Below are 43,701 nucleotides of genomic sequence, written 5' to 3'. Positions count from 1 at the left end.
GGCGATCGAGGACCTGAACGTGGGCGGCATGCTGGCCAACGCCAGGCTGTCCCGCGCGATCTCCGATGTCGGCTTTTACGAGATCCGTCGCCAGCTGCTGTACAAGGCCGCGCGCTACGGCACCCTGATCGTGCTGGCCGACCGCTGGTACCCGTCCAGCAAGCTCTGTTCGGGCTGCGGAGGGCGCAAGGCCGCCCTGGCCCTGGACGAGCGCTCTTGGACATGTGCCGGCTGCGGCGCGTACCACGATCGCGACGTCAACGCGGCCATCAATCTGCAACGGCTCGCCACCAGCGCCCTCGCGGTGCCAACGGCGCTACCCGTGGCGAGTCCGGCGGTGACGCCGGGCACTGCCGCCGGCCAGGTACCGGCGGGAGGCGGGAAAGTCACGCCTGCCAGGCACGAGCACGGTCAGCAGGGCGGCTCGGGGCAGGAAGAGAACGCTGCATACTTATGTGCACGTTTTTGCTAGCAGCGCATCGCCTTTGCGCGCAAACTGGTCGACACCACCGACCGCCTGTTCAGCTTCGTCACGGCGGAGAGCGGTTTCGCCGACTTCGTGCGCACCCGCATCGCCCCGACCTTCGCCAGCGCCGCCTACGGCATCGGGCCGGTGCGCGAGATGATCTTCCGGATCCTGTCGCAGACCACGATCAGCTACCACGACAGCCCGCTGTCGAGCGGCGTGGCCGGCCGCGTGCATGGCGGCGACCGCCTGCCCTGGGTGGTGCGCGGGGAGGTCGACAATTACGCGCCGCCGGCCCGGATCGACTGGCAGGTGCACGTCTACGGCCAGGTCTACCCCGACCTGCGCGCCTGGTGCGACCGCCACGGCATGATCCTGCGCGAATTCGAATGGGGGCCGGAACACGAACAGGCCGGCTTCTGCCGCAATGCCGGCTACCTGCTGCGGCCGGACGGCTACGTGGCGCTGTGCGACCCGGGCGCGTCGGCGCAGGCGCTGGAAGACTATTTCTGCGACCTCGACTACGGGCGCTTCCGCGTGTGCATGCCTAGACCGGCCGTTCTATGAATTCCGCATAAGTGCTCAGGCTAGGATAGAAAGATGTAGACACATATGTCTAGTTGATCTATTGTCGAGGCATTCCCCATCGATCACGGAGTGCTTCGCATGCTGAAACGATTCGCCGCCGCCCTGCTGCTGGCCGCCGCCGCCCTGCCCGGCATGGCGGCCGACCTGCCCAACCATCCCTTCATCCACGTCAGTGCAACCGCCGACCAGTACATCATGCCCGACGTCGGCGAGATCGACATCGACATCGTGTCGCTCGAACCCGATGCCGACGCCGCCTGGAAGCTCGTCAACGAGCGGCTCGAGGCCAGCCGCGCGCTGTTCGCCGAGAACGGCATCGCGCCGGAGGACGTGTTGGTGCAGGATATCGCGCGCCGCCCGCGCAAGGTCGAGGTCCTGGCCGAGGGCCAGCCGCTGCCGATGGAGACCCGGGTCACCCTGCACGTCACCGTGCGCAACCTGGACGGGTGGACGCCCATCATGCGCGCCCTGCTCGTCATGAAGGACCTCGAATCGCTGGCGGTTTCCTTCAACCGCAGCGACCGCGAGAAAGTCGAAGCGGACCTGCTCCAGCAGGCGATCGGCATGGCCAGGCTCAAAGCGAAGGACATCGCGGGCGGCATCGGCGCCAGGCTGGGAGCGGCGACCGGCGTGTCGATCGGGCCGCTGAAGAACCTGTCGAACGCGATGGGCATGTCCAGCGATTCGAACGCACGCGGCGGCGGCGGCCGGCGCGGCGCGCGCACGGAAATGGCGCTGGTGCAGGCGATGCGGCTGGCGCAGTCGGTCGACGTGATCTACCGGATCGGCGGCAAATAAGAAAACAAAAAAGCGCGCCATGCTCACGCAGGCGCGCTTTTGTCGTTACTGGCGCAGGCTTACTTGGTCGCCAGCACCCATTTCACCAGGCTGCGGGCTTCGGCCTCGCTCACCTGCGGGTTGGCCGGCATCGGCACCGGACCCCAGACGCCCGCGCCGCCCTTCATCACTTTCTGCACCAGCTTGTCCTCGGCGCCCTTCTGGCCCTCGTACTTGGCAGCGACGTCCTTGTAGGAAGGACCGACCAGCTTGTTGGCTGCCGCGTGGCAAGCCATGCAATTCTTGGCCTTCGCCAGGTCGGCTTGTGCAAACGCGCCGCTGGACGCGAAGGCCGACATCACCACACACAACAACAACGAGCGTTTCATTTGTTTCTCCTGGTTTATAACGACTGCATTCTACCGTGGATTGGTCAAAGCTTCATGGGTCGATACACTCTGTAACGACCGTAACACCGGATGTTGATGAATTCCGACAACAGGAAATTTTTTTCCACACGGAAATAATTTTTCTTTGTAATATGCATGCCGAAGGAGTCATCCATGCCGCTCATCCTCTGCATCGTCGCCCTCTGCGGGCTGCGCTTTTTCGGCGTCTGGCGTTTCGCCGACCTGTCGTGGTGGTATATCGTCGCCCTGATGGTGTTCGCCTTCGTCTGGTTCGAGTTCATCGAAAAGGCGCTCGGGCTCGACAAGAAAAAGGAACACAACGTCCTGCACCATCACCGCGCGGCCCGCGTGAAGCAGGCCTTCTCCAAACGCAGGAAGTCCTGATACCGCAAGAGTGGGACCGGGTAGTGTGATATGTTTTGCATATCACCGAGTCCAATCCATACACTGCGCGTATCAATGAACCTGGAACTTCGCCAGCTCCGCCATTTCGTCACGGTCGCCGAGGAACTGCACTTCGGCCGTGCCGCCGAGCGCCTGCACATGACGCAGCCGCCGCTCTCGCAAAGCATCGCCGGGCTGGAAGAGCTGCTCGGCGCCCCGCTGTTCCTGCGCAACCGCCGCCAGGTGGCGCTCACCGCCGCCGGCACCGCCCTGCTGCCCGAGGCGCGCCGCCTGCTCGGCGACGCCGGCGCCCTGCCCGACATGGTGCGCCGGGTCGCCGAAGGCAGGGCCGGCCGCCTGACCCTCTCCTTCGTCTCGACTGCCGACTACAGCGTGCTGCCCGCCATCCTGCAGCGCTACCGCGCCGCCTTCCCGGACGTCCAGCTGGTGCTGCGCGAAGCGACGTCCGACGTGCAGGCCGATGAATTGCTGGACGGGCGGATCGACGCCGGTTTCGTGATCCCGCCGCTGCCGGGACAGGCGGGCACCACCCTCGACTACAGGAAAGTGCTGGAAGAGCCGCTGATCCTGTGCGCGCCCGCCGGGCTGGATGCGCTCGAGGGTAGCGGACCGGTACGCCTGTGCGACCTGCCGCCGCTGCCGCTCGTGATCTTCCCGCGCGCGGCCGCGCCCGCCCTGTACGACGCCATCCTGTCGTGCTTCCGCGCGGCCGGCATCACCCCCGTCATCGGGCAGGAAGCGCTGCAGATGCAGACCATCGTCAGCCTGGTTTCCGGCGGCATGGGATTGGCACTTGTGCCACAATCCGTGTCGAACCTGATGCGCGCGGGCGTAGAATACCGTGCCCTGGCCGATCCGACGCCGCTGGCCGAGACGGGCCTGGCCTGGCGCCGCGACAGCGCCTCGCCCGTGCTCAGGGGCTTCCTGGATTTAATCGAGAAAGAGTAAAACGATGCTAGTACACCCGCAGCCGGATCCCATCGCCTTCGCCATCGGACCGGTGCAGATCCATTGGTATGGCCTGATGTACGTGGTGGCCTTCGCCCTGTTCCTGATCCTGGGCCGCGTGCGCATCCGCCAGCCGCACATCGCCGCGCAGGGCTGGAAGGCCGAGGACCTGGACGACATGCTGTTCTACGGCATGCTCGGCGTGGTGTTGGGCGGACGCCTGGGCGAAGTGCTGTTCTACCAGCCGCTCTACTTCCTCCAGCATCCGCTCGAGATCTTCATGGTCTGGCGCGGCGGCATGTCCTTCCACGGCGGCTTCCTGGGCGTGCTGATCGCCATGGCGCTGTGGGCCCGCAAATCCAAGCGCAACCTGCTCGACGTGTACGACTTCATCGCGCCGATGGTGCCGCTCGGGTATGCCGCCGGCCGCCTGGGCAACTTCATCAACGCCGAGCTGCCGGGCCGCCTGGCCGACCCCAGCCTGCCCTGGGCCATGCTGTGGCCAGGCGTCGAAGGCCCGCGCCATCCGTCGCCGCTGTACCAGATGCTGCTCGACGGGATCGTCGTGTTCCTGATCCTGTGGCCGTATGCGCGCAAACAGCGTCCGCGCCTGGCGGTGGGCGCCATGTTCACCCTGCTGTATGGCTGCGCGCGCTTCATCACCGAGTATTTCCGCGTGCCGGACTGGGAAACCACCGTGCTCGGCATGCCGATCACCTCGGGCCAGGTCCTGTCGCTGCCGATGATCGTCGGCGCCCTCGTGATGCTGGCCTGGGCTTACCGCCAGCCCAAGGGACGCGCGGCGCACGCGTAAGTAGCTGTTCCCTCAAGCGGGCGTGAGCGCCCGCTGCAGGTCTTCCAGCGTGGCCGGCTTGGTCAGGTGCAGGTCGAAGCCGGCGCCGAGTGCCTGGGCCACGTCGGCGCGCTGGCCGTAGCCGGTCAGCGCCACCAGCCGCAGCGCCGGCGCCGCGGCGCGCAGCAGCGCCGCCAGCGCGTAGCCATCCATGTCGGGCAGGCCGATGTCGAGGATCGCGACGTCCGGCGCCTGCCTTTGCACCTCCTCCGCCGCAGCCGCCGCCGTGCCCGCGATGCGCACCGTGTGCCCGAGGTAATCGAGCACCGCGGCGGTGGCCCGGAGCGCGTCCAGGTTGTCGTCGACCACCAGCACGTCGAGCAGGCGCGCCTGCGCCGCGGCCGGCGCTTCCGCCTCCTTCGATGGCGCCGCCCCGAGCGGCAGGCGTACCTCGAAGCGGCTGCCCTTGCCCGGGCCCTCGCTGTGGGCCGACACCGATCCCCCGTGCAGCTCGACGATGCGGCGCACGATCGCCAGGCCCAGCCCGAGTCCGCCGGCATGGCGCGCCAGCGGCTGCCTGGCCTGGAAGAAGGGATCGAACACGCGCTCCAGCATCTCGCGGTCCATGCCGACGCCGTCGTCGCTCACCGCCAGGCGTGCCTGGCCTTCCTCGACCAGCAGCCGGACGCCGGTTGCGCCCTTGCCGAAGCGCGCCGCGTTGGTCAAGAGGTTGTTCAGCACCTGCGTCAGGCGGCTCTCGTCGCCCAGCACCCAGGCCTCGGCCGGCGCATGCGCCTCGATGGCGCGCCCCGGCGCGGCCGGGAAGGAAGCCGTCACGTGGCGCACCAGCTCGGCCAGGTTGACCGGGCGCAGGTCGATGCGCAGCTTGCCGCTGGTGATGCGCGAGACGTCGAGCAGGTCGTCGACCAGGCGCTGCAGGTGCCTGGCCTGGCGCCGCAGGATGACGCGCTCGCGCTGGTTCGACGCCTCGTTGCGCAGGTCCATCAGGTCGAGCGAGGCGACGATCGGGCTGAGCGGATTGCGCAGCTCGTGGCCGAGCATGGCCAGGAATTCGTCCTTCACGCGCGAAGCGCTGCGGCTGTCGTCCAGCGCGCGCTCGAGCGATGCCAGCAGCTGCGAGCGCTCGGCCTCGTGGGCGTCGCGCAAGGCCGCGGCGGCCATCAGCGCGCGTCCGGTCTCGTCGATCTCGCCGATGCGCGAGGGCGGGACCGACACCGGCAGGCCGGCGCCCAGCGCCGCGCCGCCGCGCTGCAAGCTATGGAAGGCGCGCACGATGCGGTGCGACAGCAGGCTGGCGAGCAGCATGCAGGCCAGCAGCGATGCCGCCAGGCCGGCCGCGTACAGGGCGATGCCCTGCATCGACGCCGGCGCCAGCGCCGAGGGCGGCACGCCGATCGCCACCGCCCAGCCGTAGCGCGAGCGGGTGAAGGCCGACATCACCTGCGCCCCGTCGCGTGTGGTGGTCTCGCCCACGGCTTCCGGCCCGCTGCTGCGCATCAGCGCTTCGAGCGAGGGACTGGGCCGCGCGCCCGCCATGTGCGCCTGCCCCCTGGAGCGGGCCACGATGGTCCCAGTGCCGTCGATGATCGAGATCAGCGAGCTGGCCGGCGCCTGCTGGCGCTCGAGCACGCGCAGCATGCGGCCGGGCTGGATCACCGCGCTCAGGACATAGCGCCGGCCGGCATCGTCGGTGACGGGAACACGCACCGGAAAGGCGGCGCGGCCACCCTTGCCGACCGCCACCCTGCCGGCGACGGGACGGTCCGCGCCGAGGGCGCGATGCAGGCTGTCCGGGTCGGCGATGATGCCACCCGGACCACCGAAGGGTGCATTGGTGCGGAACAGGACGGCGCCGCCGGCATCGGTGAGGATCACGGTCAGCCATTCCGGCTGGGCGGCCACCTGGAGCCGCGCGGCCTCGTAAACGCCGCGCAGGTCGCCCGCCCCCATCTTGGGCGAATGCGCCATGGTCGTCAGGACCGCCACCGCGCCATCGAGCTCGGCGTCGACGGCGCTCGACAGCGCACGCGCCAGGTCGAGCAGGTGGCGCTGCTGCTCGCGCTGCTGGTATTCGCCCACCAGGTGCAGGCCCCACACGCCCAGCAGCGCCAGCGGCAGCAGGCCGAAGGCGGTGAGCAGCACCAGCAGGCGCCGGAGCGAAACGGTGGTGCCCTGGCGCAGCAGCATGGGATCGGCCTGTGAGGAAACAGGCATTATAGGCACAAGACCGGCGCGGCCGCCGGAAATGGCCGGGACCGGCTGTTACTCGAAGTCTTCGGCCAGGTTCTTCCAGCCGCGGCTCTTGGCGAAGGCCGTGAATTCCTCGGGCGCCTCGAGCACGATCAGGCGGCTCTCCTGCAGGCCGGGATCGCTGTGGCCGAAGTCGGGGCCCTTGTAGCCGAGCGTGCGCAGGCGCTCGATGATCTGGCGCACCAGCACCGTGTCCTTGTAGGCGCCGGGCTCGAGCCTGGCCTTGAAGTCCACGTACACGTCGATGATTCCGTAGCCCTCGTCGAAGATGCGGATCGCCTCCACGTCGAGGGTACGGCCGTTGCCGTCCTTGGCCTGGAAGGGGCCGGACAGCGCGATGTCGGAATCGGTAGTCATGGTTCCAGCATACCACCGCCCGGCCCCGGGCGCGTGCGTGTTAACTTTTCGGTCATAATGCCGAGGATGCCAATCGGGGAGAACAAGCAGGACATGGAACGGCCGGGACGCGCGCGGCGCAATCGATGGTGGCTGGCGCTGGCTGGGCTGGCGCTGCTGGCGCTCGCCGCGTTCTTCTTCATGTGGCGCCCGGCGCTACCCGCACAGGCGGCGCCGGCCCGCTTCGACAGCGCGCTGGTGGCGCGCGGCGCCAACTTGTCGAAGCTGGGCATGTGCGCCGCCTGCCACACGGTCGACCCGAGCAAACCCTTCGCCGGCGGCCTGGCGGTGAAGACGCCCTTCGGCACCGTCCACAGCACCAACATCACGCCACACACGGGCACCGGCATCGGCGCCTGGAGCTTCGAGGCCTTCGAGCGCGCGACGCGCCAGGGCGTCGCGCGCGACGGCCGCCTGCTCTACCCCGCCTTCCCCTACAACCACTACACCAAACTGGCGCCGGACGACATGCGCGCCCTGTACGCCTACTTCATGACGCGCCCGGCCCTGGCGGCGCCGGCGCGCGAGAACCGGATGAGCTTCCCCTTCGGTTTCCGTCCCCTGCTGGCTTTCTGGAACCTGCTCTACCTCGACGAAGCGCCCTGGCAGCGCGATGCGCGCCAGCCGGCCGACTGGAACCGCGGCGCCTACGTCGCCAACGTGCTGGCCCACTGCAGCGCATGCCACACGCCGCGCACCCTGCTCGGCGGGCCGGACCTGCAGCGCCGCTTCGACGGCGGCGATGCCGGCGGCTGGTACGCCCCGGCGCTCAATGGCAAGTCGCCCTCGCCCTTGCCCTGGACCCAGGAGCACCTGCAGGAATACCTGCGCACCGGCATCGCGCCCGAACACGCCGTGGCGGGCGGGCCGATGCAGGACGTAGTGGTCAACCTGGGCCAGGCCGATGCCGCGGACGTTGCCGCCCTCGCCACCTACATCCACAGTTACCTGAAACAGGCGCCGGCGCGCGCGACGCCCGCGCAACAGGCCGGTCCGCTGCCGCCACCAGGCGACACGGATCCCGACCTGGCGCGCATGCGCCTCGGCTACGAGACCTATGCGATGGCCTGCGCCAGCTGCCACGACGCGGGGCGCAGCGCCAGCTCCGGCGCCGCCCTGCAGCTGCAGAAGGCGGTGGCCCTGTACGACCCGGACCCGCGCAGCCTGGTGCGCATCATCCGCGAAGGCATCGTGCCGCCCGAGGGCGAACCGGGGCGCTGGATGCCCGGCTTCGCCACCCTGCTGGGCGACGAGCAGGTGACGGCGCTGGCCGCCTACCTGCGCCGTTATGGCGCAGGGGCCGAGCCTTGGCCTGACCTGGACGACACCGTGAAGAAGACGAGATAGCCATGACCACCTTCAAGCTGCAGGTTAACGGCAAGCCGCAGGAAGTCGACGTCGACGCCGACACGCCGCTGCTCTACGTGCTGCGCAACGACCTGAAACTCAACGGCGCCAAGTTCGGCTGCGGCCTGGGACAGTGCGGCTCCTGCACCGTGATGCTCGACAAGGAGCCGGTGATGTCCTGCCTGCTGCCGGTGTCGATGGTGGGCAGCCGCGCCGTGCGCACGGTGGAGTCGGGCGGCACGCGCTGGGTGCCGGCCGTGGTGCTGCAACAAGCCTTCGTCGAGGAGCAGGCGGCGCAGTGCGGCTACTGCATCGCCGGCATGATCATGCGCGCCACCGCCCTGTTCGAGCAGGTGGCCTCGCCCACCGATGCCCAGATCAAGGCCTGGATGCAGCCGAATCTGTGCCGCTGCGGCACCCACCTGCGCATCCTGCGCGCGGTGCGCCGCGCCGCCGACGTGCTCAAGGCCCAGCCGATCCGGAACTACTGATGAACGATTCCCCCAAGCGCCCCGGCCGGCGCCGCTTCCTCGCAAGCGGCGGCGCCCTGACGCTTTCCTTCGCGCTGCCGCTGCGCGCCGCGCCCGGCGCCCTGCCCGGCAGCCTCGAAGGCGAACCCTGGCTCGACGCCTGGATCCGGGTGGGCAGCGACAACCGCGTTTCCATCTTCACGGGCAAGGTGGAGCTGGGCCAGGGCATCAAGACCGCCCTGCTGCAGGTGGCGGCGCACGAGCTGCAGATCGATCCCGGACGCCTGGTGCTGGAAACCGCCGACACCGAGCTCTCGCCCGACGAAGGCTATACGGCGGGCAGCCACTCGATGCAGGACAGCGCCACCGCCATCCGCCACGCGGCGGCCCAGGTGCGTGCCCTTCTGCAGGAAAAGGCCGCGGCACACTTCAAGGTGCCGGCGGCCACGCTGATGCAGGACAACAGCGTGTTCCGCACGCCCGACGGACGGCGCGTGAGCTTCAGCGAACTGGTGGCCGGCAGCGAGCAGCACGTGCGCGCGACAAGCGCCCTGCCGCCGCGCACGCCGAACGCACGGCGCCTCATCGGGGTGACGCTGCCGCGGGTCGACATTCCCGGCAAGCTGAAGGGCCATGTCGCCTACGTGCAGGACCTGCGCCTGCCCGCCATGATGCATGGACGCGTGGTGCGCCCGCCCTCACCGAGCGCGCGCCTGGTCTCGGTGGACAAGGCGGCGGTGGCGCGCTTGCCCGGCGTGCTCGAAGTCGTGCAGGACGGGCGCTTCCTGGCCGTGATCGCGGACGAGGAGTACCGCGCGGTGAAAGCGGCCAAGGCGCTGGCGCGCGCCGCGCGCTGGGAGGTGCCGGCCAGCTTGCCGGCCGGCCGCGATCTGGCCGCGCTGGTGCGCAGCCTGCCCGCGACGGCGCAGCAGGTGCTGGCCCAGGGTAAACCAGGAACGCCCGGCAAGACCCTGCGCGCCAGCTACACCCGCCCCTTCCAGCTGCATGCCTCGATCGGCCCCTCCTGCGCGATCGCGCTGCTGGACGAAGGCCGCTACACGGTATGGACCCATTCGCAGGGCGTGTTCCCGCTGCGCAGCGCGCTGGCCGAGCTGCTCGGCGCGCCCGAGGAAGCGGTGCGCTGCATCCATGCCGAGGGCTCCGGCTGCTACGGCCACAACGGCGCCGACGACGTCGCCGCCGACGCGGCGCTGATGGCGCGCGCCTTCCCCGGCATCCCAATCCGGGTGCAGTGGATGCGCGAGGACGAACATGCGTGGGAACCCTTCGGGCCGGCGATGGTGGCGGACGTCGCGGCCACGCTCGACGCGAGCGGCAGGATCGTCGACTGGCAGTACGAGGTCTGGAGCCAGTCGCACAACACCCGGCCTGGCAAGGCCGGCAACCTGCTGGCCGCCACCCTGCTGGCCAAGCCCTTCACGCCGCCCATGCCCAAGCCGATTCCGCAACCCCAGGGCAGCGGCGACCGCAATGCCATTCCCTATTACGTGCTGCCGAACGCGCGCGTGACCCATCGCTTCCAGCCGGCCGGACCGTTCCGCACCTCGGCGTTACGCTCGCTGGGCGCCTACTGCAACGTGTTCGCGATCGAGAGCTTCATGGACGAGCTGGCGCGGGCGACCGGCCTGGACCCGGTGGCCTTCCGCCTGCGCCACCTGGCGGACCCGCGCGCCATCGAGGTGATCAAGCTGGCCGCAAGCAAGTTCGGCTGGGACGGCTACAGGAAGACGCCCCGGCGCGGGCGCGGCTTCGCCTTTGCCCGCTACAAGAACCTGGCGGCCTACTGCGCCGTCGCGCTGGAAGTCGAGGTGGCGCTGGACACCGGTTTTGTCCGCATCGTGCGTGCGGATGCCGCCGTCGACTGCGGCGAAGTGGTGAGTCCCGACGGGGTGCGCAACCAGATCGAGGGCGGCATCGTCCAATCGAGCAGCTGGACCCTGCTGGAGCAGGTGCGCTTCGACGCCGGCCAGGTGACCAGCCAGGACTGGGCCGGCTATCCGATCCTGCGCTTCGATGGGGTGCCGGACAAGGTCGACGTGCACCTGCTGGACCGTCCGGGCCAGCCCTTCCTCGGCACCGGCGAGGCGGCCCAGGGGCCGGCCGCGGCGGCGCTGGCCAATGCGGTGGCCGATGCCTGCGGCATGCGCGTGCGCGATTTGCCGCTCAATCGCGAGCGCATGCGCAAGTTGGCTACGGGTTGACCGCCTTCCAGAACATGTAGGCCGCCAGCGCATACAGGATCACCGCGAACACCTTCTGCAGCTGACGCACCGGCATCTTGTGCGCGGTGCGTGCGCCGACCGGCGCCATGGTGACGCTGGCCAGCACGATGATGGCCAGCGCCGGCAGGTAGATGAAACCGAGCGACCAGTCCGGCAAGCCCGGCTCGCCCCAGCCGAACCAGATGTTCGAGAGGGTTCCGGAGAGCGCGATCGGAAAGCCCAGCGCCGCACTGGTGGCCACCGCATTGTGGATGCGCACGCCGCACCAGGTCATGAAGGGCACCGACACGAAGCCGCCGCCGGCGCCGACGATGCCCGACAGGGTGCCGATCAGGCCACCGGTGGCGAACATGCCCGGCGCGCCCGGCAGCGCGCGCGACGCGGCGGGCTTTTTACCGATCAGCATCTGGGTCGCCGAGAAGGCGACGAACACGCCGAAGAAGGCTGCCAGCACCGTGGAATCCATCTGCTTGCCGATCCAGGGCCCGATCCAGGAACCGAGCAGGATGCCCGGCGCCAGCAGCTTCACCACCGGCCACAGGACCGCGCCGTGCTGGTGGTGGGCGCGCACCGAGGACAGGGAAGTGAACAGGATGGTCGCGAGCGAGGTGGCGATCGCCATGTGGATGGTCAGCTCGGGCGCAAAGCCGCGCGCGGTGAAGATCATCGTGATGAAGGGGACCAGCACCATGCCGCCGCCGATGCCGAGCAGCCCGGCCGCGAAGCCGCCGAAGGTGCCCATCGCCAGCAGCGCCAGGATCAGGGTGAGGTCCATCAGCGCTTCCCTTCGCGCACCAGCGTAAGGATGGCGTTCCACTCGGCCGCCGTCACCGGCGACACCGACAGCCGGCTGCCCTTCCGCAGCAGCACCATGTCTTCCAACGCCGGGATGCTGCGCATCTCCGTCAACGGAAGGTAGCGCCCCGCTTCCACCGCACGCACGTCGACCGAGATCCAGCGCGGATTTTCCTGGGTGGCCTTGGGGTCGTGGTAGGGAGAGGACGGATCGAACTGGGTCGCATCCGGATACGGACCGCTCGCCACCTCGGCGATGCCGGCCACGCCGGGCACTGCGCAGCTGGAGTGGTAGAACAGGACGCCGTCGCCGACCGACATGGCGTCGCGCAGAAAATTGCGCGCCTGGTAGTTACGTACGCCGTACCAGGACACGGTTTGCTCCGGCGCGGCCAGCACGTCGTCGAAACTGACGTCGTCCGGCTCCGATTTCATCAACCAGTAACGCATCCAACCCCCTTCAAACCCCGCCAATAAAAAAGCGGCTGCGTACCGAAGTGCGCAACCGCTCGTGTGTGTAGCCCCGCCTGTGTCGTTATTGCCGGCATCCCGAACCAAAAGGCTCAAGGTGGTCGCAGTCAGCTCAATTTCGGGTTCGTCAGACTAGTGACGCTCGCGCCCACCAAGCATGTCCCACAACCTATGCGAAAGAATGGTTCAAGGAATATATGACAAATCTCGAACACCGCAGGGTAGAGCGCAGTTTACTCCGTTGGCCGAGCATGTCAACCGAATCTGAACCTCAGGACAGATTTTCCTGCGGCGCCAGGGCCTGGTCCAGCACCGTGTGCATCGCTTCGAGCTTCTGCTTGACTTCGAGGATCGACATGTCGGACAGCGGCCCCTGGGGCGACTTGACCGACAGGAATTCGGCCGCCACGCTGAGCGCCGCCATGACGGCGATGCGGTCGGTGCCCCTGACCTTGCCCGAGTCGCGCAGCGCGCACATCTTGCCGTCCAGGTAGCTGACCGCTTCGCGCAGGGTGCGCTCTTCGCCTTCGCGGCAGGCCAGGCGGTAGGACTGGCCCATGATGGTGCAATCGAGATGGATCATTGGCTTGCCTCGTTCGGCTCGCCGGCCTCAGGACCGGCATCGGCTGCATCGTCCGCTTCGCCTTCCGGCGCGGGCAACTGCTCGAGCAGCGCCTCGACGCGGCGTTGCGCCTCGATCAGCCGCTCCTTGAACGCGATGTTCTCGGCGCTCAGCAGGTGGTTGGCCTGGCGCAGCAGGTAGTTCTCGGCGCGCAGCGACTGGGTCAGCTGGGCGAGCCGGTCGATCTTGTCGGAGAGGTCTTGAAATTCGGAAATCATTCGACACTATAGGACTGAGATGGTTTTTCCGTCAACCGAATCGCGCCCCTGTCGGGAAGAGGATCGGGCCGGACAGTAGCATACAGCATCCGTGCGGCGTCCCGGCGCTATCCGGTGTACCCTGCCCGGCCATTGCTCGAATGCCACCGCCGACAGTGTACAACCCATCTATTGAATTGTGTTTTCGCAAAAAAGTCGGTTCGATCCCACACATTCCTGCTTGAAATGGGGTGTTATCGTCCCTATAATCACCTTCGTGTTAGCACTCGGCAGCCTAGAGTGCTAACAAACCGAAGCACAAATTTTCCCAGCCGCCACCACCGTATGGCGGCTTTGAACAGCTAGTCAAACCACTGAAAAATAAGGAGTTTTGCATGAACCTTCGTCCTCTGCACGATCGCGTAATCGTGAAGCGTCTCGACCAGGAGACCAAGACTGCATCCGGCCTGATCATCCCTGATGCGGCCGCCGAGAAGCCGGACCAGGGCGAGATCCTGGCTGTCGGCAACGGCAAGGTGCAGGAAAATGGTCAGGTTCGTCCGCTGGAAGTGAAGGTCGGTGACCGCGTCCTGTTCGGCAAGTACTCGGGCCAGGCCGTCAAGGTCGATGGCCAGGAACTGCTGGTCATGCGCGAAGAAGACATCATGGCCGTCGTGGCCCAGTAATTGGTCAAACCCGCATTCCTCCTGTAATACACATTCACGAATTCATTCGGAGAACAAGAAATGGCAGCTAAAGAAGTAATTTTCGGCGACGCAGCGCGCGCCAAGATGGTTGAAGGCGTCAACATCCTCGCCAACGCAGTCAAGGTCACCCTGGGCCCGAAAGGCCGCAACGTGGTGCTGGAGCGCTCGTTCGGCGCCCCGACCGTCACCAAGGACGGCGTCTCGGTCGCGAAAGAGATCGAACTGAAGGACAAGCTGCAGAACATGGGCGCGCAGATGGTCAAGGAAGTCGCGTCGAAGACCAGCGACAACGCCGGTGACGGCACCACCACCGCGACCGTGCTGGCACAGGCGATCGTCCGCGAAGGCATGAAGTTCGTTGCCGCCGGCATGAACCCGATGGACCTGAAGCGCGGCATCGACAAGGCCGTCGCCGCCACCGTCGAAGAACTGAAGAAGATCGCCAAGCCGACCACCACCTCGAAAGAGATCGCCCAGGTCGGCGCCATCTCGGCCAACTCGGAAACCTCGATCGGCGAGCGTATCGCCGAGGCGATGGAAAAAGTCGGCAAGGAAGGCGTCATCACCGTCGAAGACGGCAAGTCGCTGAACGACGAGCTGGACATCGTGGAAGGCATGCAGTTCGACCGCGGCTACCTGTCGCCGTACTTCATCAACAACCCGGACAAGCAGGTCGCCGTTCACGAGAACCCGTTCATCCTGCTGTGCGACAAGAAGATCTCGAACATCCGTGACCTGCTGCCGGTGCTGGAGCAAGTCGCCAAGGCCGGCCGTCCGCTGGTGATCGTCGCCGAAGACATCGAAGGCGAAGCGCTGGCGACCCTGGTGGTCAACAACATCCGTGGCATCCTGAAGACCGTCGCCGTCAAGGCGCCTGGCTTCGGCGACCGCCGCAAGGCCATGCTGGAAGACATCGCCATCCTGACCGGCGGCCAGGTGATCGCCGAAGAAGTCGGCCTGACCCTGGAAAAGGTCACCCTGCAGGAACTGGGCCAGGCCAAGCGCGTCGAAGTCGGCAAGGAAAACACCATCATCATCGACGGCGCCGGCGCCGCTGAAGCGATCGAAGCACGCGTCAAGATGGTCCGCGTCCAGATCGAAGAAGCGACCTCGGACTACGACCGCGAAAAACTGCAAGAGCGCGTGGCCAAGCTGGCCGGCGGCGTTGCCGTGATCCGCGTCGGTGCAGCCACCGAAGTCGAGATGAAAGAGAAGAAGGCACGCGTGGAAGACGCACTGCACGCTACCCGCGCTGCCGTGGAAGAAGGCATCGTCCCGGGCGGCGGTGTGGCCCTGCTGCGCGCACGTTCGAACATCGACATCAAGGGCGACAACCCTGACCAGGACGCAGGCATCAAGATCGTCCTGCGCGCGATGGAAGAGCCGCTGCGCATGATCGTCCAGAACGCCGGCGACGAGCCGTCGGTCGTGGTCGCAGCCGTCATCGCCGGCACCGGCAACTACGGCTACAACGCCGCCAACGGCACCTACGGCGACATGGTCGAAATGGGCGTGCTGGATCCGGCCAAGGTCACCCGCTCGGCACTGCAGAACGCAGCGTCGATCGCCGGCCTGATGCTGACCACCGACTGCATGGTCTCGGAAGTCGTTGAAGACAAGCCGGCCGGCGGCATGGGCGGCATGGGCGGTATGGGTGGCATGGGCGGCATGGACGGCATGATGTAATCGTCCGGCCTACCAGCCAGAAAGCCTGCAGGGTTCGCGCCTTGCAGGCTTTTTTACTTTGGCGGGGTCAGGTCTGACATTCGGACACGAGCTCTGCTGTTATTTATTTATAGGAGGCGGTATGGCGACCGTGAACGCTTTTGATCTCGACAACGCGATGATGCTGGCGGATGAGCCGGGTAGCGAGGCATGGGTGAGCCTGGAAACGGGACATGTCCATATTCGCTCGGACCTGGTCGGCGAGCTGGAACCGCTTCCTGCTGACATCGGCCAAGAAGGCCATTACATCCCGGTGCCGGGCCAGCGCACGCTGGAGCTGGGCCGGGCACTGGTCATTGATTTTGTCCAGCGCCACATGCCCTCGGACGAAGACGAGGTCCGGCGGATATTCAGGCACGCGGGCGCCTATGCCCGCTTTTCCGCATTGGTGGACAAGCGCGGCCTGTGCGACCGGTGGCATGCGTTCCGCGAGCAGCGCACGCTGGACGCGATGCGTGCATGGTGCGAACAGCACGGACTGAATCTAGCGGAATAAGCAGGCCTGGTCGTCGGCTCGCAACCCTAGCGGTGTGCCGGCCTGGAAGTCAGCCGTTCCGCCAGCACCGCGGTCGCGATCGACTGCAGCAGATGGACGCTCCAGCGCTCGCCGGCCTTGCGTGGCCCCGCCTTTGCCTCGCCCTCGGTGATGCCGAGCATAGGCGCGATGCAGCCGATGTTCACCGCATATAGCGCGGTGCCGTACAGCGCACCGATGGTCACCGGCGACAAGGACGGCGCGGCATCGCGCAGCTTGGGAACCGCCAGCGCGAAGGCGGCCGATGCGCCGAGATGATTGACGAACTCGACGACGCTGGTGCCGGTGTCGCCGATCACCTTGCGCGAGCCGGTGACATCGTCGATCCAGTCGACCGCATCCCGGTCGAGCGTTTTCCCCAGCAGGCCGGTCTTGCGCCCGACGACCATGAAGGCAGTCGTCAGCACGCCCGCTATCAGACCGCCTGTCATCGCTGCTGTATATCGTTGCATGAGAATTTCTCCACGTATAAGTTGATCATGCAGGCAGGATGACAGGTCGGCGCGCCGGCTCGGTACGGTACTGCACGCATCTTCCAAGAACGGCGCCGCAAGCGGGTCATCAGCGTAACGGACGAGCAGACAAGCGATATCAAACAGTATTGCGCGCTGACGTATTGTCGAGGCCGCGTCCGAATGTCAGACCTGACCCCAGGGGAGGACGGTGCAGGAAGAGTGCCGCCAGCGCGAGCACGCACTCAAGCAGCACGGCTGGCCAGCTCAAGGGCATCGGCATGCCTTGCGCGGCGAGATCCGCTGCGAAGGCGGGCACGCCGAGCGCGGCCGCGGTCAGCATGGCGAGCGTGAGCGCGAGCGCACCGAACGACAGGCGCAGCAGCAGGACGAGGGAGCGGAAAGTGTGGTCCATGATGGCTTCCTTGCGAGGTGGGGTTGAGGAGATTCCACTGTATCGCTGCAGGAATGCCTATAAAATAGGCGCTCATGAAACCATCGTATGCAAAATTGCAATCGAAGCTCGGCCTCCAGGACCTGGAAACCATCCTGGCCCTGCACCGCGGCCGTACCCTGGCCGGCGCCGCCGAGCGGCTGAAGGTGGATGCGTCCACCGTGTTCCGCGCCATCAAGCGCATCGAGGCCGATGTCGGCGAGCTGCTGTTCGACCGCGGCCGGCAAGGTTATACGGCGACGGAACTCGGGCGCGTGCTGGCCAGCCATGCGGAGCGGATCGAGACCCAGCTCGAGGAGGCGCGCGAAGCGGCCTTCCACCAGGCCACCGCGCCCTCCGGCGTGCTGCGCATCACCCTGACCGACACGCTGCTGCATACCGTGCTGCTGCCGGTGCTGGCGCGCTTTGCCGAGCGCTACCCGGACATCCGGCTCGAACTGGCCAGCACCAACGTGCTCGTCAACCTGAGCCAGCGCGAGGCCGACATCGCCATCCGCGCCACCAATGCGCCGCCCGAGCATCTGGTCGGCATCCGGCTGGGCACGATGCGTTCGGCCGTGTATGGCGGCGCCGGCTATCTTGCGGGGCAGCCGCAAGGCAGGCATTACAGCGAGATGGACTGGATCGCGCTGGACGACAGCCTGCCCGACCACCCGTCCCAGCACTGGCGCCGCGCGCGCCATCCCCAGGCCCTGCCGCGCCACAAGGTCGGCAACCTGCTGGCGGTTGCCGGCGCCGTCGTGAACGGACTGGGCGTCGGCGTCGTGCCGCTGGCGGTGATGCGCGATCGTCCAGAGGTCACCATGCTGGACGGGCCGCTGCCGGAACTGGACATCGGCCTGTGGCTGCTGGCCCATCCCGATACCCGCTACCTGGGACGGATGAAGGCCATGTTCGACTTCCTGCGCACGGCCATCGCATTGCCTGCATAATTGCCGCCATGGATCCACACTTTTTCGACGACGCACAGGCATTTCGCGCCTGGCTCTCTTCCCACGCCGGCACCGCCTCCGAACTGCTGGTTGGCTTCCACAAGCTGGGCTCGGGGCGGCCCTGCATGAGCTGGTCCGAGTCGGTCGACGAAGCCCTGTGCTTCGGCTGGATCGACGGGGTGCGCCGGCGCATCGACGACAACAGCTATTCGATCCGCTTCACGCCACGCAAGCGCGATTCGATCTGGAGCAACGTGAACATCGCCAAGATGGACAGGCTGCGCGCGCAAGGCAGGATGAGGCCGGCCGGCGAAGCCGCCTTTGCCCACCGGTCGGCGTCGAAGTCCGGCATCTATTCGCACGAGCGCAGCGACGTGCCTGCGCTGTCCGCCGCCGAGCTCGAACGCTTCCAGCGCGAGCCGGCTGCCTGGGATTATTTCAACACCACGCCGCCCGGCTACCGCAAGACCATCCTGCACTGGATCACGAGCGCGAAAAAAGACGACACGCGCGCCGCTCGCCTGGACAGGCTGGTTCGGGCCTGCGCGGACGGCACCCGGCTGCGCTAGTGCGGCCGCCCCCCCTTATCGCAGGATGTCGGTCGCCAGGTGGTGGTCGGGCAGGCCGTCGACCAGGAACACGGTGCTCGATGAATTCCGTACACGCAGCGGCAGGATGTCCTGGTAAGCGGGCGACCGGTACCATTGGCGCGCATGGTCGATATCGGGAAATGCGATCACGACCACGTCTTCCTGCGGCTTGCCTTCCAGGACTTCCGGCCGTTCGCCATGGATCAGGAAACGGCCATGGTAGGGTTTCAACGTCTCGTCGATGCGTTCGAGGTAGTTGACGATCTCCGGTCCAAACACGACATCCTTCAGCAGACCAATGGCGTACGCACTCATGGTTTTTCCTTTCGATGTGAACCGGCCATCCCGGCACTGTTGAACCACTCCATATCCTGCCAAGAGCGATTCGTCCTGCCGAAGTATTGGCTTCGCTACGGTCCCCGACAATTACCCCGCAGGTAATCACACAGCCCCTATCCCTTGCACCGTTGCCGCTGGAACACACGGGGTGTAGACTTGCCGTTCACACTACGAGGCACCCCATGTCGATTCGCACCGCATTCCGTCCTTCCCTGCCCCTGTTCGCGGCCGCCCTTGCGATGGCGCTGGCGGCCGCCGGCTGCAAGCGTGCCGAGCGCGAGGAAGTGAAGCCGCCCCCGGCGCCCGCGGTCGTCAAGGAAGCGCCGGCACGCACCCGGGAACAGGCCATGGAAGCCCTGCTCGCGGTGCCGGAACTGAAGGCCTGGTCGGCGCAGATCGAAAAGCGCTCGAAGGGCAAGGCGCATGGCGCGGTGATCGAAGACGACCCGGCGCCGCGCGAGATCAACGGCAGGAAGTACTACCAGCTCAGCTTCGTGGAGAACCGCACCAACGACGTGCGCCGCCGCGAGAGCTTCCTCGTGTCCCAGCAGGGCGACGAGATCCTGGTAGAGGATGCCGAGACCGATACCGTCCTCAGCCTGCAGGAATGGCGCCGCCATATCGAGCGCGTCGAACTCAAGAGCGCGGACTGAAGGCCGGCAGGCCTAGCACCTCCACCCGCTGCAGCAAACCGCTCGACATATACCAGTCGTTGACCACCAGCTCCAGCGCATCCACCCGCATGCTGCCGAGCGGCGCATGGCGCAGCTCCTCGAGCAGCGCCGCGAAGCGCGCCGGCTGCCGCAGCGGCGCGGCAAAACGCAGCAGCGTCGCATGCGCGGTCACCAGCCGGTAGCGCTGGTCCAGCGAGGCATCCAGGCCGCGCGCCCGCAGCTGGATGCGCAGGCGCTCGCGCAGGGTCTCCAGCGCCGGGCCGCGCGGATAGCCGCAGGCCATGACGGCGCCGCGCGACAGCGTGATGCCGGCGAATTCGATCTCGAATGCCTCCATGCCTTTCAGCGCCGCGTGCACCGCGGCGCGATAGGCGTCCAGCTGCGCCAACTGGGCGCCCGGTTCATCGGTGACGGTGAACAGGGACAGGACGGTGAGGTGCATGTCGGCCGGCGGATGGCGGTACTGCCCCGGCTCGGCCTGCGCCAGGCGCTCGAGCAAGGCATCGAAGCGCGCTTGAAGCGCCGCGCCGGGACGCGCGACCAGGGTCAGGCCGCGGCGTGGATCGGGCCCGGCCAGCACCCGTTCGTCGCGTTCGATGTCGCCGGCGGCGATCGCCCCATGGGCGCGCGTCCACATGGCGTCGTAGTAGGCGTGCAGATCGGGCGAACGGGAATCGTCTTTCATTCCCCTATTCTCGCTCAAACCCGAAGAAGGCGGGCGGTTCAGCTGTCCAGGTGCGAGATCAGGAGCCTGCGCGGATCGTCGCCCTGCGCTTCGCCGTGCTGGCCGTCCACCGAAATGCCCACCGCCAGGATGTCGATCAGCAGCAGCTGCAGGATGCGCGAGATCATCGACAGGAAGCTGGTGCTGTCCTCGGCATGGTCCACCGCCAGGCACACGGTCGCCTTGCGCGCCAGCGGCGACTGGCTGTTGCTGATGGCGATCACGTCGGCGCCGGCGGCGCGGGCGGTGTCCACCGCGCCCAGGAGCTCGGCGATGCTGCCCGAATTCGATACCGCGATGACGACGTCGCCCGGCTGCAGCAGCTCGGCCGCGAGCTGGAACAGGTGCGAGTCGCCGTACAGCGAGGTCGGGATGCGAAAGCGGAAGAACTTGTGCTGCCCGTCCAGCGCCACCGCGCGCGAATTCCCCATTGCGAAGAACTCGACGCGGCGCGCCCGGCTCACCAGTTCGATGGCGCGGTCGAGTGCGCGCACGTCCAGCTGGTCGCGGAAGCGCAGGATCGCCGACACCGTGTTGTCGATCACCTTGGCCGACAGGTCGTGGGTGCTGTCGCTGATGCGCACCTGGCTGTGGCGCACCGGGATCGAGCCGGTCAGGCTGCTCGCGAACTTGAGCTTGAAGTCGGCCAGGCCCTGGAAGCCGAGCGAGCGGCAGAAGCGGATCACGGTCGGCTGGCTCACGTCGGCCAGGCGTGCGATCTCGGCGATCGGCTCGTTCAGCACCAGGCGCGGCTGCTCCAGCACCAGGCTGGCGACCCGCTGCTCGGCCGGGCTCAGGCTGTGGCGCAGCTGCTGGACGCGCTCCATCAGGGTGTTGGCGCCGCTGCGCCCGCGCAGGTGCTCGGCCAGGATGGTCGCCACGCCATGCAGGGCCGGATGCGGCGTGGTGATGACGTAGGTCGGGATGTCGGCCAGGTAGCTGGAAAAGCGTCCCTTGGCTTCGAAGCGCGCGCGGAAGGGCGAGCCGGCGAACCATTCGCCCATGCGCGGCACGATGCCGCCGCCGATGAAGATGCCCCCGAAGGCGCCCAGCGTCACCGCCAGGTTGGCCGCGGCCGCGCCCAGCATGCCGCAGAAGCACTCCAGCACCTCCAGGCACAGCGGGTCCTGCTCGTCCAGCGCGCTGTTGACGATCTCGGCCGCCTTGCGCGCCGGGGCCGCGACGCCGTTGCGCGCCGCCAGCGCGCGGTGGATGATTTCCATGCCCGGCCCGGAGATCAAGCGCTCGTTCGAGACGTGCGGCCATTCCTTCCAGGCGGTCTGCAGGATGGCGAACTCGCGTTCGTCGCCGGGCGCGAAGTTGACATGGCCGCCCTCGCTGCCGAGGGTGACGAAGCCGTCGGCGGTCGGGATCACGCCGGACACGCCCAGGCCGGTGCCCGGACCCAGCACGCCGATCACGGCGTTCGGCGCCGGCGCGCCCTGTCCCACCTGCATCAGGTCGCCGCGGGTCAGGCCGGGAATCGCCATCGCCAGCGCGGTGAAGTCGTTGACGATCAGGAGTGTCGTCAAGCCCAGCTCGCGTCGCACCGCGTCGGTCGAGAACTGCCAGTCGCGGTTGGTCATGCGGACGAAATCGCCGCTGATCGGGTTGGCCACCGCCAGCGCCGCATGATGCAAACGCATGTCGGCGTGGTCCTTCAGGTAGTAGCGCAGCAGCGAAACGATGCCGTCGAAGTCCTCGCACAGCAGCACCCGCACGGCGGTGAACACGCCGGGCGCGGTCTGGAGCGCGAAGCGGGCGTGGGTCGCGCCGATGTCGGCCAGCAGGCGCGGTCCGTCGGCGAAGGCAGTGCGCGCCGATTTTTCCGCGAAGGTTCCAGCTTCCTGCTGGCTGCCCATTATTTGCCCGCGCCCGCTGCGATGCTGCCGAACCAGGCGCCGTAGGGCGGCAGGCTGACCTTGCCGCCGGCCGCCTGGCCCGGCAGGCCGTGCGTATCGAGCGGCTGCGCGGCGCTGCTGGCCGGCCAGTCGAAGCTCACTTCGCGGTTCGACAGGTTGAAGGCGGCCAGCACGCTGTCCATGCCGTCCACGTCGCGGCGCAGGGCCAGCACCGGCTCCGGCGCGTCGAAGAAGACGATGTCGCCGCGGGTCAGCTGCGGCATCGTCTTGCGCCAGGCGATGAAGCGGCGCTGGAAGTTCAGCATCGAATCCGGGTCCTGGTCCTGCCGTTCGACGCTGTTTGCCAGATGCGGCTCGGCCACCGGCAGCCAGGGCTGGCCGGTAGTGAAGCCGGCGTTCGGGGCCTCACTCGTCCAGGGCATCGGGGTGCGGCAGCCGTCGCGGCCCTTGAACTCGGGCCAGAAGGTGATGCCGTACGGGTCCTGCAGCAGTTCGAAGGGCACATCGGCTTCGCTCAGGGCCAGCTCGTCGCCCTGGTAGAGGCAAGGGGTGCCCTTGAGCGAGAGCTGCATCGCCAGCACCAGCTTGGCCAGCGACGGACCGGCATTCTGGCCTGGCGCGCCGCCCCAGCGGGTGACGACGCGAATGGCGTCGTGGTTGCCGACGGACCAGGAGGCCCAACCGTCCTTGACGCGTTCCTTGAAGTCCTCGACCTGCTTGCGGATGTGGGCTGCCGTGAATTCCGGCGTAAGCAGGTTGAAGCTGTAGGCCATGTGCAGCTTGTCGCCGCCCTCGGTGTACTCGGCCATCTGGGCCAGCGCGTCGTCCGAGCTGACTTCGCCGATCGACACTGCGCCGAACTCGTTCAGCTGCGCGCGCACGCGCTGCAGGAAAGCGATGTTCTCCGGCTGGGTCTTGTCGTAGACGTGGGCCTGCATGCCGTAGGGGTTCACGTCCGTCACGGTGGACGTGTCGCGCACCAGGGCCGGCGGGTTGCTGCGCAGCTCGCGGTCATGGAAGTGGAACACGCAGGCGTCCATGCGCACGCCGTCCACGCCGCGCTCGAGCCAGAAGCGCTGTGCGTCCAGGTGGGCCTGCTGCACTTCCGGGTTGTGGAAGTTCAGCTGCGGCTGGCTGACCAGGAAGTTGTGCATGTAGTACTGCTTGCGGCGGGTATCCCATTGCCAGGCCGAGCCGCCGAACACCGACAGCCAGTTGTTCGGCGGGCAGCCGTCCGGGAGCGGGTCGGCCCACACGTACCAGTCCGACTTCGGGTTGTCGCGGCTCTTGCGGCTCTCGACGAACCAGGGGTGGGTGTCGGCGGTGTGCGACATCACCTGGTCGATCATGATCTTCAGGCCCAGGCTGTGCGCGCGGGCGACGAGCTTGTCGAAGTCGGCCAGGGTGCCGAACAGCGGATCGACGTCGCAGTAATCGGCGATGTCGTAGCCGAAGTCCTTCATCGGGGAGGTGAAGAAGGGCGACAGCCAGACGATGTCCACGCCCAGGCTCGCGATGTAGTCGAGCTTGTCGGTGATGCCGGCCAGGTCGCCCACGCCGTCGCCATTGGTGTCGAGGTAGCTGCGCGGATAGACCTGGTAGATGATGGCTTCTTTCCACCAGTTCGGGTTGGCGGTCGTCGAGATCTGGGTCATGGCTGGCTCGTCAGGGATGATCGGAATTCTAGGCAATATACAGGATCGGCTACAACTTTACAATTGGATAATGGGCGCAAGTCAAGCATCATATCCCTTTTGATTCAATGACTTATGACAAAACGTCGTTTCCGCGCATCGATATCGAAGTAGCTAAACTACGCGTCATTTGTATCTGCAATGTTTCACAACCATATTTTTATTGCAAAGTAACTCAGCCTCGGCATAGGATCGCGTTTGTTTCGATTTTTCGAGGACGTCATGAGCGAAGTAAAGACCGACGGGCGCATGCCGCGGCAGATCCCCTACATCATCGCCAACGAGGGCTGCGAGCGCTTCAGCTTCTACGGGATGCGCAACATCCTGACGCCCTTCCTGATCTCGACGTTGCTGATCTTCCTGCCGGAGAACATGCGCACCGGCGAAGCCAAGGACGTGTTCCACACCTTCGTGATCGGCGTCTACTTCTTCCCGCTGCTGGGCGGCTGGCTGGCCGACCGCTTCTTCGGCAAGTACAACACCATCCTCTGGCTCAGCCTCGTGTACGTGGCCGGCCACGCCTGCCTGGCCATCTTCGAAGACAACGTCAAGGGCTTCTACTTCGGCCTGTTCCTGATCGCGCTCGGTTCGGGCGGCATCAAGCCGCTGGTGTCCTCGTTCATGGGCGACCAGTTCGACCAGACCAACAAGGACAAGGCAAAGGTCGTGTTCGACGCCTTCTACTGGATCATCAACTTCGGCTCCTTCTTCGCCTCGCTGCTGATGCCGCTGTTCCTGCGCGACTACGGTCCGGCAGTGGCCTTCGGCATCCCGGGCATCCTGATGGCGATCGCCACGCTGGTGTTCTGGCTCGGTCGCAAGAAGTACGTCAACGTGCCTCCGAGCCCGCGCGACCCGCATTCCTTCATGCGCGTGGCGCGCACCGCGCTGCTGGCACAAAAACCCGGCGCCGGCCGTCCGGGCCTCATCGTGGCCCTCATCGGCGTGCTCGGCGCGATCGGCTCGTTCGCCATGATGCCGAGCTGGGGCATCGTGATCGGCGCCTGTACCGCACTGGTGCTGCTGCTCGCCTTCGGCGGGATCGGCACCGCCATGCAGATCGAGCGCGCCCGCGGCGTCCATCCGGACATCGCGGTGGACGGCGTGCGCGCCGTGCTGCGCATCCTGATCGTGTTCGCGCTGGTCACGCCCTTCTGGTCGCTGTTCGACCAGAAAGCCTCGACCTGGATCGTGCAGGCCAACGACATGACCACCGAGGTCAGCCTGCTCGGCTTCAGCTTCAGCGTGCTGCCGGCCCAGATGCAGGCGCTCAACCCGCTGCTGGTGATGCTGCTCATCCCCTTCAATAACATCGTGCTGTTCCCGCTGATCCGCAAGCTGGGCGTCGAGCCGACCGCCCTGCGCCGCATGACCGCGGGCATCGCCTTCTCGGCGCTGGCCTGGATCGCGGTCGGCTGGCTGCAGCTGCAGCTCGACGCCGGCGACGCCGTGTCGATCGCCTGGCAGATCCTGCCCTACGCGCTCCTGACCCTGGGCGAAGTGCTGGTCTCGGCCACCGGTCTCGAATTCGCCTACAGCCAGGCGCCGGCGGCAATGAAAGGCATCATCATGGCCCTGTGGTCGCTGGCCGTCACGGTCGGCAACCTGTGGGTGCTGATCGTGAACGCCGGCGTCAAGGACCCCGGCGTCGTCGCCAGCATCGAAAGCTCGGGCGTAGGCCTGATGGCCTTCCAGATGTTCTTCTTCGCCGGCTTCGCCATGCTGGCGGCGCTGGCCTTCGGCCTGTACGCCAAGCGCTACAAGATGGTCGACCACTATCGCGCCTGACGCGATGCCCCGCGGGCGGGCGCGGTTTACCTGCGCCCGCCCTGTTCCACCTACTTCTTCGCCACGATGACCCGACTCCATTACGCCGCGCTCGCCGCGGCAGCCCTCGCCTCGTCCGCCCACGCCGCGGTTCCCCTCGCCACCTGCGACGATCCGTCGTTCCAGCAGGTCCTGCACGCTTCAAGCGCCACGTTTGAGGCCCGCGCCGTCTGGCTCGACCGGCGCCTCCTGACCTGGCCCGGCGCCGAGGCCGGATCGACCTTCCGCCTCTACCATTCGGGCAAGGCCGCGATCGTCGCGACACCCGGCGCCAAGGTGGCAGGCGCAGACGGCGCGCTGGCGCTCGAGGCCTCCACGGCCAAACTGCCGGTCCGCTTCAAGTGGGTCGGGGCCGGCCCGGTGCTGTCGGTGCGCGCGCAAGACCTGGCGCGCCTGAAGGACCTGCACCGCGGCCAGCTGGTGCTGGTGCAGGAAGCCGCGGACGGCACGGTACGGGCGGCCACGCGCATCCAGGCCGCCGGCGCGCTCGACGACCTGTACGCGGCGGCGGGCGAGCTGCCCGACCTGGGCGCCACGCCGAAGAAGGGACGCACCGCTTTCCGCCTGTGGGCGCCGACCGCGCAGAGCGCCGCCGTCTGCACCTACGACAGCGGCAGCGGCAAGGCGACCGCCGTGCACGAGATGACCTTCGATGCGCGCACCGGCGCCTGGAATGCGTACGTCGCGCGCGACCTCTCGGGCAGCTATTACCGCTATGCGGTGGACGTGGCCGTCGACGGCATGGGCCTGGTGCGCAACCTCGTCACCGATCCCTATTCCGTCAGCCTCACCACCGACTCGAAGCGCAGCTACATCGCCGACCTGGGCGCGGCAAACCTCAAGCCAAAAGGCTGGGACGCCACCCGCGCGCCGAACACGGTCAAGGCCCAGACCGACATGGTCATCTACGAGCTGCACGTGCGCGATTTCTCGATCAACGACCCGAGCGTCCCGGTTGAAAAGCGCGGCAAGTACACCGCTTTCGGCGAAGCGAATTCGAACGGCATGCGCCACCTGAAGGCGCTGGCCAAGGCCGGCCTGACCGACATCCACCTGCTGCCGGTGTATGACCTCGGCACGGTGCCGGAAAAGGACTGCGCCGTACCCCAGCCGACAGGCAGCCCGGACGGCGAGAGCCAGCAGGCCCTCACCCGCAAGACCGCCGATACCGACTGCTTCAACTGGGGCTACGACCCCTACCACTACAACGCCCTGGAAGGCAGCTACGCCAGCGACCCGTCGGACGGCGCGCGCCGCATCCTCGAGTTCCGCCAGATGGTGATGGACCTGCACCGGGCCGGCCTGCGCGTCGGTACCGACGTGGTCTACAACCACACCTTCATCGCCGGTCAGAACGAGAAATCGGTGCTGGACCGCGTGGTGCCGGGCTACTACCACCGCCTGAATGCCGCCGGCGCCATCGAGCGTTCGACCTGCTGCGACAACACGGCCACCGAAAACATGATGATGGCCAGGCTGATGATCGACTCGGCCGAGCTGTGGACCCGCCACTACAAGATCGATTCCTTCCGCTTCGACCTGATGGGCCACCAGCCGCGCGCAGCGATGGAGCGCCTGCAAAAGCGCGTGAACAAGGCCGCGGGGCGGCACGTGGAACTGATCGGCGAAGGCTGGAACTTCGGCGAGGTCTCCGACGGCGCCCGCTTCGTGCAGGCCTCGCAGCTGTCGCTGAACGGCTCCGGCATCGGCACCTTCAGCGACCGCGCGCGCGACGCCGTGCGCGGCGGCTCGGCCGGCGACTCGGGCGAGGCGATGGTGCGCCGCCAGGGCTACATCAATGGCCTGGTCTATGACCAGAATGCACTCGGCGGCGAGCATAAACAGGTCGACCTGCTGCGCGCGGCCGACATGATCCGCGTCGGCCTGGCCGGCTCGGTGCGCCCGTTCGCCTTCCAGACCTTCGAAGGCAAGCTGCGCAAGCTGGAAGACATCGCCTACGGCAACCAGCCGGCCGGTTATGCGAGCCAGCCGGGCGAAGTGGTGAACTACGTCGAGAACCACGACAACCAGACGCTGTTCGACATCAACGTGCTGAAACTGCCGGTGGAGACCAGCCCGGCCGAGCGCGCTAGAGTGCAGGTGCTGGGCATGGCGATCAACGCCTTCAGCCAGGGCGTGGCCTACTACCACGCCGGCATCGACACGCTGCGCTCGAAATCGCTGGACAAGAACAGCTTCAATTCCGGCGACTGGTTCAACCGCATCGACTGGACCTACCAGGACAACTACTTCGGCACCGGCCTGCCGCAAAGCGACGACAACGGCAAGGACTGGCCGCTGCTCAAGCCTTTCCTGGCCAAGGCCGCTGCGATCAAGCCGGCTCCCGCCGATATCGCCTTTGCTCGCGACGCCTTCCGCGACCTGCTGGCGATCCGCGCCAGCTCGACGCTGTTCCGGCTACGCTCGACCGAGGATATCGTGCAGCGCCTGCGCTTCTTCAATACCGGACCGCAGCAAGAGGCGACCGTGCTGGCGGCCTGGATCGACGGCAAGGGCTACCCGGGCGCGAAGTTCGCCGGCCTGAGCTACCTGGTGAACGTGGACAAGGTGGCGCACACGGTGAGCGACGACGCCTTGCGCGGCAAGCGCCTCAAGCTGCACCCGGTGCATACGGCCGCCGGCGCCGCCGACAAGCGTGCCGCACAGGCAAGCTTCGACAGCGCGAACGGCAGCTTCACGGTGCCGCCGCGTACGGCAGTGGTATTCGTCGCCGAGTAATGCGCCGGGGAATCAGCCCGCCGGACCCACCAGGCGGGCGATCTCCACCGAGCCCTTCTCGTCGAAGATCGGGCATTGCTCGGCCAACTCGACCGCCTGGTTGAAGTCCGCGGCCGCGATGACCGAATAGCCCGACAGCGAGGCGCTATTGAGTTTCGGGCCGCGCAGGCGGCTCGGCACCTCGACGCTGCTGTGCGACAGTGCGCCGCGGTCCACCAGCGCGGCGCCGAGCGCGTCGAACCAGCTGGCCCAGCGCTGCGGGTCGTGCTGCGGGCCTTCCGACTCGTCGACGGTCGATCCGCGGTAAACGATCAGGTATCGTTCCATTGCCGGCTCCTCTGCAGTATTGTCCAGTCAAACCTTAGCAGAAGCATTGTGCGGGCGACGCACATCTCGGCGCTGGCGGAAAAAATTGGTGACTTTCCGTCAGGCCAGCTTCGCTATACTGCCCAGCTATGGCCAGCTTCCCGCTTTCCCCTGCATTCCCGCCCCGCATGCCGATGACGAGCGATCGCCGCCTGGCCGGCATCCTGGCCACCGTGCTGGTCCACGCGGCCCTGGTCCTGGGCTGGCAGGTGGCGCGCACGCCGCCGCCGCCGGAGGCCGAAGCGGAAAGCCCGTCGATGCAGTGGATCGAATTGCCGCCCCTGACGCCGGAGCCGACACCAGAGGCCCCGCCTGACGCGGCGCCCCAGCCGCAGCGCCCGGCGGACGCCCGCGGCGTCCGCCCCAGCCGCCCTGCCCGTTCCGCGCCCGCCATGGCCCTGCCGGCGCCTTCCGCACCGGCAGAAGCACCCGCCGCCATTGTCGAGGATGCGCCAGAAACGCCCGCCAGGCCGAACGCCGCCAGCATCCTGGAGAACGCACGGCGCAGCGTCGGCAGCATCGACCGCGCACTGCGCAAGGAGAACAAGCCGCTCATCATCGCCCCGCCGGACAGCCCGGAGCTGCGCATGCGCAGGGGCATGGAGCAGGCCCACGCACTGGCGCCGCCGCGCCTGTGGGAAGCGCCGAAGGTGGAGGAACTGGTGAACAACACCGGCGATGGCGCACGCCGCACGCGCGTGATTACCGGCCGCCGCACCTATTGCATCACCGAGCGCTCAGCGGCCACCAACGTCGAGATGATCGAGATGCACGGCAAGATCAGGCTGACCAATTGCCCGGGGCCCGAGGAGCCCGCCAAGCGGCAGGAGTGGCGTACGGCAAGAGACTGAGACAAATAACTTTTCCCCCCGGGGTCAGGTCTGACATTCAGACACGGCCTCGACAATAAATAAGTATTGCCGGCCACTGGCCCAAGTTGGCCCATTAAAGTAACAGCAGTAATAGCAGTAACAGCAGGGTTCGTGTCCGAATGTCAGACCTGACCCTGACGCATGACCCTGACGCATGACGCGTGACCCTGACGCGCTGACGCCGACCCTGATGCTGCCGGCAGACTACAAGCCGAGCTGGGTCAGGATCGCGTCCTTGGTCTGCTGCAGCTCGGGCTGCGACACCTTGCGCGGATGCGGCTGCGCGATCGGGAACACCGACTGGATCGTGGTCGGGCGCGGCGACAGCACCACCACCCGGTCGGCCAGGTAGATCGCCTCTTCGACGTCGTGCGTGATCAGGATGACCGTGTGGCGTTCTTCGCGCAGCACGCGCAGCAGTTCGTTACGCATCTTCAGCGCCGTCAGCGCGTCGAGCGCCGAGAAAGGCTCGTCCATCAGCAGGATGTCGGGTTTCACCGCCAGCGCCCGCGCGATCTCCACGCGCTTCAACATGCCGCCCGACAGCTCGTGCGGGTAGGACTTCTCGAAGCCCTTCAAGCCCACCATCTCCGCGTAGTGGTCGGCAGTGGCCACCTTGGCCGCATTGTCCTTGCCGGACAGGCCGAACATCAGGTTCTCGCGCACCGTCAGCCAGGGGAACACCGAACCGTGCTGCGAGATGACGATGGCGTTCGGCGAGGGCCGGGTGACCGGCACGCCGTCGATGCTGACGGCGCCGCTGTCCGGATGCTCGAAGCCGGCCAGCAGCTTCATGAGGGTGGACTTGCCGCAGCCGGACGGGCCGACGATGGCCACGAATTCTCCCGGCGCCACCGCCAGGTCGATGCCGCCCACGACCTGCAGGGCCTTGAAGCTGCGCTTCAGGCCGCGAATCTCGATCTTTGCCGTCCTAGCGTCCATAGCGCCACCTCACTCCCCTGAGTTCTTCGAGCCGGCGCATCAGGACGTCCAGGCCCAGGCCGATCAGGCCGATGATGATCATCGCCGCCACCACCAGGTCGTAGCGGTTGCCGGCATTGCGCGAATCCATGATCAGGTAGCCCAGTCCCGAGCTGCGCACGATCATCTCGGCGGCCACCACCACCAGCCAGGCGACCCCGAGGCCGATGCGCATGCCGGTGAGGATCTCGGGCAGCACGGCCGGCACGATCACCTGGCGGTACAGCTTGGCGCGCGGCACGCCGAAGTTCTCGGCCGCGCGCAGGTAGCGCCCGTCGATGGCGTGCACGCCGGCGGCGGTCTGCAGGATCATCGGGAACACCGAGGCCAGGAAGATCAGGAAGACCGGCGCCATGTCGCCCACGCCGAACCACAGGATCGCGATCGGGATCCAGGCGATCGGCGAGATCGGGCGCAGGATCTGGAATACCGGGTTGAGTGTGCGGTAGGCCGCATCGACGCGCCCCACCCACAGGCCGAGCGGCAGCGCGACCAGCACCGCGATCAGGAAGCCGGTGGCCACCCGCAGCAGCGAGGCGCCGATGTGCTCCCACAGCGTGCCGTTGCGCGCCAGCTCCATGGTGCCGGCCGCCACCTGTCCCGGGGTCGGGAAGATCAGGCTGCCGCTTTGCTCGACCACGATCCACCAGATCGCCACGATGGCGGCGATCACGAGCAGCGGAGGCCATATCCTGTTCAGTCTATCCATTGCTTACCCATTGCGGTTCAGGAGGGAGTCCAGGCGCCACTTCAGGCGCGCCAGGCCGGCGCCGGGCGCCGGGTCGACCACGACCGTCATCGTGCCGCTGGCGTGCGCGGTACAGTCGAAAGGGTGCTCCCCAAGCTGCGCGAACGGCAGGCGGAAGTCCTGGCCCGGCATGATCAGGACCGGGCCGAAGACCTGCGGCACCGTGTCGTTGTTGCGCAGCAGGAGCACGTCGCGCACGCCCAGGGTGAGCGTGATGCGCTCCGGCAGGACGCTGGTCTTGTCGCCCTTCATGCGGCGCTCCCAGGTGCCCTTCGGGATCTCGAACAGCTGGTCGCGCGAGGACGCCTGCAAGGGGGCGAACGCGGCCCAGGCGAAGCCCCCCGCCAGCAGGGCCACGATCAGGGCGATACCGATACGCGCCTTCATCTACTCGGCCGCCAGCACGTTCACGTCGTGCACCATCTCGTCGGCCGGACGGCCGAAGGGCATCAGCGCGCGCAGCATGCCTTTCTTGTCGATGAAATAGAGGTAGGACGAGTGTCCCATCTGGTAGCCGCCCTGGCCGGCAGGAGCGGCGAACTTCGTGGCCGTGATGCCGTAGTCCTTGCGGATCGCCGCCATCTGTTCGGGCGTGCCGGTCAGGCCGATGAAACTCTTGTCGAATTGCGCCAGGTAGCTTTTGAGGCGCGCCGGCGTGTCGCGTTCCGGGTCGACCGAGATGAACACCACCTGCAGCCGGTCGGCATGCGGCCCCAGTTTCTGGCGCGCCTGGGCCAGCATGGCCAGCGAGGCCGGGCACACCGCCGGGCAATGGGTGAAGCCGAACTCCAGCACCACCACCTTGCCGCGCAGCGCGGACAGGCGGAAGTCGCTGCCGTCGGCAGCCTTCTGTACGATGTCGGGCGCCGCGCGCGCCGGCGAGAAGGTGCCGGACTTGAGGGCCGACGCCGCCTGGACGGCTGCGGCGCACAGCAGCAAGGCTGCGAACAGGACGCGCTTCACAAGGCCACCTTCACCGGCCGGATGTTCCTGACAAAACTCTCGTCCACGTACTGCTCGTAGCGTACCGGGCGCTTGAGCGTGCCGGCCTGCACCGAGAGCTGCATCAGCTCGTCGAATTCGGCGCGCAGCATGCGCAGGTCGCCGTAGGTCACGCGGTCGCTCGGGTTCTGCATGACGAAGCGGATGATGTTGGGGTCCTGGTTGAAGAACTTGCGGTTCGACGCGATCAAGGCGGCCTTGTCGCGGTTGGCGGGCCCGGCGTCGAGCCAGTTGCCGGCTGCCTGCACGTAGTTCACCAGGTCCTGCACCAGCGGACGGTCGGTCCGGATGAGTTCCTCGCGCACGGTCAGCACGCAGCAGATGTAGTTGCGCCACTCGTTGCGCGTCATCGACAGCGGGCGCGCATAGCCGGCGCGCTGGGCCGCGGCGCCGAAAGGCTCGCCGGTGCAGTAGCCGTCCACGGCGCCGGCATACAGCGCGGCCGGCATGTCGGGCGGGGCCATCTCGATGATCTGCACGTCCTTGGCCGACATGCCCTCGCGCGCCAGCATCCTGCGCAGGAACAGGTAGTCGACGGCGAAGCGGCTCGGGATCGCGATGCTTTTGCCGCGCAGGTCGGAGAATTTCCGGTAGGGCGAATCGGTGCGCACCATGATGACCGCGCCCGAGCGGTGCCCGAGCGAGACGATCTTCAGCGGGATGCGCCAGTCGGTCAGGTCCATGACCAGGGGCGCCAGCATGTAGGCCGCCTGGATGCGGCCCGTCATCAGGGATTCCTTGATCTCCGGCCAGCCCGAGAACTTGTTGTATTCGAAAGCGGTGAAGTGCGCATCCGGCTTGCCGTCGTTGACGGCGCGCGCCTTGCAGGCGATCGGCAGCGTCAGGTTGCAGGTGACGGGCAGGCCGCCGACCTGCAGCGGCCGGGGCGCCGGCGCTGCGCTGGCGCTCGTGCCCATGCCGGCCAGCGGCAGGGCCAGGGCGCCGCCGAGCAGCTGGCGCCGGCGCGGGGAATGCTCATGCATGGAAACGCTTCCAAAAACAAGGGGTGGCCAATTCTAGCACCATGTTGACCACGGTCAATACGTAAAGCCCTTACATGTCCAGGTGCGAGATCAGGAGCCGCCGCTCCGCCTCGCCATCGCCGGCGTCGCCGTTGTGGTTGCCGAGCGAAATGCCGACCGACATGATGTCGATCAGGAGCAGCTGCAGGATGCGCGAAATCATCGACAGGAAGGTCGTGCTGTCCTCGCTGTGATCCACTGCCAGGCAGACGGTCGACTTCTTCGCCAGCAGCGACTTGCTGCTGGTGATGGCGATGACGTCCGCCCCCGCCGCGCGTGCCGTGTCCACGGCCTCGAGCAGCTCCGGCAGCTGGCCGCCGGTGGAGATCGCGATCACCACGTCGCCCGGTCCCAGCAGGCCGGCGGCCAGCGTGAACAGGTGCGAGTCGCCGTACAGCGCGGCCGGGATGCGGAAGCGGAAGAACTTGTGCTGGCCATCCAGGGCCACCGCGCGCGCATTGCCCATCGCGTAGAACTCGACGCGGCGCGCGCGCCTCAAGAGCTCGATGGCGCGGTCGATCGCGTGCACGTCGAGCTGGTCGCGGAACTTCAGGATCGCCGACACGGTGTTGTCGATGACTTTCGCCGACAGGTCGTGGGTGCTGTCGCTCATGCGCACCTGGCTGTGGCGCACCGGGATGGTGCCGGTCAGGCTGCCGGCGAACTTGAGCTTGAATTCGGCCAGGCCCTGGAAGCCGAGCGAGCGGCAGAAGCGGATCACGGTCGGCTGGCTCACATCCGCCAGGCGCGCGATCTCGGCGATCGGCTCGGACAGCACCTTGCGCGGATGCTCCAGCACCAGGGCGGCCACGCGCTGCTCGGCCGGCGAGAGCTCGTGGCGCAGCTGCTGCACCCGGTCCATCAGGGTATTCGCGCCGCTGCGGCCGCGCAGGTGCTCGGACAGGATCGCCGACACCCCGTGCAGGGCCGGGTTGGGCGTCATGATCACATAGGTGGGGATCTGGGCGATGTAGTCGGTGAAGCGGCCCTTGGCTTCGAAGCGGGCGCGAAACGGCGACGTGGCGAACCATTCGGCGATGCGCGGCACGATGCCGCCACCGATGAAGATGCCCCCGAAAGCGCCCAGCGTCACCGCCAGGTTCGCCGCTGCGCCGCCCAACATGCCGGCGAAAGTTTCCAGCACTTCCAGGCACAGGGCGTCCTTGTCGTCGAGCGCGCCGCTGACGATGTCGGCGGTGCTGCGCGGCGGCGCCTGGTCGGCCGTTGCGCCGTTGCGCTTGGCCAGCGCCCGGTACATCAGTTCGATGCCGGGGCCCGAGATCAGGCGCTCGTTCGACACGTGCGGCCATTCCTGCCAGGCGTGCTGCAGGATCGCGAATTCGCGTTCGTCGGCCGGGGCGAAGTTGACGTGGCCGCCCTCGCTGCCCAGGGTGACGAAACCGTCGATGGTCGGGATCACGCCCGACACGCCCAGGCCGGTGCCCGGCCCGAGCACGCCGGCCACCGCGTGGCTTTGCGGCGCGCCGCCGCCGACCTGCATCAGGTCTTTCGGCTCGAAGCCCGGCAAGGCCATCGCCAGCGCCGTGAAGTCGTTCACGATCAGGAGGGTCGACAGGCCGAGGGTGCGGCGCACCTCGTCGGTCGAGAACTCCCAGTCGCGGTTGGTCATGCGGATGTAGTCGCCGCTGATCGGGTTGGCCAGGGCAAACGCGGCGTGGTTGATGCGCACCCCGCCGGTCTGGGCCAGGTAGGCGTGCAGCAGCGGCACGATGCCGCTGTAGTCGTCGCAGAGCAGCACCGACACCTGGCGCAGCACGCCGGGCGCGGTCTCGAGCCCGAAGCGCGCATGGGTGGCGCCGATGTCGGCGAGCAGGCGCGGACCGTCGGCGAAAGCGGCGCGGGAGGGTTTCAGTTCGGTATCGGGTTCAACAGTCATCGCGATTCAGGGCTGGGCGGGGCCTCGGCCCCGGATCGCCTTAGGATACCATTGAACGATTGGCAAGAATACCTACCGAACCAGTCCCTTCAGCAGCTCACGGTGGAAGCGCGCCGGATCCTGCATCTGCGGCGCATGTCCCATGTCCGGGAAACTGACCAAGGTCGCCTTCGGAATGCTCTTCGCGGTCTGCTTCGCCAGTTCCGGATAATTGCCGAGCTTCGGGCGGATCTCCGCCGGCGCGGCATCCTTGCCGATCGCGGTGGTGTCCTTCAGCCCGATCAGCAGCAGCACCGGCATGGTCAAATGCGGGAACTCATACACCACCGGCTGCGTGTAGATCATGTCGTACAGCAGCGCCGAGTTCCAGGCGACGATCTGCTTGCCCGGCCCGCGGTACATCCCGGCCAGCATCTGCACCCAAGGCTCGTATTCCGGCTTCCAGGTGTTCACGTAATAGGTCGATTTCTCGTAGTTGCGGATGCGCTCGGCCGTGGTCTGCAGCTCGCGCTCGTACCACTTGTCCACGCCCAGCGAAGGCACGCCCACGGCCTTCCAGTCTTCCAGGCCGATCGGATTGACCAGCACCAGTTGATCAAGCTGCTGCGGGTACATCAGGCCGTAGCGCACCGCCAGCATGCCTCCGGTCGAGTGACCCATGACGATGGCGTTCTTCACGCCGATCGATGCGAGCAGTGCGTGCGTATTCTGGGCCAGTTGCTGAAAGCTGTACTGGTAGTGGGCGGGCTTGGTGGACTTGCAGAAGCCCACCTGGTCGGGCGCCACCACGCGGTAGCCGGCCCCGCTCAGTTCCTTGATCGTGCCTTCCCAGGTGGCGCCGCAGAAGTTCTTGCCGTGCATGAGCACCACCGTGCGGCCGTTCGGCTTGGCCGGCTTGACGTCCATGTAGGCCATCTGCAGCTTCACGCCCTGCGAGGTGAACTGGTAGCGCTGGATCGGATACGGGTAGTCGAAGCCTTCCAGCTCGGGACCATAGGCCGGCTCGGCGGCAGGCTGGGCGGCGACGGGCAGCGCGAGGGTGAATGCGGCGCACAGCAGCGCGCCGGACAAGCGTGTCAGTACAGGCATGATGGAATAGGCTCGGTTAACGGAAGGGCAAGAATAGCGGAAACACAGGACGCCAACCTGACATCCGCCTTAAGAGCCTCAGGGTTTGCCGGGCGGTTCCGGCTGCCCGGGCCGCTCGCGCCGGCCCTGTTCCGCGTCCGGCCGGCGCAGGGGAATGCGCACCGTGAATTCGCTGCCCTTGCCCGCCCCTTCGCTGCGCACCTCGACCGTCCCCTGGTGCAGCGCGACGATCTCCTTCACCAGCGCCAGGCCGATGCCCAGCCCGGCGCCGCGGTCGGCGCGCCCGCTCTCGGCCTGGGTGAACACGTCAAAGATCTTGGGCAGCATTTCCGGCTCGATGCCCTTGCCGCTGTCCTTCAGGTAGCAGATGAAGTGGGTCTGGTCGACGGTGGCCGTCAGCCAGACGTCGCCACCCTGCGGGGTGAACTTGACCGCGTTGTTGAGCAGGTTGACGAAGACCTGCTGCATCCGGCGCGCGTCCACCTCGACCTCGATCGGCAGGGGGGGAAAGCTGCGGTGGATCGCGATCCCCTTGAACTGCGCGGCGGTGGCGCAGCTGTCCACGGCCTCGTTCAGCAGGGCCTGGTATTCGACCCGCTCGTAGTTGATGCTCATCTTTCCTGAACTGACCCGGGCGACGTCGACCAGGTCTTCGACCAGGCGCTCGAGCAGGCCGAGCTGGCGCTCCATCACCTGCAGGGGCCGGTCCATGGCGGCGGCGTCAAGCGCCTGCATGCGCATCAGCTGGACCGCCGTCTTGAGCGGCGACAGCGGATTGCGCATCTCGTGCGCGATGGTGCCCAGGAATACGTCGCGCCGGGATTCGCGTTCGCTGGAAGCCTTCAGTTCGTTCTCGAGATAGCGGGTGCGCACGCGCAGGTGGGTGGCGTCGCGGAAGATCTTGACGAAGCCCGTCACCCGCCCTCCTTCGCGGTGCAGCGGCAGGCTGACGCCGCTCGACCAGAACCAGGAGCCGTCGCGCCGCATGTGCCAGCGCTCGTCCTCGCCGACCCCGACCAGGGCGGCCGTATTGGCTTCGTGCTCGTCGAGCTTGCGCTCGCGGTCTTCGGGAACGAACAGCATGGCGGTGGGCTGGCCCAGCACCTCGGGCGCGGTCCAGCCGGTGATGAACTCGGCGCCCGAGTTCCAGCCCGTGATGCGCAGCTCGGCATCGTAGAACATGATGCCGTACTGGCGGGTCTTTTCCAGCAGCAAGGTGTGCAGCGCGTCGGCGTCTTCGCGCTTCCAATACAAGGGTCCGGTGTCGGTCATGTCGACGTCAAAGCTTTATTGTCTCGGACACCATTGTATCGGGGCGCAAGCCGCGCACGGCATGGCCGTGGCGGCTTTTGGCTCAGCGGCTCAGTCCTGCGCGATCAGGGCGACCGGTGCTGCCGCCGGGAACTGCACCTTGCCGCCAGTTACCACCGCGGTCTTACCCGAGTACCAGTCGCGCACCGTCTGGCCGTCGTTGAACACGCCGGCGACCGAAATCGGCACCGCCTTGTCCTTCGGCAGGTCGAGCGCGACCACCACGCGGTCCGTCACGCCATCCTTCTGCCAGGTGCGCTTGAAGGTGTAGGGGCTGGAGGCCAGCATCTGGTGCATGCCGGCGCCGACGGCCGGGTGGGCGGCGCGGAAGCGGCCCAGCTTGGCCCAGTGCTCGCGTACCTCGGCCACCCGGTGGGCGCCGCGCTGTGCGTTCGCTGCCAGCTCGTCCCAGTTCATGAAGGAGCGCAGCTTGGCGTCGCCTTCGGCGCCTTCGATGTCGAGCAGGCGCGCGGTCTCGTCGCCGTAGTAGATCTGGGCGGCGCCCGGCGCCAGCAGCAGCTTGTTGGCCGACTCGATCGGGCGCTGGCGCGCCGGGTCGAAGGGGCTGCCGTCGTCGTGCGAGCTGAGGTAGTTCAGCACCCCGTAGCCCTTCATCGGGCCGTGCAGCGCCTTCGAGTAATCCGAGAACAGCTGTTCGTAGCCCTTGGTCGCGTCGGACTTCATGCTGAAGTTGATCATGTTGTCGAAGCCGTTGGCGAGCCAGTCGACCTTGACGCCGCCGCCCATGTCGAAGCTGCGGCCGTGGTGGATCGAATAGTTGTAGACCTCCGAGGTCATGAAGAACGGCAGGTCGCCGAGGCGCTTGGACGGGTTGGCGCGCTTCCACTCTTCATAGGCCAGCGTGGCTTCCTGCTTGAGTTCCTTCCACACGCCCGGCTCGGTGTGCTTGACGGTGTCGGCGCGGAAGCCGTCCACGCCGTACTTGCGCACCCAGTCGGCATGCCACTTGATGAGATAGTAGCGCGGTGCGCGCGGATAGCCGGTGCGCTTGAAGAAGTCGTCCAGCTCCTTCACCTCGCGCTCGTAGCGCCCTTCCTTCTTCCATTTCGCCACCAGGGCCGGCGGCAGGGCCACGTTGGCATTGCTATTGGTAAGGATGTCCGGCAGGTTCTCCACCAGCGTGCAGTCGACCGTGGTCGGCGCATCCTTGTAGGTGCACTTCGGCCCCGTGCGCACCCAGTCCTTGGGCCAGACCGGGTCCTGCGCGGTGACCGGGCCGGTATGATTCATCACCACATCGAGTATCACGCGGATGCCGTTGGCATGCGCGGTCTCGACAAAGCTGCGGAAGTCCTTCTCGGTGCCCAGGTTGGCATCCACGGCGGTGAAGTCCTTGGCCCAGTAGCCGTGGAAGCCATAGGACAGGCCGGTACCCTCGTCGGTCGGCCCATGGATCTGCTCGACCGGAGGCGTGAGCCAGATCGCGTTCACGCCGAGCTCCTTGAAGTAGCCGTCCTTGATCTTGGCCGTGATGCCGGCCAGGTCGCCGCCCATGAAACCGCGCAGCTTGGCGGCGTCGGCCTTGCGGCCGTATGCCAGGTCGTTCGCCTTGTCGCCGTTGTTGAAGCGGTCCGTCAGCAGGAAGTAGACGGTGGCGTTCTCCCAGACGAAGGGCTTGCCGGCCGGCTGGCTGGCGGTGGTCTGTGCGGCTGCTTGGGTAGCGACGCCAAAGGCGAGCAGCATGGAGGCGGCAAGGACGGGAAGTTTCATGCGGGTTCCTGTGGTTGGTAGTGGGTCAGGTAATCACGGTCGGGCGCTCCCGGCCGGTGCGCTGGCGCAGTTCCGCCACGCTGTCGGCGATGGCGATCAGTTCGGAGAGAGCGTCTTGGGTATCGAGCTCGTGGCGTGCTGGGTCGGCCTCGTAGCGTTCGAGGTAGAGGCGGATGGTCGCGCCTTCGGTGCCGGTGCCGGACAGGCGGAACACGATGCGCGAGCCGTCCGCCATGATGATGCGGATGCCCTGGCGCGTCGCCACCGAACCGTCGACCGGGTCGTTGTAGACGAAGTCGTCGGCCTCGGCCACGCGGAAGCTGCCCAGCGTCTGGCCGGCCAGGTCCGGCAGCTTCGCGCGCAGCGCCGCCATCAGGCTGTCGGCTGCCGCGGCGTCGACCGCTTCGTAGTCGTGGCGCGAATAGTAGTTGCGGCCGAAGCGGGCCCAGTGTTCGCGCACGATCTCGCCGACGGAAGTACTGCGCGACTTGCCGCGCGCGGCCAGCAGGTTCAGCCAGAACAGCACGGCCCACAGGCCGTCCTTCTCGCGGATATGGTGCGAACCGGTGCCGTAGCTTTCTTCGCCGCACAGCGTGACCAGGTTGGCGTCCATCAGGTTGCCGAAGTACTTCCAGCCGGTCGGCGTCTCGAAGCAGGAGATGCCCAGGCTTTCCGCGACGCGGTCGGCCGCCTGCGAAGTGGGCATCGAGCGCGCGATGCCGGTGATGCCCTTGGCGTAGCCCGGCGCCACGGTGGCGTTGGCGGCGATGATGGCCAGGCTGTCCGACGGCGTCACCGCCAGGCCGCGGCCGACGATCATGTTGCGGTCGCCGTCACCGTCCGAGGCGGCGCCGAAGTCGGGCGCGTCGGGGGCGTTCATGTGGGCGATCAGGTCGGCCGCGTTGACCGGGTTCGGGTCGGGATGACCGCCGCCGAAGTCTTCCAGCGGGTCGCAGTTGACCACGGTGCCGGCGGGCGCGCCCAGCATGCCTTCGATGATGGCTTTGGCGTAGGGACCGGAGACCGCGTGCATGGCGTCGAAGCGCATCCGGAAACCCTGGCCGAACAGCGCGCGGATCGCCCCGAAGTCGAACAGGCGCGCCATCAGTTCGCTGTAGTCGGCCACCGGGTCGATGACCTCGACCACCATGTTTTCCAACCGGGTGCGGCCCGGCTGGTCGAGGTCGACCGCGGCGGCGTCGCTGATGCGGTAGGACCTCACCGCCTGGGTGTGGGCGAAGATCGCCTCGGTGATCTTCTCGGGCGCCGGGCCGCCGTTCTCGATGTTGTACTTGATGCCGAAGTCGCCGTCCGGGCCGCCGGGATTGTGGCTGGCCGAGAGCACGATGCCGCCGAAGGCCCCGTGCTTGCGGATCACGCAGCTCACCGCCGGCGTGGACAGGATGCCGCCGCGCCCCACCAGGCAGCGGGCGATGCCGTGGGCGGCCGCCATGCGCAGGATGGTCTGGATCGCTTCGCGGTTGAAATAGCGGCCGTCGCCGCCGACGACCAGAGTGCGCCCCGGGCCCTCGCCCAGGGTCAGGAAGATTGCTTCAACAAAATTCTCGAGGTAGCCGGCTTGCTGGAACTCGGTCACCTTCTTGCGCAGGCCCGAGGTGCCGGGCCGCTGTCCGGCGAACGGCGTGGTCGGGACGGTCTGGATGGTCATGCTTCGCTCCTGTCGTTATAACGAATTGCAACATCCACTGATGTTGATAAAACGTTACGATACGACAGGCGCGGAATCACTGGCGCAAGCCTCGCGGCGACTCAGATCGCGGCCTTGACCGGGGCTGCGCGGTCGGTCACGAACAGGGTCAGCACGGCCGCGAGCAGCATGCTGGCGCCGCCCAGCGCCACCGTCATGACGGTGTGGCCGGCGAAGAAGTGCTTGGTCACGCCGCCCAGCAGCAGGCCGCTGACGATCTGCGGGATCACGACGAAGAAGTTGAACAGGCCCATGAAGTAACCCATGCGCTTGGCCGGCAGCGAGCCCGCCAGGATCGCATAGGGCATGGTCAGGATCGAGGCCCAGGCCAGGCCGACGCCGATCATCGGCAGCATCAGCATGTTCTTGTCGGTGATCAGGACCAGGCTGGCCAGGCTCAGGCCGCCGATCGCCAGGCAGGTGGCGTGCACGGTCTTGCGGCTGGTAGCCCGCGCGAACACCGGCAGCAGGAAGGCGGCCAGCGCCGACACCCCGCTATACACCGCGAACATCACGCCCACGAAACTGCCGGCGGCCTGGAAGCTCGAGGATTGCGCATCGGTGGTGCCCCAGACATTGTCGGCGATCGCCGAGCCGGTGTAGATCCACATCGCGAACAGCGCGATCCAGGTGAAGAACTGCACGAAGGCCAGCTGCACCATGGTCTTCGGCATCTTGGCGAAGCCGCCGAGGATCTCCTTGACGGCCACGCCGAAGCTGCGGGAATGCTTGCGCTCCGCGTTGAAGGCGTCCATGTCGGGCGGCGGCAGTTCGTCGGCGCTCACCACGGTCCACAGCACGGCCAGGAAGAAGATGGCGCCGCCGGCATAGAAGGAATAGCGCACGGTCTCGGGAATCATGCCGCCTACCGCCTCGTTGGACACGCCCATCGATTCGAAGAAGACCGGCAGCAGGGATGCGATCACCGCGCCGCAGCCGATGAAGAAGGTCTGCATCGCATAGCCCGCGGTCTGCTGCGAGGCGTCCAGCTTGTCGCCCACGAAGGCGCGGAACGGCTCCATCGAGACGTTGATGGCGGCATCCATCATCCACAGCACGGCCACGGCCATCCACAGCGCGGCGGAATTCGGCATCAGGAACAGCGCGATGGCGGCCAGCACGGCGCCGATGAAGAAGAACGGGCGGCGGCGTCCCCATTTCGGGTGCCAGGTGTTGTCGCTCAGGTAGCCGATGATCGGCTGCACCAGCAGGCCCGTCACCGGCGCGGCCAGCCAGTACAGGGCCAGGTTGTCGGGGTCGGCGCCCAGCGTCGAAAAGATGCGGCTGGTGTTGGCGTTCTGCAGTGCGAAGCCGAACTGGATGCCGAAGAAGCCGAAGCTCATGTTCCAGAGCTGCCAGAACGACAGGCGCGGCTTGATGGCCGCGGTTTGCATATCCATGTGTGTCCCCAATGACGGCCCGGACCTGAGCGGGCTCTCGTGTGATGCAGGCAGCCCACATCAGGCCGACCTACAGGTAGCTGTAGCAAAATAACATGGCGATTTCTGAGTGTCAATCGAAGAGCTGTCATAGTAGAATCGACACAACAGGGGGCGCCAGAGCGTGCACTCTGTAGTCAAACAACAGAATAATCAACCAAGGAGACTACGCCATGCCCTTGTTTCGCCCTACCCTCCTTTCCCTCCTGCTGGCCGCCGCGTTCGGCGCTCCGGCCGTCGCCGCCGACAAGCCTGAAGACAGTGCGAAAGCCTCGACCGCTTCTGCCGGCGTGAGCCTGCTGGGCGAGCCGCTCGCGATGCCGGGACTGCAACGCAAGCGCCAGCTGCGCCTCTACCTGCCGCCGGGCTATGCGACCTCGAACAAGCGCTATCCGGTGCTGTACATGCACGACGGCCAGAACCTGTTCGACGATGCCACCGCCTACGCGGGCGAATGGAAGGTGGACGAGACCCTGGACGCGCTGGCCAGGGAAGGCAAGCTGGCAATGATCGTGGTCGGGATCGACAACGGCCAGGACAAGCGCATGACGGAGCTGAACGCCTGGGACAACGAGCGGATCGGCAAGGGCGAAGGCCGCGCATACACCGACTTCATCGTCAAGACCGTCAAGCCGATGATCGACAAGCAGTACCGCACCCTGCCCGGTCGCGAGCACACCGCGATCATGGGCAGCTCGATGGGCGGCCTGGCGTCGCACTACGCGCTGGTGCAGTACCCGCAGGTATTCGGCAAGGCGGGCGTGTTCTCGCCGGCCTACTGGACCGCGCAGCCCTCCTTCGATTTCGTGGCCGCCAAACCGGTGCCCAAGGATGCGCGCGTGTTCCTGCTGATGGGCGAGAAGGAAGGGCCGCAGATGAATGCGGACGTCAAGCGCATGGCGGAGGTGGTGAAGAAGACCGGGCATCCGGCGGCCAACACGGTCTTGAAGATCGTGCCGGGGGCCGAGCACAACGAGGCGTTCTGGGCGGGAGAGTTGCGCGAAGCGCTGCTGTGGATGTTTGCGCCGGATAAGACGTGATATGTAGGGTGGGCAGGTTTCCCTGCCCACGCGGTGATAGTT

The 43,701-nt window shown here is 67.0% G+C and carries 44 protein-coding genes and 1 other RNA gene; 19 read left to right on the top strand and 26 right to left on the bottom strand.

Going from position 1 to position 43,701, the window contains the following annotated elements; translation table 11 throughout:
• The 3 genes from B2R83_RS05905 to B2R83_RS05895 form a co-directional block, all read left to right on the top strand.
• A partial coding sequence (locus B2R83_RS05905; RefSeq protein WP_292039104.1) for an RNA-guided endonuclease InsQ/TnpB family protein occupies positions 1–472 on the top strand: 472 nt, incomplete at its 5' end.
• A gap of 87 nt (positions 473–559) precedes the next feature.
• On the top strand, positions 560–1,033 hold the full coding sequence (locus B2R83_RS05900; RefSeq protein WP_292039102.1) for a hypothetical protein: 474 nt from the start codon (positions 560–562) through the stop codon (positions 1,031–1,033).
• Positions 1,034–1,132: 99 nt separating this feature from the next.
• Entirely contained in the window at positions 1,133–1,852 is a 720-nt protein-coding gene (locus B2R83_RS05895) for an SIMPL domain-containing protein (protein WP_292039099.1), read from the top strand.
• A gap of 59 nt (positions 1,853–1,911) precedes the next feature.
• On the opposite strand, the gene B2R83_RS05890 is transcribed toward B2R83_RS05895, so the two are convergent.
• Positions 1,912–2,220 (bottom strand): c-type cytochrome, encoded by a 309-nt coding sequence (locus B2R83_RS05890; protein ID WP_027865168.1) that lies wholly within the window; start codon positions 2,218–2,220, stop codon positions 1,912–1,914.
• A gap of 174 nt (positions 2,221–2,394) precedes the next feature.
• Between B2R83_RS05890 and B2R83_RS05885 the strand changes: the two genes are divergently transcribed.
• From B2R83_RS05885 to lgt, 3 genes are all read left to right on the top strand, one after another.
• Positions 2,395–2,625, top strand: a complete 231-nt coding sequence (locus tag B2R83_RS05885) for a TIGR04438 family Trp-rich protein (RefSeq protein WP_292039094.1) — start codon at positions 2,395–2,397, stop codon at positions 2,623–2,625.
• A 75-nt stretch (positions 2,626–2,700) separates the two neighbouring features.
• Entirely contained in the window at positions 2,701–3,594 is an 894-nt protein-coding gene (locus B2R83_RS05880) for a LysR family transcriptional regulator (RefSeq protein WP_292039093.1), read from the top strand.
• A gap of 4 nt (positions 3,595–3,598) precedes the next feature.
• A complete protein-coding gene (gene lgt, locus B2R83_RS05875) occupies positions 3,599–4,408 on the top strand; it encodes a prolipoprotein diacylglyceryl transferase (RefSeq protein ID WP_292039090.1) in 810 nt (269 codons plus the stop codon).
• A 12-nt stretch (positions 4,409–4,420) separates the two neighbouring features.
• Here lgt and B2R83_RS05870 read toward each other — a convergent pair whose 3' ends face one another.
• Together B2R83_RS05870 and B2R83_RS05865 are read right to left on the bottom strand one after the other, a co-directional pair.
• Entirely contained in the window at positions 4,421–6,622 is a 2,202-nt protein-coding gene (locus B2R83_RS05870) for a hybrid sensor histidine kinase/response regulator (protein WP_292039088.1), read from the bottom strand.
• A gap of 48 nt (positions 6,623–6,670) precedes the next feature.
• Entirely contained in the window at positions 6,671–7,015 is a 345-nt protein-coding gene (locus B2R83_RS05865) for a hypothetical protein (RefSeq protein ID WP_292039086.1), read from the bottom strand.
• Between the two features lie 93 nt (positions 7,016–7,108).
• Here B2R83_RS05865 and B2R83_RS05860 point away from each other — a divergent pair, with 93 nt between their 5' ends.
• Genes B2R83_RS05860 through B2R83_RS05850 form a run of 3 tightly spaced genes read left to right on the top strand, consistent with a single transcriptional unit; the run spans position 7,109 to position 11,093 of the window.
• Complete coding sequence (locus tag B2R83_RS05860; protein WP_292039084.1) at positions 7,109–8,401, top strand: cytochrome c; 1,293 nt, start codon at positions 7,109–7,111, stop codon at positions 8,399–8,401.
• Positions 8,402–8,403: 2 nt separating this feature from the next.
• The gene (locus B2R83_RS05855; protein WP_209587660.1) at positions 8,404–8,892 is read left to right on the top strand and encodes a (2Fe-2S)-binding protein; all 489 of its coding nucleotides are present in this window, start codon (positions 8,404–8,406) and stop codon (positions 8,890–8,892) included.
• Positions 8,892–11,093 (top strand): xanthine dehydrogenase family protein molybdopterin-binding subunit, encoded by a 2,202-nt coding sequence (locus tag B2R83_RS05850; RefSeq protein ID WP_292039081.1) that lies wholly within the window; start codon positions 8,892–8,894, stop codon positions 11,091–11,093. Before B2R83_RS05855 ends, B2R83_RS05850 begins: the two co-directional genes overlap by 1 nt.
• Here B2R83_RS05850 and B2R83_RS05845 read toward each other — a convergent pair.
• The 5 genes from B2R83_RS05845 to B2R83_RS05825 form a co-directional block, all read right to left on the bottom strand.
• Positions 11,083–11,889 carry a sulfite exporter TauE/SafE family protein gene (locus B2R83_RS05845; protein ID WP_292039079.1) on the bottom strand — a complete coding sequence of 269 codons (807 nt, stop codon included), beginning with the start codon at positions 11,887–11,889 and terminating at the stop codon, positions 11,083–11,085. The two genes, B2R83_RS05850 and B2R83_RS05845, sit on opposite strands and share 11 nt — an antisense overlap.
• Entirely contained in the window at positions 11,889–12,359 is a 471-nt protein-coding gene (locus B2R83_RS05840) for an EVE domain-containing protein (protein ID WP_292039078.1), read from the bottom strand. Before B2R83_RS05840 ends, B2R83_RS05845 begins: the two co-directional genes overlap by 1 nt.
• Positions 12,360–12,425: 66 nt before the next feature.
• A non-coding RNA gene (gene ssrS, locus B2R83_RS05835) (6S RNA) lies at positions 12,426–12,606 on the bottom strand.
• A gap of 45 nt (positions 12,607–12,651) precedes the next feature.
• Entirely contained in the window at positions 12,652–12,963 is a 312-nt protein-coding gene (locus B2R83_RS05830) for a cell division protein ZapA (protein ID WP_027865157.1), read from the bottom strand.
• Positions 12,960–13,220, bottom strand: coding sequence for a hypothetical protein (locus B2R83_RS05825; RefSeq protein WP_027865156.1), 261 nt, complete (start codon positions 13,218–13,220; stop codon positions 12,960–12,962). Before B2R83_RS05825 ends, B2R83_RS05830 begins: the two co-directional genes overlap by 4 nt.
• Before the next feature lie 374 nt (positions 13,221–13,594).
• Here B2R83_RS05825 and groES point away from each other — a divergent pair, with 374 nt between their 5' ends.
• The 3 genes from groES (at position 13,595) to B2R83_RS05810 (ending at position 16,127) form a co-directional block, all read left to right on the top strand.
• Entirely contained in the window at positions 13,595–13,885 is a 291-nt protein-coding gene (groES, locus tag B2R83_RS05820; RefSeq protein WP_027865155.1) for a co-chaperone GroES, read from the top strand.
• 60 nt (positions 13,886–13,945) lie between these two features.
• Positions 13,946–15,592 (top strand): chaperonin GroEL, encoded by a 1,647-nt coding sequence (gene groL, locus B2R83_RS05815; protein WP_036214506.1) that lies wholly within the window; start codon positions 13,946–13,948, stop codon positions 15,590–15,592.
• 121 nt (positions 15,593–15,713) lie between these two features.
• The gene (locus B2R83_RS05810) at positions 15,714–16,127 is read left to right on the top strand and encodes a hypothetical protein (RefSeq protein ID WP_292039072.1); all 414 of its coding nucleotides are present in this window, start codon (positions 15,714–15,716) and stop codon (positions 16,125–16,127) included.
• A gap of 26 nt (positions 16,128–16,153) precedes the next feature.
• On the opposite strand, the gene B2R83_RS05805 is transcribed toward B2R83_RS05810, so the two are convergent.
• On the bottom strand, positions 16,154–16,573 hold the full coding sequence (locus B2R83_RS05805) for a hypothetical protein (RefSeq protein ID WP_292039071.1): 420 nt from the start codon (positions 16,571–16,573) through the stop codon (positions 16,154–16,156).
• Between the two features lie 184 nt (positions 16,574–16,757).
• Positions 16,758–17,033, bottom strand: coding sequence for a hypothetical protein (locus tag B2R83_RS05800; RefSeq protein ID WP_292039069.1), 276 nt, complete (start codon positions 17,031–17,033; stop codon positions 16,758–16,760).
• A 74-nt stretch (positions 17,034–17,107) separates the two neighbouring features.
• Here B2R83_RS05800 and B2R83_RS05795 point away from each other — a divergent pair, with 74 nt between their 5' ends.
• A complete protein-coding gene (locus B2R83_RS05795) occupies positions 17,108–18,004 on the top strand; it encodes a LysR family transcriptional regulator (protein WP_292039068.1) in 897 nt (298 codons plus the stop codon).
• 8 nt (positions 18,005–18,012) lie between these two features.
• Entirely contained in the window at positions 18,013–18,573 is a 561-nt protein-coding gene (locus B2R83_RS05790; protein ID WP_292039066.1) for a YdeI/OmpD-associated family protein, read from the top strand.
• 15 nt (positions 18,574–18,588) lie between these two features.
• On the opposite strand, the gene B2R83_RS05785 is transcribed toward B2R83_RS05790, so the two are convergent.
• Complete coding sequence (locus B2R83_RS05785; protein WP_292039064.1) at positions 18,589–18,909, bottom strand: DUF1330 domain-containing protein; 321 nt, start codon at positions 18,907–18,909, stop codon at positions 18,589–18,591.
• 206 nt (positions 18,910–19,115) lie between these two features.
• On the opposite strand from B2R83_RS05785, the gene B2R83_RS05780 reads away from it, so the two are divergent.
• A complete protein-coding gene (locus B2R83_RS05780; RefSeq protein WP_292039062.1) occupies positions 19,116–19,586 on the top strand; it encodes a hypothetical protein in 471 nt (156 codons plus the stop codon).
• Here the strand turns inward: B2R83_RS05780 and B2R83_RS05775 are convergent.
• From B2R83_RS05775 to B2R83_RS05765, 3 genes are read right to left on the bottom strand one after another with little or no spacing between them, the layout of a single operon-like run.
• Positions 19,570–20,292 (bottom strand): 2'-5' RNA ligase family protein, encoded by a 723-nt coding sequence (locus tag B2R83_RS05775; protein ID WP_292039059.1) that lies wholly within the window; start codon positions 20,290–20,292, stop codon positions 19,570–19,572. The genes B2R83_RS05780 and B2R83_RS05775 overlap by 17 nt on opposite strands.
• A 38-nt stretch (positions 20,293–20,330) precedes the next feature.
• Positions 20,331–22,193, bottom strand: a complete 1,863-nt coding sequence (locus B2R83_RS05770) for a glucokinase (RefSeq protein WP_292039057.1) — start codon at positions 22,191–22,193, stop codon at positions 20,331–20,333.
• Complete coding sequence (locus B2R83_RS05765; RefSeq protein WP_209587645.1) at positions 22,193–23,848, bottom strand: alpha-amylase family glycosyl hydrolase; 1,656 nt, start codon at positions 23,846–23,848, stop codon at positions 22,193–22,195. Before B2R83_RS05765 ends, B2R83_RS05770 begins: the two co-directional genes overlap by 1 nt.
• A 261-nt stretch (positions 23,849–24,109) precedes the next feature.
• Between B2R83_RS05765 and B2R83_RS05760 the strand changes: the two genes are divergently transcribed.
• Together B2R83_RS05760 and B2R83_RS05755 are read left to right on the top strand one after the other, a co-directional pair.
• Positions 24,110–25,675, top strand: a complete 1,566-nt coding sequence (locus B2R83_RS05760; protein WP_292039052.1) for an oligopeptide:H+ symporter — start codon at positions 24,110–24,112, stop codon at positions 25,673–25,675.
• A 66-nt stretch (positions 25,676–25,741) separates the two neighbouring features.
• Positions 25,742–28,453 (top strand): alpha-1,6-glucosidase domain-containing protein, encoded by a 2,712-nt coding sequence (locus tag B2R83_RS05755; protein WP_292039050.1) that lies wholly within the window; start codon positions 25,742–25,744, stop codon positions 28,451–28,453.
• Between the two features lie 12 nt (positions 28,454–28,465).
• On the opposite strand, the gene B2R83_RS05750 is transcribed toward B2R83_RS05755, so the two are convergent.
• Positions 28,466–28,780 (bottom strand): hypothetical protein, encoded by a 315-nt coding sequence (locus B2R83_RS05750; RefSeq protein WP_292039048.1) that lies wholly within the window; start codon positions 28,778–28,780, stop codon positions 28,466–28,468.
• 173 nt (positions 28,781–28,953) lie between these two features.
• Here B2R83_RS05750 and B2R83_RS05745 point away from each other — a divergent pair, with 173 nt between their 5' ends.
• A complete protein-coding gene (locus B2R83_RS05745) occupies positions 28,954–29,670 on the top strand; it encodes a hypothetical protein (RefSeq protein WP_292039046.1) in 717 nt (238 codons plus the stop codon).
• Positions 29,671–29,895: 225 nt separating this feature from the next.
• Here B2R83_RS05745 and B2R83_RS05740 read toward each other — a convergent pair whose 3' ends face one another.
• The 11 genes from B2R83_RS05740 to B2R83_RS05690 all read right to left on the bottom strand — a co-directional run bounded on the left by B2R83_RS05740 (position 29,896) and on the right by B2R83_RS05690 (position 42,580).
• Complete coding sequence (locus B2R83_RS05740; RefSeq protein WP_036214470.1) at positions 29,896–30,633, bottom strand: ABC transporter ATP-binding protein; 738 nt, start codon at positions 30,631–30,633, stop codon at positions 29,896–29,898.
• A complete protein-coding gene (locus B2R83_RS05735) occupies positions 30,623–31,381 on the bottom strand; it encodes an ABC transporter permease (RefSeq protein ID WP_292039037.1) in 759 nt (252 codons plus the stop codon). Before B2R83_RS05735 ends, B2R83_RS05740 begins: the two co-directional genes overlap by 11 nt.
• 3 nt (positions 31,382–31,384) lie before the next feature.
• Complete coding sequence (locus B2R83_RS05730) at positions 31,385–31,807, bottom strand: cupredoxin domain-containing protein (RefSeq protein WP_292039034.1); 423 nt, start codon at positions 31,805–31,807, stop codon at positions 31,385–31,387.
• Complete coding sequence (locus tag B2R83_RS05725) at positions 31,808–32,383, bottom strand: SCO family protein (RefSeq protein ID WP_292039032.1); 576 nt, start codon at positions 32,381–32,383, stop codon at positions 31,808–31,810.
• Positions 32,380–33,405: an ABC transporter substrate-binding protein gene (locus tag B2R83_RS05720; RefSeq protein WP_292039029.1), complete on the bottom strand. Its 1,026-nt coding sequence runs from the start codon at positions 33,403–33,405 to the stop codon at positions 32,380–32,382. Before B2R83_RS05720 ends, B2R83_RS05725 begins: the two co-directional genes overlap by 4 nt.
• A 70-nt stretch (positions 33,406–33,475) precedes the next feature.
• Positions 33,476–35,341, bottom strand: a complete 1,866-nt coding sequence (locus B2R83_RS05715; protein ID WP_292039026.1) for a glucokinase — start codon at positions 35,339–35,341, stop codon at positions 33,476–33,478.
• A 72-nt stretch (positions 35,342–35,413) separates the two neighbouring features.
• Positions 35,414–36,430: an alpha/beta fold hydrolase gene (locus tag B2R83_RS05710; RefSeq protein ID WP_292039024.1), complete on the bottom strand. Its 1,017-nt coding sequence runs from the start codon at positions 36,428–36,430 to the stop codon at positions 35,414–35,416.
• A gap of 78 nt (positions 36,431–36,508) precedes the next feature.
• Entirely contained in the window at positions 36,509–37,702 is a 1,194-nt protein-coding gene (locus tag B2R83_RS05705) for a PAS domain-containing sensor histidine kinase (protein WP_292039021.1), read from the bottom strand.
• 90 nt (positions 37,703–37,792) lie between these two features.
• A complete protein-coding gene (locus B2R83_RS05700; protein WP_292039018.1) occupies positions 37,793–39,472 on the bottom strand; it encodes an alpha-amylase family glycosyl hydrolase in 1,680 nt (559 codons plus the stop codon).
• A 25-nt stretch (positions 39,473–39,497) separates the two neighbouring features.
• Complete coding sequence (locus tag B2R83_RS05695) at positions 39,498–41,141, bottom strand: alpha-D-glucose phosphate-specific phosphoglucomutase (protein WP_292039016.1); 1,644 nt, start codon at positions 41,139–41,141, stop codon at positions 39,498–39,500.
• 101 nt (positions 41,142–41,242) lie between these two features.
• Complete coding sequence (locus B2R83_RS05690; RefSeq protein ID WP_292039013.1) at positions 41,243–42,580, bottom strand: MFS transporter; 1,338 nt, start codon at positions 42,578–42,580, stop codon at positions 41,243–41,245.
• A 212-nt stretch (positions 42,581–42,792) separates the two neighbouring features.
• On the opposite strand from B2R83_RS05690, the gene B2R83_RS05685 reads away from it, so the two are divergent.
• Positions 42,793–43,659: an alpha/beta hydrolase gene (locus B2R83_RS05685; protein WP_292039011.1), complete on the top strand. Its 867-nt coding sequence runs from the start codon at positions 42,793–42,795 to the stop codon at positions 43,657–43,659.
• Positions 43,660–43,701: the final 42 nt, after the last annotated feature.

It is taken from the genome of Massilia sp. UBA6681 (assembly GCF_002454935.1).
Lineage (GTDB): Bacteria > Pseudomonadota > Gammaproteobacteria > Burkholderiales > Burkholderiaceae_D > Telluria > Telluria varians.
This window is presented reverse-complemented; position numbering and strand designations above follow the sequence as displayed.

What these genes read in the sequence shown, in the direction of transcription:
- B2R83_RS05840 (WP_292039078.1), bottom strand. Translation starts at nt 12,359, where the DNA reads ATGCGTTACTGGTTGATGAAATCGGAGCCGGACGACGTCAGTTTCGAC.
- B2R83_RS05780 (WP_292039062.1), top strand. Translation starts at nt 19,116, where the DNA reads ATGTCGATTCGCACCGCATTCCGTCCTTCCCTGCCCCTGTTCGCGGCC.
- B2R83_RS05890 (WP_027865168.1), bottom strand. Translation starts at nt 2,220, where the DNA reads ATGAAACGCTCGTTGTTGTTGTGTGTGGTGATGTCGGCCTTCGCGTCC.
- B2R83_RS05865 (WP_292039086.1), bottom strand. Translation starts at nt 7,015, where the DNA reads ATGACTACCGATTCCGACATCGCGCTGTCCGGCCCCTTCCAGGCCAAG.
- B2R83_RS05760 (WP_292039052.1), top strand. Translation starts at nt 24,110, where the DNA reads ATGAGCGAAGTAAAGACCGACGGGCGCATGCCGCGGCAGATCCCCTAC.
- B2R83_RS05790 (WP_292039066.1), top strand. Translation starts at nt 18,013, where the DNA reads ATGGATCCACACTTTTTCGACGACGCACAGGCATTTCGCGCCTGGCTC.
- B2R83_RS05740 (WP_036214470.1), bottom strand. Translation starts at nt 30,633, where the DNA reads ATGGACGCTAGGACGGCAAAGATCGAGATTCGCGGCCTGAAGCGCAGC.
- B2R83_RS05690 (WP_292039013.1), bottom strand. Translation starts at nt 42,580, where the DNA reads ATGGATATGCAAACCGCGGCCATCAAGCCGCGCCTGTCGTTCTGGCAG.
- B2R83_RS05730 (WP_292039034.1), bottom strand. Translation starts at nt 31,807, where the DNA reads ATGAAGGCGCGTATCGGTATCGCCCTGATCGTGGCCCTGCTGGCGGGG.
- groES (WP_027865155.1), top strand. Translation starts at nt 13,595, where the DNA reads ATGAACCTTCGTCCTCTGCACGATCGCGTAATCGTGAAGCGTCTCGAC.
- B2R83_RS05850 (WP_292039081.1), top strand. Translation starts at nt 8,892, where the DNA reads ATGAACGATTCCCCCAAGCGCCCCGGCCGGCGCCGCTTCCTCGCAAGC.
- B2R83_RS05735 (WP_292039037.1), bottom strand. Translation starts at nt 31,381, where the DNA reads ATGGATAGACTGAACAGGATATGGCCTCCGCTGCTCGTGATCGCCGCC.
- B2R83_RS05855 (WP_209587660.1), top strand. Translation starts at nt 8,404, where the DNA reads ATGACCACCTTCAAGCTGCAGGTTAACGGCAAGCCGCAGGAAGTCGAC.
- B2R83_RS05795 (WP_292039068.1), top strand. Translation starts at nt 17,108, where the DNA reads ATGAAACCATCGTATGCAAAATTGCAATCGAAGCTCGGCCTCCAGGAC.
- B2R83_RS05695 (WP_292039016.1), bottom strand. Translation starts at nt 41,141, where the DNA reads ATGACCATCCAGACCGTCCCGACCACGCCGTTCGCCGGACAGCGGCCC.
- B2R83_RS05845 (WP_292039079.1), bottom strand. Translation starts at nt 11,889, where the DNA reads ATGGACCTCACCCTGATCCTGGCGCTGCTGGCGATGGGCACCTTCGGC.
- B2R83_RS05700 (WP_292039018.1), bottom strand. Translation starts at nt 39,472, where the DNA reads ATGAAACTTCCCGTCCTTGCCGCCTCCATGCTGCTCGCCTTTGGCGTC.
- B2R83_RS05825 (WP_027865156.1), bottom strand. Translation starts at nt 13,220, where the DNA reads ATGATTTCCGAATTTCAAGACCTCTCCGACAAGATCGACCGGCTCGCC.
- B2R83_RS05895 (WP_292039099.1), top strand. Translation starts at nt 1,133, where the DNA reads ATGCTGAAACGATTCGCCGCCGCCCTGCTGCTGGCCGCCGCCGCCCTG.
- B2R83_RS05800 (WP_292039069.1), bottom strand. Translation starts at nt 17,033, where the DNA reads ATGGACCACACTTTCCGCTCCCTCGTCCTGCTGCTGCGCCTGTCGTTC.
- B2R83_RS05810 (WP_292039072.1), top strand. Translation starts at nt 15,714, where the DNA reads ATGGCGACCGTGAACGCTTTTGATCTCGACAACGCGATGATGCTGGCG.
- B2R83_RS05785 (WP_292039064.1), bottom strand. Translation starts at nt 18,909, where the DNA reads ATGAGTGCGTACGCCATTGGTCTGCTGAAGGATGTCGTGTTTGGACCG.
- B2R83_RS05715 (WP_292039026.1), bottom strand. Translation starts at nt 35,341, where the DNA reads ATGACTGTTGAACCCGATACCGAACTGAAACCCTCCCGCGCCGCTTTC.
- B2R83_RS05870 (WP_292039088.1), bottom strand. Translation starts at nt 6,622, where the DNA reads ATGCCTGTTTCCTCACAGGCCGATCCCATGCTGCTGCGCCAGGGCACC.
- B2R83_RS05685 (WP_292039011.1), top strand. Translation starts at nt 42,793, where the DNA reads ATGCCCTTGTTTCGCCCTACCCTCCTTTCCCTCCTGCTGGCCGCCGCG.
- B2R83_RS05710 (WP_292039024.1), bottom strand. Translation starts at nt 36,430, where the DNA reads ATGCCTGTACTGACACGCTTGTCCGGCGCGCTGCTGTGCGCCGCATTC.
- B2R83_RS05755 (WP_292039050.1), top strand. Translation starts at nt 25,742, where the DNA reads ATGACCCGACTCCATTACGCCGCGCTCGCCGCGGCAGCCCTCGCCTCG.
- B2R83_RS05770 (WP_292039057.1), bottom strand. Translation starts at nt 22,193, where the DNA reads ATGGGCAGCCAGCAGGAAGCTGGAACCTTCGCGGAAAAATCGGCGCGC.
- B2R83_RS05775 (WP_292039059.1), bottom strand. Translation starts at nt 20,292, where the DNA reads ATGAAAGACGATTCCCGTTCGCCCGATCTGCACGCCTACTACGACGCC.
- B2R83_RS05880 (WP_292039093.1), top strand. Translation starts at nt 2,701, where the DNA reads ATGAACCTGGAACTTCGCCAGCTCCGCCATTTCGTCACGGTCGCCGAG.
- B2R83_RS05745 (WP_292039046.1), top strand. Translation starts at nt 28,954, where the DNA reads ATGACGAGCGATCGCCGCCTGGCCGGCATCCTGGCCACCGTGCTGGTC.
- B2R83_RS05860 (WP_292039084.1), top strand. Translation starts at nt 7,109, where the DNA reads ATGGAACGGCCGGGACGCGCGCGGCGCAATCGATGGTGGCTGGCGCTG.
- B2R83_RS05830 (WP_027865157.1), bottom strand. Translation starts at nt 12,963, where the DNA reads ATGATCCATCTCGATTGCACCATCATGGGCCAGTCCTACCGCCTGGCC.
- B2R83_RS05885 (WP_292039094.1), top strand. Translation starts at nt 2,395, where the DNA reads ATGCCGCTCATCCTCTGCATCGTCGCCCTCTGCGGGCTGCGCTTTTTC.
- B2R83_RS05720 (WP_292039029.1), bottom strand. Translation starts at nt 33,405, where the DNA reads ATGCATGAGCATTCCCCGCGCCGGCGCCAGCTGCTCGGCGGCGCCCTG.
- groL (WP_036214506.1), top strand. Translation starts at nt 13,946, where the DNA reads ATGGCAGCTAAAGAAGTAATTTTCGGCGACGCAGCGCGCGCCAAGATG.
- lgt (WP_292039090.1), top strand. Translation starts at nt 3,599, where the DNA reads ATGCTAGTACACCCGCAGCCGGATCCCATCGCCTTCGCCATCGGACCG.
- B2R83_RS05750 (WP_292039048.1), bottom strand. Translation starts at nt 28,780, where the DNA reads ATGGAACGATACCTGATCGTTTACCGCGGATCGACCGTCGACGAGTCG.
- B2R83_RS05765 (WP_209587645.1), bottom strand. Translation starts at nt 23,848, where the DNA reads ATGACCCAGATCTCGACGACCGCCAACCCGAACTGGTGGAAAGAAGCC.
- B2R83_RS05705 (WP_292039021.1), bottom strand. Translation starts at nt 37,702, where the DNA reads ATGACCGACACCGGACCCTTGTATTGGAAGCGCGAAGACGCCGACGCG.